The organism is Ruegeria sp. YTSC192 (assembly GCF_059609705.1).
In genome coordinates this window covers 1-57,671 of record NZ_JBXWMG010000002.1, presented here as the reverse complement: position 1 = coordinate 57,671, position 57,671 = coordinate 1, and the positions used below count along the sequence as shown (strand labels likewise).

Here is a 57,671-nt window from a genome sequence, read left to right as displayed (position 1 = left end):
CACTGTTTCCGCTTGGAAAACAGATTTCGCAACGTCAGCTTTTGTTTGCTTCCTGCCACCCGCGCGGGTCGTTCAGAAAGGCTTCGACACCGTTAAGGGTCTCTTCATCAAAGGTCTTTTGCGCCTTGGCCTCGGCCAAAACATCCCACCATGTACACAGCGAATGCAGCTTCACGCCGTGATCGCCGAGGGTCTTCTCGGTCTCGGGGAAGATGCCATAGTAGAAGATCACTGCGGTATGGCCGCAGGTCGCGCCCGTATCGCGGATCGCATCCACAAAGGACAACTTCGAGCCGCCATCGGTGGTCAGATCCTCGACCAGCAGCACACGTTCACCTTCGCTCATCGCGCCTTCGATGCGGGCGTTGCGACCGTAACCTTTGGGCTTCTTGCGCACATAGGTCATGGGCAGCGCCATCCGCTCGGCCACCATGGCGGCGAACGGGATGCCAGCTGTTTCCCCGCCCGCGATGTTGTCGAACGCCTCAAAACCCGCTTCGCGCATCACGGTGACGGTCAGGAAATCCATGAGGGTCGAGCGGATGCGCGGGTATGAGATCAGCTTGCGGCAGTCGATATAGGTCGGGCTGGGCAGGCCGGATGCCAAGGTGAAGGGTTCGCGCGCGTTGAAATGCACGGCTTTGATCTCCAGCAGCATGCGCGCGGTAAGGCGGGCGATTTCTGTGCTGTCGGGAAAGGAACTGGGGATCATGGCGCAAACCTCAAGGCTGATGGGTGTTGCGGGCTGATAGCCTGTCCATCGGCCCGGAGTCGAGAGGGCCAAAAAAAGAAAAAGCGGACCCGCGACAGGCCCGCTTTGGCCCCTGCTGACGATGGGCAGCCAAGATGGGCCTGGCTACGCATGTCATGGGCTGGGTCCAATGGAAGGCTGGACACATGCCCGTTTGTTCCGATCCCGGCGTTTACGCCGGGCGGGGTGACGAGTGCAGCCGTCTGAGTGATGGAATTGCAGTGCTTGCCGCAAGGGAATCGCGATCATTGGATTGGTTCGCTGCGCCGCACATCGGAGCTAAATTAAGGTAAGTCGTTGCGATTGCGTCAAGGTTTCAGAAGATATCAGCGCGGAGACCTTGCCGAACACCTTGTCCCTAAAAGGCTGCGCCGGTCCGAAGTACCTCGAAACGGACCGGCGCTTTGCGAGGGGGTGTGTTTACTGAAACCACCGCAGATCGAAGAAAAAAGAGGCAGAGCGACAGAAGTTGCCTGTTTTGACAGCCTTTTTGCAACTGATTGCAAATTCGGCGTCCTTCGGTGCGGGTGCTGAAAATTTAGGCGCTTTCGGAAAGGGCGCGGACCAGCAGACGCAGTGCATGGTCACGCGCTGCACACCGAACCTTATCGCGGCCGAGGGCGCCGAATTCGACGGTTTCGACATGTGTCGGCTGCCCCTCGGCGGCCAAACCAAAGCACACCCGACCTTCGGGTTTGAACTCCGACCCTCCGGGGCCGGCGATGCCGGTGATCGAAACGGCCAATTGAGCGCGCGATTGGCGCAACGCACCGTCGGCCATTTCCCGTGCGACCTGTTCCGAGACCGCGCCATAGGCGTCCAGCGTTGCGCTGCGCACCCCAAGCATCTGCTGTTTGGCCTCGTTGGTGTAGGTGACGAACCCGCGGTCCACTACGGCCGAGCTGCCGGGGATGTCGGTCAAAGCAGCGGCCACCATGCCACCTGTGCAGCTTTCTGCGGTTGCGATCATGATACCTTGTGCTTTGGCTTGGTCCAGCAGTTCGGATACGGTCACAGGCCCAGCACTCCGTGCGCGATCCCTGCCAGAACCATCACACCGATGGCCGCAAAAACCCCGGCGATCACATCGTCCAGCATCACGCCCATCGCGTCTCCTTTGCGATCGGCCCAGCCGACGGGGCCGGGTTTGGTGATGTCGAACAGCCGGAACAGCACGAACCCCGCGACCCAACCGGGCCAGAGCGCGGTGATCTCGATCCCATGCGCCCAGCTTGGGTAGGAAATGGCCCAGAGCGCGATGAACTGGCCCGCGACCTCATCGACCACGATCTCGGACGGGTCGTGATCCTCTTGCCCGGCGGTCATCACCTTGGTGGCCCAGAGCCCCGCGATGAACACGACGAGCGTCGCAAGCACGAGTAGGGGGAAGCCGCCCAGTACGTGCAGGACCCATGCCAGAGGCAAGGCCGCAAACGATCCCCATGTGCCAGGGGCAGGGCGCAGATATCCAACGCCGCAAACGGTTCCGATCAGACGCGCGACACTCATGCTTTCACCAGACAGGCAGTGGCGAGCGACGCGATGCCTTCGCTACGGCCGGTAAAGCCCAGACGCTCGGACGTGGTGGCCTTGACCGAGACCTGATCGGCGCGCAATCCCATGATTTTAGACATTTCTTCCTTCATCTTTGGGGCATGAGGGCCGACTTTGGGGTATTCGCAGACCAACGTACAATCGACGTTCGAGATGCGGTAGCCCATTGCCTCGGCCAGCTCGACCGCATGGCGCAGGAAGATCTCGCTTGCCGCGCCTTTCCATTGCGGGTCCGAGGGCGGGAAGTGCTGGCCGATATCCCCTTGCGCCAACGCGCCGTAAATCGCGTCGGTGACCGCATGCATGCCGACATCCGCGTCGGAATGCCCTTGCAGCCCACGCTCATGCGGGACTTTCACACCGCAGAGGATCACATGATCGCCTTCGCCAAAACGATGCACGTCATAGCCATTGCCCAGCCTCACATCCATAGTCGTTCCCATTATCCGTTCCGCCCGCTCGAAATCCTCGGGGCGGGTGATTTTCAAATTGTCCGCATCGCCCGGCACAATGCAAACCTCAAGACCTGCGGCCCGTGCGACTTGTACATCATCGGCAGCGCCACCGGGATGCGTGGCATGCGCTTTAACGATGGCATCGTAGTGAAACCCCTGAGGGGTCTGCGCTGCGAACAGGTTGTTGCGGTCCTGCGTCCCAGAAACCGAGCCTTCATGCCCGATCCAAAGCGCGTCTGTGACGGGTAATCCGGGGGCTGCGGCCTGGTGAGTGTCCAGAGCGTTCAGGACGTTCTGAATGAGATGTGCCGAGACACAGGGTCGTGCCACGTCGTGGATCAAAACACGGCTCACTTGGTGATTTTCCAATGCCTGCAACCCGTTACGAACCGAACCTGCCCGATCTGCGCCACCTGCGGCCAGTATCAGCCCGGTCTCGCGAAACTCCTCCCAAGCCGGGGTGTCTTCTTCGGACAAGACCAAAACGATGTGATCGACAAGGCCGCGAAATCGGTCGATCGTCCAATCCGCCACGCGACGACTGGCCAGCGCGCGCCACTGCTTGGGCGTGCCGCCTCCGGCGCGCAATCCGCGCCCTGCGGCAACGATTATGGCGGCTGTGGTCATGGTCTGGTCTCTCCGGAATGCTGCGCTTTGTTTAGGGGGCGGTGAATGCAGAGGCAATCACCCATGGTAATGTGATTAAAAAATAGGCAAGTGATGATTTTGCAGGCTTGATGGTCGTCGTTTTGTTGTTCATATGCTCCGAATTAGATATCAAATCCGCAATTGCCCAAGGATTAAGCACGTTGACGCTGCACCTCGCCGATAAAACTGTATCTCCGCCTGTCTTGCTGGCCCCCATGGCTGGAATCACGGATCGCCCGTTCCGCGATCTGGTGATGCGTTTTGGCGCGGGCATGGTGGTCAGTGAAATGGTCGCCAGTCAGGAAATGGTGCAGGCCAAACCCGGCGTGCGCGAACGGGCCGAGCTGTCGGCCGATGTAGAGAACACCGCGGTTCAACTTGCTGGGCGAGAGGCACATTGGATGGCCGAGGCTGCCCGTCAGGTGGCAGATCGTGGCGCGCGCGTAATCGATATCAACATGGGCTGTCCTGCCAAGAAGGTGACGAACGGTTATTCCGGTTCGGCCTTGCTTAAGACACCGGACCACGCCCTGAGTTTGATCGAGGCCGTGGTTGAGGCCGTCGATGTCCCCGTGACGCTCAAAACGCGGCTAGGATGGGATGATGCACTGCTGAATGCCCCAGACGTAGCGCGCCGGGCCGAGGGGGCGGGCATTCAGATGGTCACGATCCACGGGCGAACACGTTGCCAGTTTTACAAAGGCCACGCCGATTGGCAGGCGATCCGAGCGGTGAAGGAGGCGGTCTCGATCCCTGTCATCGCCAATGGGGACATCGTGGATACGCATACGGCCCACACCGCGCTGAAGCAATCGGGCGCGGATGGCGTCATGGTTGGCCGAGGGGCGCAGGGCAAGCCGTGGTTGCTGGCCCAGATCTGCCATGAGGTCTATGGCACCGACGCGCCGCAGATCCCCGAAAGCGCGGAACTGATTGACATGGTGCGCGCGCATTATCAGGCGATGTTGGGCTTTTACGGTACTGACCTTGGTCTCCGCGTCGCTCGCAAACATCTGGGCTGGTACATGGATGAAGCCGGAACACCCGCGCCTCTGCGTCGCGCGGTCCTGACCTCGCGCGATACGGATGAGGTGCTGCGCCTGTTGGGCGATGCGCTGGAGTTTCAGCAAGGAGTGGCGGCATGACTTCAGATCAGAGCATCTGGAACTCGCTACCCGTTCCAGCCTTCATTATCGACCAGAACGACCGGATTGCGGATGTGAACTCCTCGGGCGAGGGGTTTCTGAACGCCTCGCGTAAGTCGGTGATCGGCCACCCCGTCTGGGATCAGATCGCCGTTGACGCTCCGCTAGAGGAAGCTTTTGACCGCGCGCGCGAGCAGGGCACGCCATTGTTCGTTAACGATGTGGATGCAGGGTCCGGGAACCGTGCGCCGCAGCAATGTGCCTTACAGATTGCGCCACTGGTGGGTCACCCCGGCTCGATGATCATGATCATATCCCCGCGCGAATTGGCGGGGCGTATGACGCGGGGGAATACGGTCAAGTCCGCTGCGCAATCCGCCATCGGAATGGCCGAAATGCTGGCGCATGAGATCAAGAACCCACTGGCGGGGATCACGGGCGCCGCACAATTGCTGAGCATGAATATCGCGCCGCAAGACCTTGAACTTACAGATCTTATCGTTGCTGAAAGTCGCCGGATTGTGAAGTTGTTGGAGCAGGTCGAGCAGTTCGGGAACCTGCAGCAACCCGATTTCAAGCCGGTCAATATCCACGATGTCCTGGACCGCGCCCGCCGTTCGGCCCTGTTGGGCTTCGGCGCGGATATGGCCATTGTCGAGGACTATGACCCATCGCTGCCACTGGCCTTTGGGGACCCGGACCAACTTCTGCAAGTTGTTCTGAACCTGTTGAAAAACGCCTCTGAGGCGGCGGGTCCGCAGGGCGGTACAATCCGCCTGCGTACCTATTTCGAGCATTCCTTCCGCCTGCGTCGCAGCGATGGATCGGGACATTCGCTGCCGCTGCAGATCGAGATCATTGACGACGGTCCGGGCCTGCCTGAGAAAATCCGCAGTGACATCTTTGACCCCTTTGTCTCGGGCAAGGAAAACGGGACAGGGTTGGGGCTGGCCTTGGTCAGCAAGATCGTCTCGGACCATGACGGCTGGATTTCCGTTGATTCCGTTCCGGGGCGGACCGTTTTCAAATTGTCGCTACGCCGTGCGCCGGCTGAAAATAAAAAATCGAAAGAGGAGAGTATCTGATGGATGGCACCGTTCTGGTCGCGGATGACGACCGCACGATCCGCACCGTTCTGACGCAGGCTCTGACGCGCGCCGGATGTAAGGTGCATGCCACATCCTCGCTGACCACGCTGATGCGCTGGGTTGGCGAAGGCAAAGGGGACGTGGTGATCTCGGACGTGGTCATGCCGGACGGTAACGGCTTGGAAATGCTGCCAAAGATCGCTGAGGACCGGCCGGGCTTGCCGGTGATCGTAATCTCGGCTCAGAACACGATCATGACCGCTATCCAGGCGGCCGAGGCGGATGCTTACGATTACCTGCCCAAGCCGTTTGACCTGCCGGACCTGATGAAGCGGACGGCGCGTGCCTTGGAGCAGAAGCAGCGCCTGCAGAGCGATCCCGAACCCCAGGAAAGTGAACGCCCGGATGAGCTACCTCTGGTCGGGCGTACCCCGGTGATGCAGTCGCTTTATCGTCTGGTGGCGCGGGTGATGAACACCGATCTCTCGGTTATGATTTCTGGTGAAAGTGGAACCGGTAAGTCTCTGATCGCGCGGGCTATTCACGACTTCTCGGACCGTCGGACCTTGCCGTTTGTGACGGCAACGGCCGCCGATCTGCGCGACCTCGAAGGGCCTGCACGGGTCATGGCGCGGGTGCGTGGCGGGACGTTGTTGATTGATGAGATTGCCGATATCGACGACGAGATTCAGGCCCGGATCGTAAGGATGATGGATACTCCGGGCGACCACGTGCCCCGGTTCATGGCGACCAGCCAAACGGATATGACAGCCGGGATGGAAGACGGTCGTATCCGTCAGGACCTGTACTACCGCCTGTGCGGCGCCACCATTCACGTCCCGGCTCTGCGCGAGCGGGTGGATGACATCACCCTGCTGGCCGAGCATTTTCTGGCCCGTGAGGAAAAGGACCTTGGGTCGAAACGCTGGCTCAGTGCTGATGCGGTTGAACTGGTCCGGCGCTATTCCTGGCCGGGCAATGTGCGGCAGTTGGAAAACGCGATCCGCAGGCTCAGCCTGACCAGCCGGTCCGATGAGATCTCGAAAGCCGAGGTCGAGATGGTTCTGGGCAGCCAGCCCGAGGCTGAGCCCGTTCTGGGTGGGGGCGAGCGTGAAAAGCTGGCAACATCGGTCGAACGCCACCTGCGTCGATATTTCGATCTGCATGGCAATATGTTGCCGCCTCCGGGCCTTTATCAGCGTATTCTACGCGAGGTTGAGGCCCCCCTGATCGAAATCGCACTGGAAGCAACCGGTGGAAACCAGGCAAAATGCGCGGATTTACTTGGGATTAACCGAAATACGCTGCGAAAAAAGATCACTGACCTCGATATTCAGGTGACACGCCGTCGCAAACTGATGTAATATCGCCACACAAAGCGTGGCATCCGGGTATCGCCCGGCAATAGACCACGAGATATGGCGGTTCGCTGCGAAAGCGGCACATCAGGATGAGGGCAGACGGTGGCAACCCGGGCACAGAGCGGGATTCTCCCATCGGTTAACCGATGGCGCAGATCCCGGAAACTGCGCAATTTCAGCACCTTCGGGCTGGTTCTTCTGGGACCGGTCTTGGCGCTTGCGACATATCTTGTCATTGGTCCGTTCGATCTGGACGCAACGGCCCCGACGCTGCGCCTGATTCTGCTGGCTGACCTCGTTTACGTGCTGGTTGTCGCGGCCCTAGTGCTAGGGCAATTGGGCAGCCTGATCGCGGCGCGACGGGCGAAATCGGCGGGCTCTCGCCTGCATTTGCGTCTGATCGGTGCGTTTACTCTGTTGGCGCTTGTGCCCACCGTAACGGTCGCGATTTTCGCCGGGCTGACGGTGAATATTGGCCTTGAGGGGTGGTTCTCGGACCGGGTTCGGCAGGTTGTCGGATCATCACTGACGGCGGCCGAGGCATATGAGCAAGAGCATCGGCAGGGCCTGACACAAGACGCCACCGTTCTGGCGCTTTTCCTCGACAATGCGCGCGTGCGCGATTTCTACATCTCGGATGCCGAGTTGCGCGAAGTTCTGGCGCAGGGACAGGCGCAGATTCAGCGTGGCCTGCGCGAGGCATATGTGATTGACGGCGATGGTGAAATCCGGTCGCGCGGTGATCGCTCTTACCTGTTTAACTACGAAGCACCGACCCCTGCGCAGATGGCGGAAGCCACCGAAAACGGCCTTCTGGTCATCGCAGATTGGCAGAACAACGAATTCCGCGCTCTGGTGCCCTTGCAGGCGTATCTGGACCGCTACCTCTATGTCAGTCGTGAGGTCGACGGGCAGTTGCTGACGTTGCTGGATGACACCAAGGAAACCGCGCAGTTCTATCAGCAGCTTGAAAGCGAACGCGGGCGGGTGCTGTTCGAGTTCGGTCTTCTGTATCTGGGTTTTGCGCTGATCCTGATCCTTGCGGCGATGTCGCTGGGGATGTGGTTCGCGGAACGCCTTTCGCGGCCCGTGGGGCGTCTGACCACAGCGGCGCAGAGGGTCGGTGCGGGCGACCTGAGCGTGCAGGTGATCGAAGAGGCCAGCGATGATGAAATCGCCATGCTCGGTCGGTATTTCAACCAGATGACCCGGCAGTTGAAAGGTCAGCGGGACACGCTGCTTGAAAACACCCAGCAGATCGAAAGCCGTCGCCGCCTGTTCGACTCGGTGCTGAGTTCGGTGACCTCGGGCGTAGTGGGTGTTGACCCGGACGGGTGTGTGACCTTTGTCAACCGCTCGGCCGAACGGCTACTGGATTGGTCCCGGGGTGAGGAGCATCTGGCCATCGGCATCGCGGTACCCGAATTCCTGCCTTTGTTCGAAAGCCTGAAAGATAGTGGCCAAGAGGCGGTGCAAGGTGAGATCAAGGTCACCCGCAAAGGCCAGCTAGAGAACCTGTTGGTGCGGATGGCCACGCGGCGGGGCGAAGACGGCGGGCTTGAGGGCTATGTTGTGGCCTTTGATGACGTCACCGATCTGGTCAGCGCGCAGCGTATGGCCGCGTGGGGCGATGTCGCCCGGCGCATTGCCCATGAGATCAAGAACCCTCTGACCCCGATCCAGCTGAGTGCTGAGCGGATCAAGCGGAAGTTCTCGCGCAAGCTGGATGAAGAGGATTGCGATATCCTCGTCTCCATGACTGACGTGATCGTGCGTCAAACCAATGACTTGCGCCGGATCGTGGACGAGTTCTCGAAATTCGCGCGCATGCCCGAGCCTGAACGGCGCGAAGAAGATGTTGTTGCGCTGGTGCGCGAGGCGGTTCTGTTGCAGCAGGCTGGTCAACCCGAGGTGCAGATTGATGCGGATCTTCCGGACCAACCGATCCCGGTAGATGTGGACGCGACCATGCTGAATCAGGCGTTTACTAACCTGATCAAGAATGCCGGGGAAGCCATTGAAACACTGAAGGAAAAGGGCGCGCCGGAAAACCTGAAACCGCAAATCAAAGTGGCGGTCTCTGGCGACGAAGCGGGGACAATCATCACCATTGCGGACAATGGGATCGGATTGCCGGAAGACCGTGCGCGGTTGTTTGAACCTTATGTAACCACACGCGACGAAGGGACCGGGCTGGGCCTGCCGATCGTCAAGAAGATCATCGAAGAACACGGCGGAGCGCTGACGCTAGAAGACGCGCCCACCTTTGACGGACAGGACCATTTCGGCGCAATGGCCGTGATCCGTTTGCCGGGGGCGAACCTCCCATCCAATTCAGCGCCACAGAAGCAGGCGATTAAAACCAACATAGTGAAAGCAGGCCAAAGATGAGCGACATTCTGATCGTAGATGACGAACGCGATATTCGCGAACTGGTGTCCGATATTCTGGAGGACGAAGGCTATTCAACCCGGCTGGCGGCGAACTCGGACGAGTGCATGTCGTCGATCAATGCCGAACCGCCGGGGCTGTTGATCCTGGATATCTGGCTGAAAGACAGCCGCATGGACGGGATTGATATTCTGAAAGCAGTCAAACGCGACAACCCGGATGTGCCGGTGGTGATCATTTCGGGTCACGGCAATATCGAGATCGCCGTCGCAGCCATCAAACAGGGCGCGTATGACTTTATCGAAAAGCCCTTCAACATCGACCAGTTGATGGTCGTGATCCGCCGCGCGATGGAAACCTCACGCCTGCGCCGCGAAAACGCCTCGCTCAAGCGCAAAGAAGTCAGCTGCTCGGATATGATCGGCAAGTCGGCTTCGTTCAGGACAATGCAGGGCCAGTTGGACAAGGTCACCAAGTCCAACGGCCGCGTGATGCTGAGCGGTCCAGCCGGGTCGGGCAAGGAAATCGCGGCGCGGTACATCCACGCGCATTCCAACCGGGCCAACGCACCCTTCGTGACGGTCAACTGCGCCGGGATCGAACCGGAGCGAGTAGAAGAGGTTCTGTTCGGGCGCGAAAGCAGCGAGCGCGGTGTGGAGCCGGGCCTGCTGGAAGAAGCGCATGGCGGCGTGATCTATTTCGACGAAGTGGCTGATATGCCCTTGGGCACTCAATCCAAGATCCTGCGGGTTCTGGTTGATCAGCAATTCCAGCGCGTTGGCGGCTCGGACAAGGTGCGGGTCGATCTGCGCGTTATTTCCTCGACCAATAAGAACCTCGATGATGAGATTGTGGCCGAGCGGTTCCGTGAGGAACTCTATCACCGCCTGAACGTTGTCCCGATTGATGTCCCCTCGCTGGAGGATCGTCGCGAGGATATTCCGGTTTTGGCGCAGCATTTCATCGAAATGTGCAATGAAACTCAGGGCTTGCCGGTTCGGGAACTGTCTGAAGAAGCGGTGGCGTTGCTGCAGACCATGACATGGCCCGGCAACGTCCGTCAGTTGAAGAACCTGATCGAGCGTGTCCTGATCCTCGGCGATGGCACAGGCCCGATCGAGGCGCGCGAGCTGCCGAGCGATGAAGACAAGGCCGAGGATTCGGGTCGTGTCGTCCTGTCCGGTGCGCTGGCCACTCTGCCACTGCGCGAGGCGCGTGAAGCGTTTGAGCGGGAGTATCTGCTGACCCAGATCAACCGGTTCGGTGGCAATATCAGCCGCACGGCCAGCTTTGTCGGGATGGAGCGCAGCGCGCTGCACCGCAAGCTGAAATCGCTGGGCGTTGTGACTTCGAACAAATCGGGTGCGCGCGTCGCACAAATTGATGAGCCGGAACCGGCGGAGTAATCTGTCGGGAGGGTCACGATGGGCATGGGCGTGCCATCCACGGGCAAGCGGTTTGAGACCCGGGGCTATCCCGGTTTCGGCAAACGTCTGAAACGGTTGCGCCGGTCCGTCGGGTACAAACAGGCCCATCTGGCCGAGCTGCTGGAGGTGGATCAGGCCACCATCTCACGTTGGGAGAGAGGCGGGCAGACGCCGCCTTGGGACATGCAGCAAGCGGTCTTTGCCAGGCTTGGCCCAAAGCGATCCGATGACAGCGCGTTGCGTCGCTTGGTGATGAATTCCTCTGACTGTCTTCATCTGGTCGAAGAGACCAGCCACAAATGCCTTGCCTATTCCGCCAGTCGGGCAAGGGACTGGAAAACCAGCCAGAACGCGCTTTTGGGCGTGTCGCTCTGGCAGTTTGCGACCGAAGAAATCCAGAAGGCCGAGGCCGAGTTGGAGGCCGAAGGATGGTGGGACATGCACACGCCCGCGCCCAAGGCCTTCCAGACCTCCGAGGTGATTCACGACCGTATTCGGATCAGTGCCGGGGAAATCATATGGGAACGCCTCTACCTGTCTGACGGCACGCCGGTTCGTCTGGTCAGCGGGACGAAAGCGGGCGCATAATTTATGCGTTCCTTGGGCTGAACAGGCGCTGTAAAAGCGCCCTATGATGCAAGCATTTCAGGTTCTTCTCCTCTGGCTGGCCGGTCTGGGCGCGGCAACGCAATTTGCCAAGATTGCTGTGCCATTTCCCGAACTTGTTTTGCTTTACCCCAGCCATGTCGAGAGCATGGGGTGGCTGTTGTCGATCATCAGCCTGCTGGGCGCGGTTCTGGGTGCGGTGTCTGGTGCCATGGTAGGGCGCGTCGGTGCGTTGAAACTGCTGATTGGCGGTTTGTGTCTGGGTGGCGCGCTGTCGATCTTTCAAGCGAGTTTGCCCGGATTTTACACCATGCTGGCCACCCGGTTTGTCGAGGGTCTCTCGCATCTTGCCATCGTGGTCGCCGCGCCCACGCTGATCGCGCAGATCACCAGCGGCAAGGCACGCAATATCTCGATGGTGTTATGGAGCACATTCTTCGGCGTCGCCTTCGCGTTGAACGCCTGGATCGGCCTGCCGGTCGTCGCGCATTTCGGGCTGCCTTTTTTCTTCGCTTTGCATGGCGGCCTGATGATTGCCATCGCGGGTCTGATCCTGCTTTGTGGATTAAAGGTTCAACCTTCTCAGGACGTTGCCCCTTGGCGTTGGAGCGAACTTTTTGACGTGCATCTACTCACTTACCGGTCGCCCTTTGTGTCGGCCCCGGCCATAGGGTGGTTCTTCTACACCTTAACCTTCGTCTCGTTGCTGGCCATATTGCCGGGGCGGTTGCCCGAGGGGCATGCCGCGACTGTTGCGGGTCTCATGCCCTTGGCAGGCATTGTACTAAGCTGGGTCGCGGTCCCAATACTATTGTCCCGCATGTCCTGCGTTGCGGTCGTCAATCTGGGATTTGCGCTTGGAATGTTTGCTATCGCCGGGGTGTTTCTTGGCGTGCCGCTCGAACTTGTTTGTATATTTCTGTTTGCGGTGCTGGGCCTGGTGCAAGGGGGTAGCTTTGCCGCCGTGCCGATCCTGAACCAAACGCCCGAGACGCAAGCCCTCAGCTACGGCGCCATGGCGCAGATGGGCAATGCGGGGAACCTGTTGGGAACGCCCGTCTTATTGGCCGTACTTGGGCGGACGGGGGAGACCGGTATGTTGATCACAGTGATCGGAATCTACGCGGCCGCGATCCTTGCGCATGTCGCATTGGCGCGGAAACGAGCGGCCCGTCAGCCCGCTTGACCGGGTGTGATGATCTGAAATGACCCGTCATCGAACTTGACGAAGCAGGATTCCGTACTCAGCGGCGGTAGGGTCGTCGTACGGGTCGCCGGTACTCGGGATTTCACCCCGGATTTGCAGGGTGGCAGGCTGACAGGGCGAAAGCCTTTCTGCGCCATGCACTGTGCCTCAACCGTGTTGCGCAGGGGTTGGTTGACGTCGACCGTGTAAATGCGCCCCGGCTCCCACCAGCCACCACTGCGATAGCACCGTCCGCTTCCGTCGCAATAGGTGCGGCCCGGCCAATAGGTCGGCGGACCCTGACGGACCTGGTTGGCAACCGGTGCTTGTTCAAGCGCCTGAACCCTACATTGCGTGGTTTGTTCCTGCATCTTCGACACGCTTTCCCCTTCGCGATAGTATATGGAAAGCGGACCGCAAGCAGTCAGCAGCATCACTGGAACAAGCAGGTGAATGAGTGTTTTCATATGCTTATTCTGCCCGAAAATCTCGGGAATGACAATTCAATTGACCCTCTCAGGACCATCTGTCATTCAAAGATTTCAGGCAGAGGGACCAGAAACATGAAGGTCATCATTTGCGGTGCGGGTCAGGTTGGCTGGCAGATTGCACGGCACCTATCGGGCGAGTTGAACGACGTCACGGTGGTGGACAACAATCCCGATCTGGTGCGTCGCGCCACGGAAACACTGGACGTGCAGGGGATCGCAGGGTTTGCCAGCTATCCGGACGTGCTGGAACGGGCAGGGGCGCGCGACGCCGATATGATCATCGCCGCGACTCACTCGGACGAGGTGAACATGGTCACCTGCCAGATGGCCCATTCGGTTTTCGCCATCCAGCGCAAGATCGCGCGTTTGCGGTCGCAATCCTATCTTCAGGCGATCCACTCGGACCTTTATCGCCGCGATCACCTGCCCATCGACGTGGTGATCAGCCCCGAACGTGAAGTCGCCGCCGCCGCCATGCGCCGCCTGTCGGCCCCGTCGGCCTTTGACACCGAGATGTTCATGAACGGCAAGGCGCAGTTGCTGGGCATCCGGATTGACGAAGATTGCCCGATCGTGAACACGCCTTTGCGGCAGTTGACCGATTTGTTCTCGACCCTCAGCTCTATCGTTGTCGGGGTCCGGCGCGAGGGCAGCCTGTTTGCGCCTGAAACCGAAGATCAGCTGTTCGTGGGCGATGAATGTTATGTCTTCACCAGCGTGAAAGATGTCGACCGCACGATGGAGGTGTTCGGCAAAGCGCAAAAGCGGCAGGAACGTGTGGTGATTGTCGGTGGTGGCAATGTCGGGCTTGAGGTCGCGCGAGCGCTGGAAGATCGCGAAAGCCGCGTACGCGCCAAGATTGTCGAGCGGGACCGGCAATGCGCCGAAAAAGCCGCCGAGGCGCTGGAGCGGACTATTGTTCTGCATGGCGACGGGCTGGATTCGGCGCTGTTGAACGAGGCGGGGATTGACCGTGCCGATGCGATGCTGGCTGTCACCGATGATGATCGCACCAACATGCTGGCAGCCGTGCGCGCCAAGGCTGAAGGCTGCGCGCTTGCGATTGCGCTGATCAACGATCCCAGCATGGTCGCGTTGATGGGCCCGCTGGGCATTGACGCCTATATCAATCCGCGCGCCACCACGGTCAGTTCGATTCTGCGCCATATCCGGCATGGGCGCGTGCGTCAGGTCTATTCTATCGGCGACGCCGAGGCCGAGGTGATCGAGGCCGAGGTGCTTTCGACCTCGCCCATGGCCGGGCAGAAACTGCGCGATATCGACTTCCCCGAAGGCGTTCTGGTCGGAGCCGTGCGCAAAGGCGATGAGCTGTTGCGCCCGACGGGCAGTCTGCGGATTGACGAAAAGGACGTTCTGGCGATCTTTGCCATGTCCAAGGACGTCCCCGAGGTCGAACGGCTGCTGCAGGTCTCGATTGATTTCTTCTGATGGCGCGTGTGGTCTCAGTACGGTTTGGAGTTTTGCGGCGCTTGCCGCTGTTTCTGCTGATCTGGGCGATTTCGGCGCTGTCGATGTGGCTGCCCGCGGGTTATGCGCTAGTGCTGGATGATCACGAGACCTCGCGGTCTTTTCTCTATTCCGGTCTGCTGGGGCTGTTTCTGGTGTCCGCGATTGCGGTGGCGGCCTCGAACCGGGTGCCGCGACGGGGGACGCTGGGGCAATTGGCGGTGCTATTGGGCTGTTTCACCATCCTGCCGGTCTTTCTGGCCATCCCGTTTCACGACGCGCTTGGCAATACCACTTTTCTGAACGCCTATTTCGACATGGTCAGCGCCCTGACCACGACAGGCGCCGATCTGTTTCCCGATCCAAACCGCCTCAGCGCGCCATTGCATCTGTGGCGGGCTTTGGTGGGGTGGATGGGTGGTCTGCTGATGTGGATCGCCGCCGCCGCGATCCTCGCACCGCTGTCGCTGGGTGGGTTCGAGGTCACAGCGCGTGGGCAACCCGGTCGCCCGGTTTCGGGCGTGGCACAGAGCGAGCAGGTCGATCCACGCGGCCGCCTGCTGCGCGTGACCCGCACCCTGACGCCGATTTATGCGGGCCTGACCGTCGTGGTCTGCATCCTGCTGCTGATCGCCGGAGAGCAGGGCCTGACCGCGATATGCCATGCGATGTCGGTCATGGCGACCTCGGGCATCTCGCCCGTTGGCGGGCTGGAGGGCGCGCAGGCTGGCATCACTGGCGAGATGATCCTGTTTCTGTTCCTGCTTTTTGCCCTGTCGCGCCTGACGTTTTCTACCGACACGGCGGCCAGCGGCTTTGCCCGGCTGGACAAGGATCCCGAGTTCCGGATCGGGCTGTTCATTGTGCTGGCGGTCGCGGTGTTGCTGTTCTTCCGCGTTTGGGTGGGCGTGACAGAAATTGGCGGCCAATTGCAGCCCCTGCAGGTTCTGAATGTGATCTGGGGCATGCTGTTCACGGGCCTGTCTTTCCTGACTACAGCTGGATTCGAGAGCGCCAACTGGAACGATGCCCAGCAGCTTTCGGGTCTGGGGACACCGGGGCTGGTTTTGCTGGGGCTGGCGCTGGTGGGCGGCGGTGTTGCGACCACAGCGGGCGGGGTAAAATTGCTGCGGGTCTTCGCGCTCTACCTCAATGGCGCGCGTGAGATCGACCGGCTGATCCACCCATCTTCGGTCAGTGGTACCGGTGGCGGCAACCGCCGCATTCAAAGCGACGGAGCTTTCATCGCGTGGATCTTTCTGATGATGTTCGCGCTGACCTTGGCCCTGTTCAACCTGCTGCTGGCCCTTATGGGATCGGGGTTCGAACAGGCCATGGTGCTGAGCGTTGCTGCCCTCAGCACAACCGGGCCGCTGATCGAACTGGCGACGGATGTCCCGATCCGCTTGGTCGACCTGCCGGGCGGGGCCAAACTGACGCTCTGCGCCGCGATGGTGATCGGTCGGCTTGAGACGCTGGCCATCATCGCGCTGATCACGCCGACCCTGTGGCGGGATTGAAGCATTGCAACCGCCCGATGTTACTGCCTGATTTTTCGTCTGGAATATCTGTGCGCGTCACTCCATACTCTGCCAGAGGGAGCGCGTTGGTCCGCAGCGCGTAGCAAGAACAATGGCGAGATAATAAAATATGGCTTCTGACAGACAGAATCTGCAGGACGCGTTCCTGAACAATGTACGGAAAGCAAAAGTCCCGGTCACGATTTTCCTGATCAATGGCGTGAAATTGCAGGGTGTGATCACTTGGTTCGACAATTTCTGCGTATTGTTGCGCCGCGACGGACAGTCGCAGTTGGTCTACAAACACGCGATTTCAACCATCATGCCATCGCAGCCGATCAACCTGTATGAGGGCGAAGACGCCTCTTGATGGAACATGAAAGGGCGCGCACCCGGGCTTGGGTGCTGCATCCTGAAATCAAATCAGATGAACAGCGCCGCGTCCCCGGACCTGCGCTGGAAGAGGCGGTTGCACTGGCCGCCGCATTACCCGATCTGGATGTGATCGGGTCCGAGATCGTGCGCCTGCCGCGCGCCCAGCCGGGCCTTTTGTTCGGCAGCGGCAAGATCGACGAACTGGCCGAACGCCTGCACGATAGCGAGGTCGAACTGGTTCTTATCGACGGCCCCGTGACGCCGGTTCAGCAACGCAACCTTGAGAAAGCGTGGAAGGTCAAAATCCTCGACCGGACGGGTTTGATCCTTGAGATTTTCAGCGACCGCGCGCGTACCCGCGAAGGTGTGTTGCAGGTCGAGATGGCCGCGCTCAGCTATCAGCGCACGCGGCTTGTCCGGGCTTGGACCCACCTGGAACGCCAGCGGGGCGGGTTGGGCTTTGTTGGCGGCCCCGGTGAAACTCAGATCGAGGCCGACCGCCGCGCTATTGATGAACAACTGGTGCGCTTGCGTCGACAACTGCAAAAGGTGGTCAAGACCCGCACGCTGCACCGGGCCGCGCGGGCCAAGGTGCCGTATCCGATCGTGGCGCTTGTGGGCTACACCAACGCGGGCAAATCCACCCTGTTCAATCGCCTGACCGGGGCCGAGGTGATGGCCAAGGACATGCTGTTTGCCACGCTGGATCCGACCATGCGCCGGGTTGTTCTGCCAGACGGTCCCGAGGTGATCCTGTCGGACACGGTGGGTTTCATCTCGAACCTTCCGACCGAACTGGTCGCGGCATTCCGGGCAACGCTTGAGGAAGTTCTGGGCGCGGACCTGATCGTGCATGTGCGCGACATCAGCCATGACGAGTCGCAAGCGCAGGCAGATGACGTTCTGGCCATTCTCACCACATTGGGTGTTGATGACGAACGGCCCATGCTGGAGGTTTGGAACAAGACCGATCTGCTGGACGCCGAAGAACGCGACGCGATGCTGGCACGCGCCGACCGCGATCCGTCGATCTTTGCGATCTCGGCCGTGACCGGGGATGGGATCGCACCTCTGCTGGCTGATATCGCGACAAAACTGCAGGGGGTCCGGCGTGAAACCGTTCTCTCACTGAGCTTCGCCGAAGGGAACAAGCGCGCGTGGCTGTTCCGGCAGGATGTGGTTCGATCCGAAGAGCAGACAGAAGACGGGTTTGAGATCACGGTACTTTGGACCGACAAACAGGCGGCGCAGTTTGCCGCTCTATAGGAGGGGCAGCATGTCTGAGGCATCCAACACATATGTGCGCCTGAACGGCTGTCTCGATGTCCCCGATGATCATGTGCAGGAGGCGCGCGACGCGCTTCCGCAACACGTGGCGTTAACGCGAGCCGAGCCGGGCTGTATTAGCTTTGTCGTCGAAGAGGATCAGGGATGTCCGGGGCGGTTCCTTGTCTCCGAGGTGTTTGCCGACCAGACCGCTTTTGAAGCTCATCAGACCCGAACGCGCGCGTCGGACTGGTTTCGGATCACGCAGGGCTTCGCACGGCACTATGTGATTGAAGGCGCAGGGGAAGATCAGGGTTGATCTACGCTCTGCCAATCTGCCGTTCATAGTCGGCCTGATCGAACCAACCCAAGGACGACTGGACCTTGTATTCGGGTGTCAGGTCCCATTCCTCCCATCCGCGAACCACAACGAAATTGCCGCTTTCGGAATGGTTGCCCTCCATCGTTTTCACAAAGATCGCGTGTGATCCGGCCCAGCGGAACATGTCGCACCGCACTTCGAGATTGGACAGCTCGGCGTGAAAACCACGTACCATGTCTGTGATGGCGGCACGTCCTTCGAAGGGGTCGCCCTGGTTGATGACGATTCGCCCGTCGGGCGCATAGAAACTGGCAACCGCGCTTGCGTCGGTCGAACTCCAGGCGATGGCATAGTCGCGCGCCAGATTGTTCAGGATATCCCGAATGCTTGCCATGATTGCCCCCAACTGGTCCTACATCACCTGATCGGTGATTCTAGGCCAAGTTGGAAAGACTTGCCACGATGCCCCGGTAATCGGGGCGGGGAGTCGCCGAATGGGCGGATTATTGCGGGGTGAGCGTGGTGACACCCACCGAGGCGGCTCGGGCCAGATCAAGGTCGAGGGACATCGGGATGTATTCTCCGCGCCGCCACAGCTGCGCCTGATCGTCATAGTAACGAGACAGGAAATGCCCGGACTGTCCGGTCGCGGTGATAAAGACGGAACTGTCGGGATCGGCGAAATCATAGACGCCGCGATAGCCAGCGCCATGCACGTTCAGGAAAGGGTCAGGGCCTTCGCCCGAGGTCCGACCGCGCAGCAGTGTGTTGTCGCCTCCGCTGGTCGATTGGCGGATGTTGACGAAGTAGCGCAGGACCGGAACGTTCCCAAGAACCGGATGATCATGGGTCGCCTGATGGGCATCGCCCCAGCGCAGGGATTCAAGCGCTGTTCCATAGGTCTCGGCGATCCAGATCAACGCGTCGTCCAACGCCAGTTCTGCCATGTCCGAGCAGGTCTCGACCGGGGCGCTTTGGCGCACGTCACACCAAACCGATGCGCCATCAATGTCGCGGTAAACCCGTTCAATGAATAAAGGCTCCACATGTTTGAACTCACTGGCCAGCGGGCCGAGTTCATCCCCGATCAGGCGGATCTGCAAGGCACGCAGCCACGCGGCATAGATCAAGGGTTCGGGCAGATGTTCGTTCATCTCGCCGTTCCAGTCGGCCAACTGAGACAGGGCGATCTGGCGCTGGCGCTCGGGGGTCCCGTCGGGGGCCGAGGCACCGGTGAACCACAAATCCGCTCCGATCAGCGGCAATAGCGAGCGCGCGGTGAAACTGACGGTGTCCAGTTGTGCTTCGATAAAGCTGTCGCGGGTATGGACCTCGCGCGATTGCATCAGCCGTTCCCAGCGATGAACGCGTTGGGTGTCGCCCCATTCGAATGAGACATGGTTGGGAAATGGACGGTCGATAATCTTGTTGTTGGTATTGCCCAGCAGACCACCGGCAGGCGCGGTGAACTCGGGGTTTGTGGCGTAGGGCATGCGGCCTTGCCACCGGTTTTCGGCAATCCAGCCGGGGGTTGGGATGCGCCCTTTGCTTTGGTTCAGGCGGTCACGCTTAGGGATTGCTCCGATCAGTTTTAGGCCAATCGTTTCGGTGTCGACCAATGACAGGTTCTGCGACGGCGCTATGAACTTCTCTGCGATGTCAATGGCTTCGCGCACGGTATCGGCGTTCATCAGGGCCATTGAAGCGCTCATCGACGTGTCATTCGGGCTAAGTGCGGTCCAGGACAAAGACGCGACATGTCCCGGTGGCGTGATCGTTTCCAGATCATAGTGGCTGCCGGGCAGAACCGGGCCGTTTTCCGTCCAGCGCAGGGTCAGTGTGATGGGGGCTTCGTCCTTGATTTCGATGATCGAAGGGCGGCTCTGGAATTCCTTGAACCCGTTCGGGGTCAGGTATTCCTGAGGATTGTCAGGGTTGAGCTGCTCGATATGCAGGTCCTGATCGTCCAGATAGGAGGAGGTCAGGCCCCAGCCCAAACGATCGCTGCGGCCGCTCATCACAGCGGGGACGCCGGGGATCGTTGCACCGATCACGCCGCCCTTGGCAAGGTCTAGATGCGCGAGATACCAAACACCGGGCGCGGTGAACCCCAGATGTGGGTCGTTGGCCAACAGGGTGCCGCCACTGGCCGAGCGGGACGGCGCGGCAACCCATGCGTTTGACGCACCAGCAAGACCACGTTTGGGGAATGGCGAAAGCGGCGTATCCGGCATCGGCGTCCCAGCGGCATAGCGCGGCAGGCCGGGAAACAGCTCGGCATATTCGGGCAGGGCAGCGATACCAGAACCGGGCACATCCGGCAGAATGTCGACCAGCCGCACTGGATCGTTCAGCATCAGTGAGGTGCGGGCGCGCAGAACCTCATCCTTCAGGTGACCCGACAGCTGTAACCCCATCAGTTTGATCACGGCCAGGCTGTCACCGGGTTGCCAGGGCGAGACGGGTGCGTTGAACAGAAACATCTCGGGCGCGCCGCGGCCCAAAGCCTCTTCGTTGATCTGTGTGAGGCGGGCGTTGACACCTGCGGAGTAAGCGCGCAGTGCGGCCTTGGTATAGTCGTCCTGCGCCTCGACCGAGCGATGGGCCAGGCCATAGAGGTCAAGCCGACGCAGCAGTTTGTCGACGGCAACGGTGCGCGCGCCAAAAACCTCGGACAGGCGGCCCTGGGCGGTGCGGCGCATGACGGTCATCTGCCACAAACGATCCTGTGCATGTGCATAGCCCAGGCCAAAGAACACATCCGGGTCGGTTTCACCAAGGATATGGGGCACGTTCGCTGTATCGCGAATGATCTCAACCGGGGCAGTGACGCCCTGAACCTCAAGGGTTTGATCGTATTCGGGCAGCGATTGGCTGGCCAGAAAATAGACCAGTCCGATGGCGGCAAGAACCAGCAGGACAAGACCCGTGGCGATACGTATCAACCAGCGAAAGACAAGAGCCATGGACGTCCCACTTGTATTCGTTCTTCACGTAGCGAGAGGTTACTTCAAGGCCGCCCCGACCGAAAGAGGAACACTGCGGAAACCTGCTGTGAGGTGGCAATGAAAAAGACCTCGCCCCTAGAGGGGACGAGGTCTGTCAGCCGGGGGGAGTGGTAGTATGAAATCAGGGGATGATGCGGGTATATTTGATGCCTTCGACGGTTGCGCCGATCTGCAGGCCCGCCTGGCCAAAGATGGCTGCCAAGACCGGGCTCAGCAGGGTGGTCGTGTCGGTCGACAACTGGTCGCCCTGATCACTGACCACATAGCCGATATCGGCACCGGCCGTCCAACCGCTGGAGCGGCGGAAATCGTTCAACGCGTCCTCGGTCATGAAGAACAGTACATGCGCGTATTGCTGCGCGCCAATCTGAAGGCCAGCGGTGCCCTTGACGGCCGAGTAGTAGTCAACCGTGGCCCCATTGATGCGCAGCGCGCCCTGACCATAACCGCCGCCGAACACAAATCCGGCCTCGGTGATCAGGGGCATGACCAGCATACCGTTGGCTTTTTCTGCGATCTCGACCGTGTTGGGATAGCGGGCATACATCTCGGTCAGTGTCGCGTCTACGCGGGCGTCGAGGGTGGCCGCGTTCGAGTTGCCGACGCCATTGCCGCAGGCTGCGGTCAGGGTCAGACCTGCCATGCCCAAGGCAAAGCCGCGACGGTTCAGTCGGGGAAGGGTGGAACTGCTCATGGTTTTTTATCTCTGTAACTGTGCCTGATATGTCGGGTGTTCCCGATCTTATGTGCAAGAATACGCCGATCGGCGCCACATGTCACGACAAAGCTGTCGCGACTAGCGAAACAATCGGCGAAAAATCGCGAGGTGTCGGGGTTTTAGCCTTGAAGAACCCGCGCGACCTGCGGTGCGAAATAGGTCAGGATTCCGTCGCAGCCCGCGCGTTTGAAGGCCAGCAGACTTTCCAGCATCACCTTGTCGCCGTCGATCCATCCGTTCTGAGCCGCCGCCTGGATCATCGCGTATTCGCCCGAGACCTGATAGGCGTATGTGGGCGCACCAAAGGTATCTTTCACGCGGCGGCAGATATCCAGATACGGCATGCCCGGCTTGATCATCACCATATCGGCCCCTTCGGTCAGGTCACGCTCGATCAGGCGCAGGGCCTCGTTCGAATTTCCCGGATCCATCTGGTAGGTCTTCTTGTCTCCGGTCAGGGCGCCGGATGCACCAACCGCATCGCGGAACGGACCGTAAAAGGCGCTGGCATATTTCGCGGCATAGCTGAGGATCATCACGTTGTGATGGCCTGCCGCTTCAAGCGCCGAGCGCATTGCGCCGATCCGACCATCCATCATGTCGGACGGACCGATGATATCGGCCCCGGCCTCGGCCTGTGCGAGCGTCATCTTGACCAGCGCCTCGACGGTTTGGTCATTCACAATCTCGCCATCCACCACATAGCCGTCATGGCCGTTGATGTTGTACGGATCCAGGGCAACATCGGTCATGACCGCGATATCCGGCGCCGCCGCCTTGATCGCGCGGATTGCGCGGTTCGACAGATTGTCGGGGTTCCAGGCCTCGGCGCAATCCTCGGTCTTGAACGACGGGTCGGTGTAGGGAAAGATGCAGATCGCCTGGATTCCAAGGGCTTGTGCCTCGACAGCCGCCTTGGCAATCAGATCAACCGACCGCCGCATCACGCCGGGCATCGAGGGCACCGGCTCTTCAATACCTTCACCATCGCGCACGAAAACCGGCCAGATCAGATCATCGGTGGTCAGCGTATGCTCGCGCACCAGCCCACGGATGGCATCAGACTGACGCGCCCGGCGAAAACGGGTCTGAGGGTAGGGGGCGATGGTTGGTTTCATGGCGTGTTCTCCTTGAACATTGCCGCATTGGGTGGCATGAATTTGCAAGGGGCTCAAGGGCATCAATGGACGCGCCATTGCAACGGAACCCCCTGAGGATTGCGAACAAAGGGCTGAGTTTGGACTGGTACTCTTCGATTTTCGAACTCATCGACATGCGCAGCTTTTCGAATCTATGGTTCTGGATTGTTCTGGCGGTCACTTGGTCTTCGGCCAGTCACTGGACGATGGGTGTGCCCTACGACATGGTGGTCCGCGCCCGCCGAGTGGGTGGCCAGCTTGAGGTCGACCTGCTGGACATCGTGCGCATCAACACCAACCGCATTCTGTACTATGTCGAGGTGTCCGGGATGGTGATGCTGGCAATGGCCTGTTTCGTCTTTACCGCATTGGCGACGCTGGGCTTTTACTATTGGGTCGAGTTCGCGCAGGCCGTGTTCCTGCTGTTGTTTCCTTTGGTGATTGTAACCTTCGTCAACATCTTCCATGCACGCAGGCTGCGGCGGCACGATCTTACGCTGGATCGCGTTGCAAAGACGCTGTCTCGATGCCGCCTGTATACGCAGATCATCGGCATGATCTCGATACTGGTCACTTCGATGTGGGGCATGTATCAGAACCTTTCAATCGGCGTTCTGGGATAGCGAAATCTGAAAGGGTCAGGGATGAAGGCTCCGAACCACGTGACAGTCGGCGGCGCCCCCGAAGGGTATGACGCACAGCTTGTCCTGAACGAGATTGCGCGCTCGGGCGGGCCGGTTTGCCATGTGGCGCGCGATGACAAGCGGCTCGAAGGGATGCGCGCAGCACTTGCGTTCTTCGCCCCGGACATGCCGGTTTTCGTATTCCCCGGCTGGGACTGTCTGCCTTATGACCGGGTTTCGCCCAACGCGGATATTGCCGCGGCGCGGGTAGCGACGCTGGCGGCGCTGGTCCACCAGATGCCCGAGCGTTTCGTCCTGCTGACTACCCTGAACGCCGCCACCCAACGCGTCCCTGCGCGCGAGGTCCTGCGCGAGGCCGCCTTTACCGCCCGCGTTAACCAACGCGTGAATGAAGACGCCTTGCGCAAGTTCCTTGTGCGGATGGGGTTCACCCAAAGCCCCACCGTGATGGAGCCGGGCGACTATGCGATCCGGGGCGGTATCATCGACATCTTCCCGCCGGGCGAATCCGGTCCCGTCCGGCTGGACCTGTTCGGAGACGTTCTGGACGGCGCGCGCCGCTTTGATCCGGTCTCGCAGCGCACCACCGAAAAGCTTGAAATGGTCGAGCTTGCCCCCGTCTCCGAAGTCATTCTGGACGAGGCCGCGATCACCCGGTTCCGCCAGAACTATCGCATCGAATTCGGCGCGGCGGGCACGGATGATCCGCTTTATGAGGCCGTCAGTGCGGGCCGCAAACATCAGGGTATCGAACATTGGCTGCCCTTCTTTCACGAAAAGCTGGAAACCCTGTTCGACTATCTGCCAGAGGCGACGATTTCTCTGGATGATCAGGTCTCACCCGCGCGTCTGGCGCGGTGGGACACGATTGCCGACCAGTATGAGACACGGCGGCTGGCTCTGGAAAACCGTTCGCGGATGGATACGGTCTACAAGCCGACACCGCCGGGTTTGCTCTATCTCGATGACGGGGCATGGGATCAGGCCGTGGGGGATCGGCGGGTGCTGCAATTCAGCCCTCTGCCGCAGGCCAGCGGACCCGGTGTGATCGACGCGGGTGGTCGGATCGGGCGGAACTTTGCCCCCGAACGCCAACAGGAAAGCATCAGCTTGTTCGGTGCATTGGCGGACCACATCAAGGGTAAGCTGGGCAAAGGTCCGGTGCTGATCGCGTCATATTCCGAAGGCGCGCGTGAGCGACTGACCGGCTTGATCGAAGATGAAGGTCTGGCCGAGGCGATCCCGGTCACCGATGGTACGCGTATCGGCAAAAGAGGCCTCCATCTGGCGGTCTGGGCCTTGGAACATGGGTTCGAGACGGCTGACCTGACCGTGATTGCGGAACAGGACGTGCTGGGCGATCGCCTGATCCGTCAGCCCAAAAAACGACGCAAAGCCGAGAACTTTCTGACCGAGACCCAATCCCTAAGCCCCGGCGATCTGGTGGTGCATGTGGATCACGGCATCGGTCGCTACATGGGGATGGAGGTCGTCACAGCCGCCGGTGCGGCCCACGAATGCCTGCTGCTGGAATATGCCGAAGCGGCCAAGCTGTACCTGCCGGTCGAGAATATCGAACTGCTGTCGAAATACGGCCATGACGAGGGGCTGCTGGATCGTCTTGGCGGCGGCGCATGGCAGGCGAAAAAGGCCAAGCTGAAAGAGCGTATCCGCGAGATGGCGGACAAGCTGATCCGCATCGCGGCCGAGCGCGCCCTGCGCAAAGCGCCGGTCATGGACCCGCCGCCCCACGCGTGGGAGGAGTTCAGCGCGCGCTTCCCCTATCAGGAAACCGATGACCAATTGAGGGCCATTTCAGAAGTCATGGAGGACATGCATTCCGGCGCGCCAATGGATCGTCTGATCTGTGGCGATGTGGGATTTGGCAAGACCGAAGTCGCCATGCGCGCGGCTTTTGTCGCGGCCATGTCAGGTGTTCAGGTGGCCGTCGTCGCCCCAACCACATTGCTGGCCCGCCAACACGCGGCGTCGTTCAGGGATCGTTTTCGGGGCTTCCCGCTTGAGGTGCGGCAACTCTCGCGCTTTGTCTCGGCGAAAGAGGCGCAGCAGACCCGCGACGGGCTGGCGCGTGGCACGGTTGATATCGTCGTCGGAACCCATGCCCTGCTTGCAAAAGGCGTGCGGTTCAACAATCTCGGGCTGCTGATCATCGACGAGGAACAGCATTTCGGCGTCGGCCACAAAGAGCGCCTGAAACAGCTGCGCTCGGACATCCACGTCCTGACCCTGACTGCAACGCCGATCCCCCGGACGCTGCAATTGTCCCTAACTGGCGTGCGCGACCTCTCGATCATCGGCACGCCGCCCATCGACCGTCTGGCGATCCGAACCTATGTCAGTGAGTTCGATGCGGTGACGATCCGCGAGGCCCTGCTGCGCGAACACTATCGCGGCGGGCAGAGTTTTTATGTCGTCCCCCGTATCTCGGACCTGCCTGAAATCGAAGAGTTCCTGAAAGAACAATTGCCGGAACTGACCTATGTGGTGGCGCATGGGCAGATGGCAGCGGGTGAACTCGACGACCGCATGAACGCGTTTTACGATGGCAAATATGACGTGCTTCTGGCAACGACAATTGTGGAAAGCGGTCTGGATATCCCAGCGGCCAATACGATGGTGGTGCATCGGGCGGATATGTTCGGCCTGGCGCAACTCTATCAGATCCGAGGTCGGGTTGGGCGTTCAAAAACCCGCGCCTATGCTTACCTTACCACCAAACCGCGCCAGAAACTGACAGCCACTGCTGAGAAGCGCCTGCGGGTTCTGGGGTCACTCGATACGTTGGGGGCCGGGTTCACGCTGGCCAGTCAGGACCTCGACATTCGGGGCGCTGGCAACCTGCTGGGCGAGGAACAATCCGGCCAGATGCGCGATGTGGGGTATGAGCTATACCAGTCGATGCTGGAAGAGGCGATTGCCAAGATCAAGGCCGGTGAGATGGAAGGGCTGTCGGACGCTGATGACCAATGGGCCCCCCAGATCAATCTGGGCGTACCGGTTCTGATCCCCGAGGATTATGTGCCCGACCTCGATGTTCGCCTGGGCCTCTATCGCCGTCTGTCATCGCTCTCGACCAAGGTTGAACTGGAAGGCTTTGCCGCGGAACTGATTGACCGGTTTGGCACCTTGCCGAAAGAGGTGAACACCCTGATGCTGGTCGTCCGCATCAAGGCCATGTGCAAGCGCGCGGGTATTGCGAAACTGGATGGCGGGCCGAAAGGGGCCACGATTCAGTTTCACAATGACAAATTCGCCTCGCCCCAGGGATTGGTCGAGTTCATCCAGAACCAGCGTGGCATGGCGAAAGTCAAAGACAACAAAATCGTTGTGCGGCGCGACTGGAAGAAAGACAGCGACAAGATCAAGGGCGCTTTTGCGATTGCCCGTGACCTTGCAGAAAAAGTTGTGGCTGAAAGAAAAAAGGCCAAGACAAGCGGATAGCAGGGAAGGGGGCGCTGCCCCCGCCGCGGCAAGCCGCGACTCCCCCGAGGTATTTTCGGCCAGATGAAGCAGGGGATCCGGGCTTCATCTGGCTAAAAAATACCTCCGCCGGAGGCATCGCGCGAAGCGCGATTCAGGTCTGCATGGCAGACTGGGCACAGAAACAAGATGCAGCGACCGTGCGGTCGGCCCTGGCCAGCGCCAAATCCAGCCTCTGTTTGATCTGAGGCGTCTCAGCCGTATCGCCGCGCGCCTTGAGGCAATCGTGCAGGCCCTTCAAACTCCAGACATTGTCCGGATGGATCGAGGCGCGGCTGAGGGTTCCTCCAAGGCCCAGATCTTCTCGGTAGACGGCCTCCGCCTCAGTCAGATGGCCTTGTTCGAACAGCAGCGCGCCAAGGGCGTGACGGGTGGGTTGCATCCATCCCCAAGGCTCATCGTAGGGCAAGGTGTCGTCCAACTCGACGGATCGGCGCAGGTGGGCGAAGGCCAGATCGTAGTTCTCTTTGCGATACTCGATCTCACCACGCAGCATTTCGGTCGCGATCTCCAGCAGGTCGATAACGCGGTTGTTGTGCAATCGTCGCGCCTCGGGCACACGGGCTTTGGCTTTGAGGAAAAGCTGCTCCTCGGCTTCGGCGTTGGGCACATCCCCGGTCGCGGCGAAAGCAAGCGCGCGGGCGTAGTGGGTGGTTGCCGTCAGCGTGCGGTACAGGTCAGGGTCGTCGGGTAGCGCCAGCGCTTTTGCCTCCTCCCATCGGCCAAAGCGGATCAGGATGTGAGGTTCCATGGACATGTAGCTTTCAAAGAAATCCGCCATGGGTGGGCTTTCGATGCGCAACATCTCCTCGGGGGTCGTGTCCCAGATACCCTGGTTGGCCCGCAGGGCCGGTTCGATCTGCCCCAGAAACATCGCGCCATAGATGGTGAAATGATAGTCGTGCTGGCGGTAGCCGGTGTAGATGTTGAACGCCCCTTCACGCTCATAGTACTTCAGGTCCGATTCCGAGGCTTTCTGGTTCCAATGCACAACGTTGTGATAGTGGCCGCAGAGGACATCTATATGCGTTGGCATATGCACAAGGTGGCCTGCATCCGGGACCAGAGTGCGCAGAATGTCGCCTGCTTTCAGGGCTTTCTCGGGGGTTGGGGACATCTCCATCAGGTGGACATAAAGGTGCAGAAGGCCGGGGTGAGACATGGCGGCAGGGTCGTTCTGCATGGCCCACTCCAGCGCCTCTTGCGCCTCAAGCGTAGCGGCGCCGTCGGCAGGTTGGCCCGTTGACAGGTCCCACATTTGCCACGGCGTCAGGTTGAGCAGCGCTTCAACATAGATTGTACGCAGATCCAGATGATCTGGCTGAGCCTTGAAGGCTGCGCGCATCGCGTCGGCAAAATCATAGTCCCAATCATGCATGCCCTCGGTGGTGTCGCGCTGCGGGTAGCGGGATGGCAGGGCGTGGATCAGAGCCTTTTCAACGTCGCTACAGCCATCGGCCAGGCTCAGCGCCTTTTGCGTGGCGTCAAAGGCTTTGGTCAGGGCTTTTTGCCGTCCCCGGTCGTCTTGCAAATCCCACGGCAGGTTGTAGTTTGGGCCAGCCGCGTAAGCGACGCCCCAATGCGCCATGGCGCAGTTCGGGTCTTGTTCGGTGGCTTTCTCAAAGCAGGCGACGGCCTCGTCATGGTTGTAGCCATAGGTCCAGGCCAGCCCTCGGTCGAACCAGAGTTGGGCTTCAGCGGATGTTGTGGAAATAGGGCAGGAATAGGTGCCCAGATCGTAGTACTCACTCATAACTGACCCTCCGGCTTGTTGGTCGGGACAGCGTAGCGCGTTTGATCCGGGCTGAAAATCCTCAGGCGGGCAGTCTGTTTTCGATGCGCCCCATGTGGATCATCAGTCCGAATGCCAGGATACACATGGTCAGAATGCCGGTGGTCAAAGGCAGGATCGAGCCGTCGAACAGCAGCCCGACCGGGGCAGCAATGGCCGCGGCCAGCACTGTCGAAACCGAACCGATGACAGAGGCCGCCATTCCGGCGATATGCCCCATCGGCTCCATCGCGATGGCGTTCAGGTTGCCCATGGTTACACCGGCCATGAAGAACACGGTGGTTTGCCAAGCCACGAACAGGCCAAACGATGCGTTGGGAGACAGCGCAAAGGAATTGGCCAGGATGACCAGCGCGGTGATCGCGATCTGCACCCCGAGCGCCCATGTCACCATGCGGCGCATGCCAACGCGCACCACGAGGGCCGCATTCAACACACTGGCCGACCCTGACAGCACTGCGACAAACCCGAACCAGAACGGAAAGCTTTCCGCCCGGTCGTGGATTACGTCATAGACAGGCTGAACCATGGTCAACATGGTAAACAAAATCCCCATGCACAGAGTTTGCACCATGATCGACAGACGCACGGTGGGATGGGCGAACATCTCTTTCGTTGCGGCAACCATTAGAGGCAAGCGGAAGGGGCGACGGTTTTCGACAGCCAGCGACTCGGGCAGGCGGGTTCCCATCCAGACGCAGACGATCAGCGCAAACAGAATGAACGACACAAAGATGCCGCGCCAACCGAACAGGGCGATCACTCCGGCCCCCAACATGGGCGCCACGGCGGGCACAAGCGTGAACAGCAGCATCGCGATCGAAATGATGCGCGCCATGATCCGGCCCGAGTACAAATCGCGGATGACTGCCATGGCCACAACGCGCGGACCTGCGGCACCCAACCCCTGCGCCACACGGGCGGCCAGAACCAGTTCGAGCGAGGAACTGGCCCAGGCCACGGCCGAGGCCGCTATATAAAGCGCGACGCCGCCATAGATGACCGGTTTGCGGCCAAACGCATCCGATAGGGGGCCGGTGAAAAACGTGCCAATCCCCATCCCTAGCACAAAAGACGTCAGGATAAGCTGCGCGCGATTGACATCATCCGGGCTCAGCTGCGCGCCGATCTCGGGCAGGGCGGGCAGCATCGAGTCGATTGAAAAAGCGATGGTCGAGAACATCATTGCGATCAGCGCAATGAACTCTCCACGAGACATGCGGTTGGCCATGGGGACTCCTAACCTGATCGCGCTATCACGGCAGATCAGGTTGCGCCAGACCGGAATTTTGCACAGGCCTTTGTGCTTCTATGCAGGGGAAGCCTCAAGTTGAGACATGATGTCTTCGATCACTTTTTCCCACATTTCAGGGGGCTGTGCGCCCGGAACGGCATGCTGGTTGGCTACGATGTAGGTCGGAACCGAGCTGACACCCATCTGGCGGGAATGGGTGTCGCGGTTGCGGATATCCTCGCGGTCGGCGTCGGATTTGAGCAGTTTCATCACCACTGCCGCGTCCATGCCAGCGCTATCGGCGATGTCAGACAGAACCTCGGGGTCGCCGATATCGCGCGCCTGAACGAAATATGCGTCGAACAGAGCGTCAACGACGGCGTTCTGCTTACCCTCGATCCCGGCCCAGTGGATCAGGCGATGCGCGTCCAGGGTGTTTGGTGTGCGTTTCATCCCCTCGAAGTCAATCTTCAGGCCCGCATTCTCGGCATGTTCAACCACGGGTGCATAGGCGCGCACCGCGCCGTCCTTGCCGCCAAACTTCCGTTCCAGATATTCGCGCCGATCCATGCCTGCATCTGGCATGTCGGGGTTCAGCTGGAACGGGTGCCATTCGATCACAAACGGGTGGTCCGGCAGTTTTGCCAAGGCTTTGTCCAGATGGGTTTTGCCGATGTAGCACCACGGGCAGATCGGATCGGACAGGATATCAAGCTTGACGGTCTGGGTCATCGGTTGGACGCCTTGAAATAGGCCGGCAACGCGCGGCGCAGGAGTTTGCCGTTGCCGCCGGTTGGCAACTCGGGAAGGTGAACGAAGGCACGCGGCTGTTTGTAACGCGCCAGATTGGCTTGGACATAGGCGTGCAGAGCGTCTTCGTCCAGTCTATCGGGGCCAGAGTAGAAGGCCGCTATCACAAATGTGTCCTGTTTGACCTCGACGGCTGCGGCCCCGACCTGGGTGACGCCGGGATAGCGGGACAGGACGGATTCGACCTCAACCGGCGAGACGCGGTAGCCGCCTGCGTTCATCATGTCATCGTCGCGCCCCAGATAGGTGATCTGCCCATCAACGGCCATGGCACCCTGATCGCCGGTCAGAAACCAGTCACTTTGCAGTCGGGCGGCGGCCTCGTCCGGGGCGTTCAGGTAGGTCAGCATCAGGCCGGGATCAGAGCGGTGAATGGCGATGGTCCCCTCGGTCCCTTGCGGCACGGGTCCCTCCGGCCCGAGGATCGCGACGCGACGGCCCGGTTGCGGCTGTCCGAGGGCATCCCCGCGCGCAGGATGGGTCGGGCTGGACGAGATGAAGGTCGAACACTCGGACATGCCGAACGCTTCGTAAAGCTCCGTTTCGGTGGCCGTTTCCCACTGGGTATGCAGGGCGCGAGACAACTTTTCCCCCGCGCATAGGCCGTGGCGCAGTTCGGGCAGCTCGATCCGATCCGTACCGGACAGCATCTTGCGATACACTCCGGGTGCTGCGGCAAAGATCGTCGCGCGGTTTTGGCGCAGCATTTGCGGCAATTGCGACATATCGGTGCCGGGTTCGGGGATCAGGGCCGAAGCTCCGATCGTCCATGGATCCATTAGCCCGGTGCCCAGCGTATAGGTCCAGTTGAATGCACCCGCATGGCACAGGCGGTCCTGTTCGGTCAGACCATACCAGCCGTCGACCATCATCTGACGCGCCCAGATTGCGCGATGAGCGTGGGCGACTGCGCGGGGCGTGCCCGAGGTGCCAGAGGTATAGACCACATAGGCCAGACGCTCGGGGTCGCCCATGTCGAACTGCACGGGTGGCAGATCATGCATGGCGATCAGGGCGTCTAAATAAATCTGATGGGGGTGCTGGGCGCAAGCAACCGAGGGGTCGCGCAAGATGGCGGCTGGCGAAAGCTCCGCTATGATCCGCGCGGTTTCCGGCTCGGTCAGTTGCGATGACGTCGGAACGGGCACGATGCCGACAGCGATGGCCCCAAGATAGGCGATTGGAAACTCGACGGTGTTTCCAAGACGCATCAGAACGATGTCCCCGGGGTGTAGTCCGGCCTGCAACAGGCCCTGACCCGTTCCCAGAACGGCGGCTTTCAATGCGCGATAACTCCAGTCTTCGGACCCGTTCTGACGCAACACGGACAGGGCGGTTTTATCAGCCAACTCGTCCGCCTTGCGCAGCACATGAGCAGCCAGATTGAACGGGGTCGGGCAGGGCGTCGGTGGCCCCTGATCGAAGATGGACAGCATGGCATCTGGCTAACCCGGCCCATGGCGCGTTGCAAGCGCGGCTTGTGCGCCCTATAGACAGGGGCATGAGTACCCAAGATCCCAAATCCCTGATCCGCATTGCCCGCGACGCAGGCGACCACGCAGAACCCGAGCCTTTGGACCTGGGTGTCCGCGTGCGTGAATTGCGTAAAGCGCGGAACTGGACGCTGGAGCAGGCGGCCTCACAGGCGGGGCTGGCACGGTCTACTCTCAGCAAGATCGAAAACGGTCAGATGTCGCCCACTTATGATGCGCTGAAAAAGCTGGCCATCGGGTTGGAGATATCAGTGCCGCAGCTTTTCACTCCGCCGCAGCGCGAACAGGTGATTGGCCGCATGGCAGTAACACGTTCAGGTGAGGGGGCTGCGCATGCCACCGCCACTTATGAGCATGAGCTGCTGGCCGAAACCCTGACCAAAAAGCAAATGCTACCCTATCGTGCCCGCGTCCGCGCCCGTTCGATGGATGAGTTCGAAGGCTGGGTGCGCCATGACGGGGAGGAGTTCATGTATGTCCTGACCGGCGTCGTGCGTCTTTACACCGAATTCTATGAACCGGTTGAGATGCGCCGCGGCGACAGCGCCTATTACGACGGCAGCATGGGGCATAATGTGATTTCGGTCAGCGACGAGGATGCGACCATCCTCTGGGTGACATCACTCGCTTAGGATCAGTTCAATTCGCGGTTCAAGGACTCGGTGAATAGAAAATCTTCGACTTCTTCGCGGGCTTCATTGACGGTCAGATGATGGCGTTCGGCCAGATAGGCCTCGAACTGTTTGCGATCCTTGCCAACACGGGGCATGTCCTGTTCCCGCAGGTTGGGAAATCGGCGTTTCGCGCGGGCGTAGCACGCGTTCCAGTCTTGTGTCAGATCGGTCCAGTTCAGCATCTACGAGCTTTCCTTCTTCGGGTTTCAGGACGGCTCTCCCCTATGAATAGGGTACGGAGGAGTTAACGCTGTGCAAGACATGACAAAATGTCGCACCCTTGACCAGGTCGAAATTATGCCAATCAGAGTCAGGTTTGCGCGGCGGGGCTGGCGTAAATGCCGTTCAAACGTCCAAATATAGGGGCATTTTGCGCAATGAACGCATGATTTTGTTGGCCGCAGAATGTGCCAGTTTTTGCCGATCACCACGTGCAAAAGGCGTCAGGTCCGGTGCGTCACACCCTATGCGCGTGGTTCTAGTCGGCGTACCACCAGACCTCGGGCATGTATTGCGGGCCATCACCATAGATCGGCAGCGTTTCGGGGTATTTCAGGGCGCTGACATGAGCGATGCGACCGACATCGAAGCTCCAGATCGGGATCACGTATCGGCCCGCTGTCAGAACCCGGTCAAGCGCGCGGGTTGCGGCCTCGAAATCCTCGCGACTTTCCGAGGCCAGCATGGCGTCGATCAGACCGTCCACAGCCGGCGAGGCGACGCCCATCAGGTTGCGCGTGCCCACCGCATCGGCGGATTCGCTGCCCCAATACAGGCGCTGTTCATTGCCGGGTGACAAGGACAGGGCGCGGCGGAAGGGTGTCATATCGAAATCCAGCTCAGACACCCGCCCGGTATATTGCGCATTGTCGACACGCTCGGTCGTGACCTGAATGCCCAGTCGTTCCAGCGCACGCGTGTAGATCTCGACCGCGGTCTGCATCTCACCATCGCCCTGTTGCAGCAGAACGTTGATCTGGAACGGCTCACCCGCCGCATTGCGCAGCACGCCGTCCTGAATGGTCCAACCTGCCTCGGCCAGCAGTTTTGCTGCCTTGCGCAGGTTCGAACGATTGCGGGCCGAACCGTCGCCTTCGGGTGGGGTATAGCCTTCGAGCGTGCCGGGGATCAGGTCTGCACTATAGGGCGCCAACAGGTCCGCAACGCGGCCTGTTGCCGGTCCCGGTTGCATCGCCAGATCCGAACCCGAGAAATAGGATGAAATCCGCGACTGCGCGCCGCCGGTGATCGTGTCGTTGATGAATTCAAAATTGAAGGCCAGCATCAGGGCTTCGCGCACGCGCCAGTCGTCGAACGGAGCTTTGCGGGTATTCATCACCAGCCCGGTCATGCCCGAGGGCTTGCCATGGGGGATCTCGGTCTTGATCACATCGCCGCGCTGAACGGCGGGGAAACTGTACTGCGTGTCCCATTTATCGGCGTTGAACTCACGCACGGCCGAAAGCTCTCCGGCTTTGAAGGCTTCGAACAGAACGGTGGCGTCGCCGTAGAATTCGATCCGGATGTCATCGAAATTCATCGTGCCACGGCGAAACGGAACATCAGCGCCCCAATAGTCCGGATTTCGACGCAGGTTCACATAGCGTCCGGCCTCATAGTCTTCGACCACATAAGGTCCGCTGCCAACGGGAACATCGTGCAGCTGCGCGTCGGCAAAATCCTTCCCTTCCCATTGGGCTTTCTGAAGGATTGGGCGCAGGCCTACGATCAACGCAAGTTCGCGGTCAGCCCCGTTAAAGCTGATCCGGACCGAGCGCGGACCGGTCTGTTCGATACTGTCGATCTTGGACCAGAGACCGCGATAGCGCAGATGCCCTTCGGTCCCGAGGGTCTGAAAAGACCAGATCACATCGTCAACCGTGACCGGGGTGCCGTCGGAGAATCGGGCCGCGTCCCGGAGGGTAAATTCCACCCAAGAGCGGTCTGGCGCAGTCTCAACCGATTCGGCTAACAGCCCGTAAAGAGTGAAAGGTTCGTCCCAGGACCGGCCCATCAGGCTCTCGTGGGTCCAAAATCTTAACTGCCACGGAGGGGTGCCTTTTTGCACAAACGGGTTCAAACTGTTAAAGCCGCCGGTATTTCCGAAAACGACTTTGCCGCCTTTGGGTGCCTCTGGGTTCGCATAGGGTAGAGACACAAAATCCGGTGGTAGGGCCGGGTCCCCATACATAGCTATGCCATGAGTCGATTCTGCTTGCGCCAGGGTGGACGCAAATAGCAGGGCGATTCCCGCTGCCAAACCTCGAAGCGGGCGTGTAAAATCCGGGCTCATTTTGGAAACAATCCTGCTCTGGCCTTATTTTGTTGGGATTCATCGTAGCGATGATTTTTCTTGTTTTCAAACTTTTAGCTTGGACGAAAGCGCAGAATTGCTTATAAAGGTCTCACTGCTCGATAGGTTTCTTGCCTGTATGAAACCTGCCTCAATAACTTAACGCCCGCTTCGTGCGGGCGTTTTTTTTGGCAGATTTGAGGCCCTTCATACTGCAGTTCCCCGTTTTCTTTGCAGGTGCAGCATGGCACTCTGCGTTGCAGGTGAACTCAGGGGAAATGCAGTCATGAGCCTTTCGGGAAAAACGGCAATCATCACGGGATCAAATTCGGGCATCGGTCTGGGCATCGCGCGCGAGCTAGCCAAGGCCGGGGCGGATGTGGTTTTGAACTCGTTCACGGATCGGGATGAAGATCACGCGCTGGCCGCAGAGATTTCGAAAGAGACCGGCACCAACGCGCGCTACATTCAGGCCGATATGTCCAAAGGGGATGAATGCCGTGCCCTGATCGAAAAGGCGGGGTCTTGCGATATTCTGGTGAACAACGCGGGCATTCAGCATGTGTCCCCCATAGACCAGTTCCCGATCGACAAATGGGATGCGATCATCGCGATCAACATGAATTCGGCCTTCCACACGACTGCAGCCGCCTTGCCATTGATGCGCGCAAACGGGTGGGGGCGCGTGGTGAACATCGCCTCGGCCCATGGTTTGACGGCCTCTCCGTTCAAAGCGGCCTATGTGGCGGCCAAGCATGGCGTTGTTGGCATGACCAAAGCTGTCGCGCTGGAAACTGCGCAAGAACCGATTACCTGCAACGCGGTTTGCCCGGGTTACGTGCTGACCCCTCTGGTCGAGGCGCAGATCCCTGACACGATGAAGGAATACAACATGAGCCGTGAGGACGTGATCAAGAACGTCATGTTGGAGCGGCAACCGTCCAAAGAATTCGCCACGGTTGAGCAATTGGGCGGGACGGTGCAGTTCCTTTGCTCGGATGCGGCGGCGCAGATCACCGGGACGACTATCTCGGTCGATGGGGGCTGGACGGCGTTGTAGTCAAGATGGGGGCTCTGCCCCCATACCCCCGAGGTATTTTTAAACAGAAGAAGGGTTGGGACCGTGAAACAGATCAATCTTGCCCTGCAGGGTGGTGGAGCGCATGGGGCGTTCACCTGGGGTGTTCTCGACCGGCTTCTGGATGAAGAGGATGTCGAGGTTGCGGCGATCACCGGGACCTCAGCCGGGGCCTTGAACGGGGCCGCGTTCAAGTCTGGCATGGTGGCTAATGGGCGCGAGGGGGCACGGGCGCGGTTGGACGGGTTGTGGCAACGCATGGGGGCCATTGGCGACATGCGAATGGCCAACTGGTTCCGGGGGCTGGAACCCGCGAGCATTGCGCAGGCGATGGAGTATTCGCTGCCTTACTCCATTGGCGATGCGTGGTCGCGGATGGTATCGCCCTATGCTTATGGTCCGTTCTATTCGAACCCTTTGGAAACCGTGGTGGACCGGTTCAACTTTGATGAGGTCTGTGCCGATCAGGGGCCGCGTCTGTTTGTGTGCGCAACCTGCGTGCGCAGCGGCAAGATCCGTGTGTTTACGGGTGATGAGATATCGACCAATGCGATTTTGGCCTCGGCCTGTTTGCCGACCTTGTTCAAAGCGATTGAGATTTACGACCCCAAAACCGACAGGACCGAGGCTTATTGGGATGGCGGCTATACCGGCAACCCGGCGCTGTACCCGTTGTTTGAGAGCGACCTGCCCGATGATGTGGTGATTGTGAATATCAACCCGCTGGAACGGCACGAGTTGCCGGTCACACCGCAGCAAATCCAGAACCGGATTAACGAGATCAGCTTTAACTCGTCGTTATTCCGCGAGCTGCGGGCGATCAATTTCGTTCAGCGGTTGCTGGAAGAGGGTAAGTTGAAAGCCGGTGAGATGAGCCGCGTACTGGTTCACATGATTGCTGACAATGAGTTGATGAACAGCCTGTCCGTCGCGACCAAAACGGTGCCCAATCCGGTAGTCCTGCACAAGCTGAAACAAGCAGGACGCGATGCGGCAGATGGGTTTTTGGCGCGTCACAAGGATGATCTTGGACAGCACAGTACCGTCGATTTGCCCGCGATGTTCGGCTGACTACTCGGGTGGTTGTGTCGGGTCTTTTTCGTTGGGATAGACCAGACCCGCCGAGATCACGAGCTTTGCGGCCTCTTCAATCGACATGTCCAGCAGGATCACGTCTTCTTCCGGGAAGAACAGCAGAAAGCCAGAGGTCGGGTTGGGCGTTGTCGGGATGAAAATGCTCAGCAGGTTGCCGCCGGTTTCGGCGCGGTTGCTGACCTCACCCTTTGCTGTTGTCGACACGAAGCCAATGGCCCAGATGCCACGGCGCGGATATTGCACAAGGCAGGCTTTCTCGAACGAGCGTTCGGTCTGTGCGAACACCGTCTCTGAAATCTGCTTGATGCCGGAATAGATCGAGCGGACGATCGGCATCCGTTCCACCAAGCTTTCGGTGAACGAGATGAAAGACCGGCCCAGGATGCCTTTAGCAACCCATCCGACCAGAATGGTGAACACCAGGAAGATGATGACCCCGACGCCGCGCAGGTTGATGCCCACATATTCCTCGGGGCGGAACTGCTGTGGCACCAGCGGCAGAACGGCGCTGTCGATCCAGCCCACGACGGACCAGATCAGCCAGATCGTCAGCCAGACAGGTGCAATAACGACGATACCCGTCAGGAACGAACCGCGCAGGCGCGAGAACAGGCCGGGGCGGCGATGGGGTTCTTCGTCAAACGGTGTGTTCATTACAGGTCCGAGTGGTTTGTAAAACTACCTAAGCAGTCCGATGCGCCGGTGCAATAGGGCAGGTTTACGCGCCGTTTACCAGTGCCTTAGCAATATTCGCCGCCAATCTTGCGTTGTTGCGCACCAATGCGATGTTTGCGGTGAGTGAGCGGCCATCCGTCTTTTCAAAGATCCGCTGCAGCAGATAGGGCGTGACAGCCTTGCCGGTGATCCGATGGGCGTCGGCATCTGCCTGCGCGGCGGCGATGATCGGGGCCAGCTCCTCGGCCGGGATCTGGTCTGAGGTTGGGATCGGGTTTGCGACCAGCTGACCGCCCGGCAGTCCCAGCGCGCGGCGCGTGGCATGAGCTTTGGCGATGGCCGCGGCGCTGTCCATGCGCAGAGGTGCGGCATAGGGGGATTGCGCAGACCAGAAGGCTGGAAAGGCGTCCTGACCATAGGCAATGACCGGAACGCCCAGCGTTTCCAGAACCTCAAGTGTTTTTGCCAGATCGAGGATCGCTTTTGCACCCGCCGCCACAACCGTCACCGGGGTTTGACCCAGCTCGTGCAGGTCTGCGGAGATATCAAACGTGGTCTCGGCCCCCTGATGGACGCCTCCGATCCCGCCTGTCGCAAACACCTCGATCCCGGCATGTTGCGCGGCGATCATGGTTGCCGCCACGGTTGTGGCCCCGGTGCCGCCGGTCGAGATACAAGCCGCCATATCCGCGCGAGAGATTTTCGCAACACCCTGCGCCTGGCCCAAGGCTTGCAGCTGGTCGGGTTCAAGGCCCACATGCAGCACGCCTTTGATCACGGCCATGGTGGCTGGCACGGCCCCGGCATCGCGGATGTCCTGTTCCACCTGTGCGGCGACCTCAACGTTCTGAGGGTAGGGCATGCCGTGGGTAATGATGGTGCTTTCCAGCGCCACGATGGGGTGGCCTGCGTCTTTCGCGGCGCGGACTTCGGCAGAGTAGTGGATGGGGATCACAGCGGAGTTTCTCCTGAAACGTAGGTTGCAGCGGCGTGGAGCGCACGGGCCAAGGCCGTTTGCGCATCGGCGCCGTCTGATTCTGAAGCGATATGGGCGGCCATGAATGTGTCGCCCGCGCCGGTTACGCGGGTCACAAGCACAGACGGAGGTGTCCGGGTCAGAACGCCCTGGGCCGAGCCCACGGTGGCAGAGTTGCCGCCATCGGTGACCAGAACGCGCAGCGCGCCCCGGTCCAGCAGGCCTTTGGCAGCGGATTCGGAATCGGTGAACTCGCGCTGACACAGTAGGCCAGCCTCTTCGAGGTTCACATAAAGCGTCGCGCGGGCGTGTTTGAGGAAAGGCAGTAGACGTTCGGCCTTGCCGGGCGAGGCCGGTGCAACCCGCAAGTCCGCCTTGGCGAAGGCGGGGCTTTGGGCGATTTCCTCCAGCAGGTCCAATGTCAGGTTGCCATCCAGCGCAATCGGTCCTTCGAACGGCGTGTTCTCATAGCCCAGCGGCCCATGAATCAACGGTCGCAGAATTTTCGCCCCCGAAGCCTCAAGCGAGTGGGCATCGGCGATGGCAGCGATCAGGCCGTTGGCCCCTTCAACCGCCATGTAGCGATCGGTCGGCAGGTCTTGCGAGCGGTAGATATGGTCGGTGACCATGCCCAGCCGGGCGCACGCATGGACCAACTCGTCACCCTCTGGGTCGCGACCAATGGCTGTCAGCAAGGTTGGGGTCATGCCGAACCGCACCAGCGTCATGGCAATGTTCATGGCAACGCCGCCGGGCAAGCGGGTGATCCGCCCCGGCACGTCCGATCCTTGCCGCATGGCACTGGCCGAGCGCCCGATCACGTCCCACAGGACCGAGCCGATACATAGGATTTCACTGTTCTGAGTCATGGCGCAGTCATGCCGCAGCACCGAGGGCCGTGCAAGTCAGAACGTCAGCGGTAGCAGAGATAAGGCCTCTGTGACCTGCTCCGCATTCGTTTCGACTTGCGATCTGATGCGTTCGGCGGGACACTCAACCTGTATGATTGATGATTTTATTGATGAGCGTCGCAGATGAGCGGTATTTTCCGTTTCCTCCTGATTTTGCCTGTTTTTCTGGTCCTTTCGGCATGGTCTGCGAGGGCACAGACCGCCCCGACGATTGTCGAGTTCTGGACGAAGGCAGACACTTTGTTCCTTGAGGTCACGCTAAATGCCGAGATGTTCGTGGCCGGGATCGACCCCGAAACCCGGCCCGATTTTGCCGATGACGCGCGGTACAGAGAATTGCGCCGCCGGGTGTCCTCAGAGCTAGAGCCTGAGGTCCGGGCGTTTGCCAAAGACTGGTCCAGTTCGCTGAAAGTCGAACTCGCAGGCCCGGTCAGCCTGTCCTATGAGGGCGTGCGCATTCCCATTGTTGGCGATCCAGATACTCCGCGTCTGTCAAAGCTGCTGCTGGCCGCGTCGCTGCCGGAAGGCGCGTCCAGTCTGCGTCTGACATGGCCTGCGGGGCACGGGCCTGCCGTTGTGAAACAGCAACGTGTCGACGCACCCTACACGGGCTATCTGGTCGCCGGAGAAGCCAGCCCGCTGATCCCGTTGCAAGGTGGTGCTGCGCTTGGTCCCGAGCAGGTGCTGCAGGTGTTTCTGCCAAAGGGGCTGTCCCGCATTCTGCCGCATGGCTATCACGAGATCGCCCTTGTGCTGTCGTTGGTTTTTTTGACCCTCAGCCTGCGTCCGCTGTTGGCTCAGATGCTGATTGTGTCCCTCGGGTTGGTCTTCGGTCTGGCGCTTTCGGTCTACGGCGCGGTTGTGTTGCCCTCTCAGGCGCTAACAGTTGCAACCCTTGTGTTGGCGCTGTGGAACCTGGTTCTGCGACGGTTGACCGTATTCCGCCTGCTCGCTGTTTTCGGTGCTGGATTGTTGTGTGGGATCACGCTCAGCACTTCTCTGGCGACAATTGGGGTGCCGCCGGATCATTTGCCACCCGCGATATTCGGCTATGCGGGCGGAGTGCTGCTTGCGCTTTGCGCCATAGCTGCCGCAAGTTTTGCGGTCTCGGCGTTGATCGCCGGGGCGTCCGAGCGGATGCGAGGCCGGGTTTCCGTCCTGGCCTCGATCCTGATTGCGGGAATTGCGGTCTATTGGTTGGCCGCGCCCCTGATATTCAGCTAGCCATGTGGGACAACAGCTCGTTCAGAGCGGCCGATGGGTCCTCGGCCGACCAGATTTCGTCGCCGATGCCGAAGAAATCCGTATGCGGGGTCAAGGTGCGGATCAGATCCGGGGTCAGCCCGCCCTCGGCCACAACCGGGACCTCGATCATTTCCGACCACCATTGGAACAGGTCCTTTTCGGCCAAGGTCCCGTCGCCCAGAGACGACGCCCCGACAGGGCCAAAAGCGACGTAGTCGACGCCTGCTTCGCCTGCCGTCATGCCGTCGTGGCTGGAGGTTCCACAAAAGCTGCCGACAATTGCATCTGCGCCCAGTTCCTTACGCGCAGCCCGGACCGAGCGCGCCGCGTCGTCCAGATGCACGCCGTCCAACCCCAGCCGTTGCGCCAGCAGAACGTGGTTCGTGATCACGATGGCCACGTCGCGCGCATGCGCCACCTCGCGGCAGGCATCTGCGGCGCGTGCGATCGTGTCCTCGTCATTCCCAGCCAAGGCCAGCCGGATGCAAGCAATCTCGGTCCCGTCAAGAACCCGCGCCAATTGGTCGGGGAAGGTGCTGAGCGTGATGGTCGGCGGTGTGATCAGATAGACCTGAGGCTGCTCGGGGGTTTCCATTAGCGCGTCCTTCGCTTTCATTCTTTGGCGCGGTTTAGCGGATTGAGCGCGGGAAGCAAACTTTTAAGCCTGCCGAGCGGGTATTTGGAAACAGAAGAAGAGGATCGGGTTGCCCTGATGAGGCTGGGTGATTAGAGCAGGCGGAACTTTCGGAGACAGCCATGCCTAATGACACATCTCAGCCTTCCTTTGTACTCGTGCGCCCGCAAATGGGCGAAAACATCGGGGCCGCCGCGCGGGCGATGTGGAATTTCGGGCTGGACCGGATGCGGATCGTCGCCCCTCGGGACGGGTGGCCGAACCCGAAGGCGGTGGCGATGTCCAGCGGTGCTGGTAGGCTTCTGGACGAGGCGCAATTGTTCGACGATCTGGCCGGGGCGCTGTCTGACACCACTTTTGTGTTTGCAACCACGGCACGGCAACGCGGTCTGACCAAGCCGGTCTACAGCCCGGAACGCGCCATGCAGATCGCGGCTGAAAAGGTTGCCGCAGGTGAAAAGGTCGCCGTTCTCTTTGGCCCGGAACGCGCGGGGCTTGAGAATGAGGATATCGCCAAGGCCAATGCCATCATCTCGGTGCCTGTGAACCCGGAATACGCCTCACTCAACCTTGGGCAATGCGTGTTGCTGACCGCTTATGAGTGGATGCGTCAGACCGGTGATGTGGTGCATGAGGCCACCGATCTGGGCAAGGGCGACTGGGCGACCGGGATCGAGGTTGAAAAGCTGGTCGAACACTATGAGGATCGGTTGGAGGAGGCCGGTTTCTTCTACCCGCCGGAAAAGGCCGAGAGCATGAAGACCAATCTGCGCAACCTGTGGTCGCGGATGCGGATGACGCGGGCGGATGTACAGATGCTGCACGGTGTCATGCGTCAGATGGTCCGTTGGAAAGACAAAGGGTAAGGCTGGACCTTGCCCCTCACTGGCCCTAGCTTGCGACGAAATCCAGAGCTTGCGACGAAATCCAGGACATATGAGGACAGCATGAGCGCCAAGCGCAGCATCTTCGAAGAAGTCTCAGACACCGAAAAACAACAAGCCGTTCAACCCGGTATGATCGACAAGGGACGTGGCGGTGCACGTAAGGCGATCCGGGCGTGGCTGATGATCCTGTTTGTTCTGGTCGTTGTGATGATCGCCGTGGGTGGCCTGACCCGGCTGACTGACAGCGGGCTGTCGATCACCGAATGGCGTCCGATCACCGGGGCAATCCCGCCGATGACCGAGGCCGACTGGCAATCCGAATTCGACAAATACAAGGAAATCGACCAGTGGCGCATCCAGAACCAATGGATGCAGCTGAATGATTTCAAATTCATCTATTGGTGGGAATGGGGCCACCGCCAATTGGGCCGCGTGATCGGTTTGGTCTGGGCGCTTGGCTTCTTTGGCTTCCTGATCGCGCGCAAAATCCCCACGGGGTGGACCGGCAAACTGCTGATCCCCGGCGCCTTGGGGGGTGTCCAGGGTGCGGTCGGCTGGTGGATGGTCGCCTCGGGCGTGACGCAGGGAGAGGGGATGACGGCCGTTGCCAGCTATCGTCTGGCGACACATCTTGGCTTGGCCTTCGTGATCCTTGGGTTCCTTGCGTGGTATATCTTTGAGCTCGGCCGGGATGAGCGCGACCTGATGCAAGCGCGGCGCGCGAAAGAGGCGAAACTGTTCTCGCTCTCGACTGGCCTGCTTCATTTCACCTTTTTACAAATACTCATTGGCGCGCTTGTCGCCGGGATCGACGCTGGGAGGTCCTACACCGACTGGCCTTTGATCGGTGGGCAGGTATTGCCGCCAGATGCGACCATGCTGGAACCGATGTGGCGCAACTTTTTCGAAAGCCCCGGTCTGGTGCAGTTCATCCACCGTTGCGCGGGATATCTGCTGTTCATCTTCGCCATCATCGTCTGGCGTCGGGGGCAGGGCAGCGCCCATCCGCAGACCCGTTTTGCCTTCAACGCCGCCTTCGCAGCCCTGTCGCTGCAGGTGGTTGTCGGCATCGTCACGGTCGTTTACGCGGCACCGTGGCAGATCGCCATTTTCCACCAGTTCATGGCCGTCGTAGTCTGGACCCTGATCCTGCGCGCGCGCTTCCTGAGCGGCTATCCCATTGCAACCTCAATCCGTGGAGCGTGACCCGATGAGCGCCTTTGACGACCTGATGGCCTTTCAACGTGAAACCTCGGCCCTTGGTCAGATTGCCGGCCGGCTCGGCTGGGATCAGGAAACCATGATGCCGCGTGGAGCCGCCCCGCAACGGGCCGAGGAAATGGCCGCGATCGAGGCCGTTCTGCACGCCCGCAAGTCCGACCCGCGTGTGGCGGAATGGCTGGACCAAGCCGACGCGACCGATCCCTCGGATCAGGCACAGCTTCGCGAAATCCGCCGGTCTTATGAGCGCACCATCAAAGTCCCCGCTGATCTGGCCACGGCGATTGCCCGCGTCACTTCGGCGGCGCAGGGCACATGGGCGCAGGCGCGGGCAGAGGAAGATGTCGCAGCCTTCTTACCAGTGCTGGATGAGGTTGTTTCGCTCAAGCGACAGGAAGGCGAAGCACTGGCGCAGGGCGGCGATGTCTATGATGCGATGGTCGAGGATTACGAGCCGTACACCACCGGCGCTCAGATTGCCGCTATTTTCGACGAAATGCGCCCCCGGCTGGTCGCACTGCGCGCCGCCGTGCTGGACCGGCCTGAGCCCGCAGCGCTGAGCGGTCATTTTGATGAAGCAAAGCAGATGCAGCTGTCGCAGAAACTGGCTGTTGCGTTCGGGTATGACCTGAACAACGGCCGCGTTGACAAGGCGGTGCACCCGTTTAGTTCGGGCAGCGGTCTGGATGTGCGCATCACGACTCGCACCAGTGAAACCGACCCGTTCAACTGCTTCTATTCGACCATTCACGAGGTTGGCCACGCGGCTTATGAACAAGGTATCAACCGTGATTTCCTACTGACCCCGCTTGGAAACGGCGTGTCGATGGGCGTGCATGAAAGCCAAAGCCGGATCTATGAAAACCAGCTTGGCCGCTCGCGGGCCTTCACCGGATGGCTGTTTGCCCAGATGCGCGATGCGTTCGGAGAGTTCGGGATCACGGATGCCGACGCCTTCTACGCCACGGTGAACCATGTCCAGAATGGCTATATCCGGACCGAGGCAGATGAGGTGCAATATAACCTGCACATCATGCTGCGCTTTGATCTGGAGCGCGCGTTGATGGCCGGGGACCTGCAGGTCTCGGACCTTGAGGCCGCGTGGAACGACCGCTTCAAGGCAGATTTCGGTTTTGCGGTCGACAAGCCCTCGAACGGGTGCTTGCAGGATGTGCATTGGTCGGTTGGCCTGTTCGGCTATTTCCCGACCTATTCGTTGGGCAATGTCTATGCAGGGTGTCTCTATCACGCGTTGCGGAGTGTTTTGCCGGGGCTGGATGATCAACTGGCGCAAGGCGATACCTCTGGCGCGACCGGTTGGCTGCGGGAGAATGTCCAGCAATATGGCGGGCTCTACGCCCCGCGCGAGGTCATCCAGCGCGCAAGCGGGATGGAGCCGGGTCCGGAGCCTTTGCTTGACTATCTGGAGAAAAAGTTCGGGGCGTTGTACGCATTGTGACAGGGGCCGAAACAGGCCAGACGGATAATCTGGACCTAGTTGTATGTTCAGGTCGCGATAGGGGGCGAAACTCTGGTCAGCGCCCGCTTTGCGTTGCCCCAATGACGGCAATGCGCAGGTAGCGGGCTTTGCAAATTTCTTGCTTCAAACAACAAAATATGGTGGGCTTTCCGCCTTTGCGGCGATGAGCTTACAGTTGTTTTCTAACCCTACTGGCTACATTCATGCAAAAAAACACATTCTTATACGAGGTATCTCAGGAACTTGCGCGCTTCGATGCCAAACTCTTGGGTTTGTTTAGATGTCCGGTATGTCTGCGAGACCTGCCGATTGGCAACTTTGGAGGCTCCCATGCTGACAATGCTATCAACGAAGAGCACATAATACCGGATTCGGTCGGGGGGAAACAAACGACCTTTTTGTGTAAAAGGTGCAATAGCACATTCGGGCACAAGCAGACAAAATGGCTCGTTGAGTGGATTGAACTAAAAGAAGGAGGTGCACCATTTCCGATAGATCCGAAAAAGCAGAAGGCCAGGATTAGTGCCAACGGACGCAAATTGAATGGTTCAATGCTTCTCGGTGAGGATGGAGCGTTTGAGTTTTACACGGACCGGAAACGTTCGAACCCAGTAGACTTCGATGCGCACTGGAGAGAGCCAAAACCCTCTGAAATCAATATTGAATTTTCGATGCCAGTCTTTGCTAACGAGAATTCTTTGCGAGTGGGCTATCTTACTGCTGCCTACGGTCTTTGGTTCAAGAATTTCGGGTATTCCTTTATCCTTCAGTCAAGTTTGGAAACTGTCAGAAGGCAGATTCTGAACCCAGAAAAAAACATTGTGGATTGGAATTTTCTCATTGAAATCCCAACTCGTGAAATCAGAGAACCGAGCATCGGCCTTATGAGGTTTGATCAAGATTATTTTCCGATTGCTGCAGTCTACGACCACATTGTGCTACTGCCCTCAGCGCAGAAATTACACCCTCCAAGAACGTCTGTCGAAAAAGTATCCAAGAAGCTGATGTCTTTGGGTGACGAAATTGCCCCACGTTTTCAGCATCGCTGCGTGGGACCAGCCGTAATGATTTGTGACGGTCAAATCGTGATTCAGCCAGACATGATTGCCAATGCGACCATCTCGCCTCAGCACATTTGGGTCGATGGCTGGCCATAGGAGCAGCCCTTAGTGGGGAGAGGGCTGCTTACGCTACACTTGGTATGAATGTCTCAAAAGGGCTACACTGAAGCCCTCCAGAAAAAATGGGGAGGGTCGCAAAGTCCGCCACACAGACGCCCGGAATGATCGCCGAGGCTGGTGTGAGCCTCGGCGTTTTGTTCTTAGTCTTCGGCCTCGTCCTCATCCCCCTGATCCGCGATCCAGGCGACGCTGACGACTTCTTCGCCCTTGCCGGTGTTGAACACCCGCACACCGCCCGCGCTGCGGGAGCGGAACGAGATGCCATCAACCGGCACCCGGATCGACTGACCTTTGGAGGTGGCCAGCATGATCTGGTCGTCCAGATCAACCGGGAAGGAGGCAACCAACTCGCCGCCGCGCATCGCTTTGTCCATCGCCGCGACACCCATGCCGCCGCGACCACGCACCGGGTAGTCGTGGCTGGAACTCAGCTTGCCCGCGCCGCCTGAGGTGATGGTCAGGATCAGGTTTTCGGCGGCTGACATTTCTGCGTAACGCTCTTGCGGCAGCAGGCTGTCGGCGTTGCCTTCCTCATCTTCCGTTTCCGCGTCATCGGCAACACCGGCCACGGCGCGGCGCATCTTGAGATACGCGGCGCGTTCGTCTGATTCAGCCTCGAAATGGCGGATCACGGACATCGAGACGACGCGGTCACCATTGGTCAGTTTGATGCCCCGCACACCGGTGGATTCGCGCGAGTTGAACACGCGCACATCGGTGGTACGGAATCGGATCGCGCGGCCTGAATTGGTGACCAGCATCACGTCTTCGTCTTCGGAACAGATGCGGGCGTTTACCAGTTCCACATCCTCGGGCAGTTTCATCGCGATCTTGCCGTTGCGGCGAACATTGGTGAAATCCGACAGACGGTTCCGGCGCACGTCACCTGCGCTGGTGGCAAAGACGATCTGCAGGTTTTCCCACTCGTCATCAGGCACATCCACCGGCATGATTGCCGCGATGGAAACGCCGGTGGGGATCGGCAGGATATTGACGATGGCCTTGCCTTTGCCCGTACGTCCCGATTGTGGCAGGCGCCACGTTTTCAACTTGTAGACCATGCCGTCGGTGGTGAAGAACAGCAGTTGAGTATGCGTGTTGGCCACGAAGAGGTTGGTCACAACATCCTCTTCCTTGGTCTGCATCCCCGACAGGCCCTTGCCGCCGCGTTTCTGCGCCCGGAAATCGGCCAGCGGCGTGCGCTTGATGTAACCGCCCGAGGTGATGGTCACGACCATGTCCTCACGCTCGATCAGGTCTTCGTCTTCCATGTCGCCGGACCAGTCGACAATCTCGGTGCGGCGGTCGACGGCAAACTGTTCGCGGACGCTGCGCAGCTCATCACCGATGATCGACATGATCCGTTCGCGCGAGGACAGAATATCCAGATATTCCTTGATCTTACCGGCCAGTTCTTCCAGCTCGTCCGTGACTTCTTTGACACCAATCTGGGTCAGGCGCTGCAGGCGCAGGTCAAGGATGGCGCGGGCCTGTACCTCGGTCAGGTTATAGGTGCCGTCGTCGTTCATCTTGGACAGCGGATCGTCGATCAGGCGCAGATAGCCTTCGATCTCGGCCGCAGGCCAGCGGCGAGTCATCAGCTTTTCACGCGCTTGCGCAGCGTCGGCGGAAGAGCGGATCGTAGCGACGACTTCATCCACGTTCGACACGGCCACAGCCAGACCACACAGGATATGACTGCGTTCGCGTGCCTTGCGCAAGTCATAGGCGGTGCGGCGTGCAACAACATCTTCGCGGAAGTCGATGAAGGAGGTCAGGAACCGGCGCAGGGTCAGCTGCTCGGGACGGCCGCCGTTCAGCGCCAGCATGTTGCAGCCGAACGAGGTTTGCATCGGCGAGAAACGGTAAAGCTGGTTCAGAACCACCTCGGGCGTGGCATCGCGCTTCAGTTCGACCACGACACGCACACCGTTACGATCGGATTCGTCCTGCACGTGGCTGACGCCTTCGATGCGTTTCTCGCGCACGGCCTCGGCGATCTTTTCGATCATCGAGGCCTTGTTCACCTGATACGGGATTTCATCTACGACAATGGCATACCGATCGCGACGGATTTCCTCGACCCGCGTCTTGGCGCGTATGATGACGCTGCCTCGGCCTTCCAGATAGGCCTTGCGCGCGCCGGATCGGCCCAGCATGACGCCGCCGGTTGGAAAATCGGGGCCGGGGACATATTCGATCAGCTGTTCCGAGGTCAGGTCCGGATCGTCGATCAGCGCCAGCGTGGCATCGACCACCTCACCCAGATTGTGCGGAGGTATGTTTGTCGCCATACCCACGGCGATACCACCGGCGCCATTGACCAGCATGTTCGGGAAACGGGCAGGCAGGACGGTCGGCTCTTTATCCTTGCCGTCATAGTTGTCCTGAAAATCGACGGTATCCTTGTCGATATCCGCCAGCAGAAAGGCGGCGGGCTTGTCCATGCGCACTTCGGTATAGCGCATGGCTGCCGGGTTATCGCCGTCCATCGAGCCAAAGTTGCCCTGACCATCAAGCAAGGGCAGCGACATCGAGAAATCCTGCGCCATCCGGACCAGCGCATCATAGATCGCGCTGTCGCCATGCGGGTGGTATTTACCCATCACATCGCCAACCGGACGGGCCGATTTGCGATAGGACTTTTCATGGGTGTTACCGGTTTCGTGCATGGCGTACAGAATCCGCCGATGCACGGGTTTCAGGCCATCGCGCAGATCGGGGATCGCGCGGGAAACGATGACCGACATGGCATAGTCCAGATAGGATGTGCGCATCTCGGATTCGATGGAGACCGTCGGGCCGTCATAGACGGGGCGCTCGGGCGGGGTTTCATCCATGTTTTCAGGTGTTTCTGGCGTATCGCTCACGTAAACTGCTCGTTTCTTGTGCAGACTCTATATTTTGTGGTCCCACTCTATCAGACACAGCACATAAGGTGCAAGCAAGCAACGAATCCGGGCGCAGAAATCCAAAGTAACACTCGGGTAACATCTTGTTATCCCATTGTTAGGTGGTTTTGCTGCTATCATTGAGAGACCCTGAATGAACCCGGAGGTCTGAATGCAGCAAAGCGAAACCGAATTGATGCTGAAGGGATATGGTCTGACGACGGCGGAATTCTTCTATCACATGCCCGACTATATCCATGTCCTGAATACGTTTATCTGGCAGGAATACGACCTGGCGCCAGACCATCCGAAACTGTTTGAATTCATCGACTTTTGGCAGCGTGAGATTGACGGGCCACTGCATTCGGTCAAGTTCACGCATCGCAAGATGATCGCGCCGGGGGAGTGGCGCAATATGGTGGGTGAGTTCCGCGTGAACTGACGCCTTATCCCGCCCGCCATGCGTAAACCGAACATCCGGTTGAGCCCGAGCTGGTGAAGCTGTTGCCATCGTCGGCCAGACGACCGCGCCATTGAACGGTGATGCCGGGAAAATAGTCCGTGCCGCTGATCTGTTGGTCATTCACATAGATCACCGTGTTGGCTTTTTGACCCAGCGAGTCGGTGAGGCTTCCGGTGTATTTGTTGCCGCCTGCATGAGAGTAGCGGACCGTTCCGGTTACCTTCACGACCACCGCGCAGGTGGCCTTGAACTGCCAGGTGCCAGCCATCGAAGTACTAACAGACACAGACGGTGCAGGGGCGGGTGTTGGTGCCGCGACGACCTTGCAGATCGAGCCGCTTTTACTCTGCAACTCTTCCAAAGCGTGCTGGGTTCCCAAATCATCCGCTCCGAGTTGCGACGCGCTCGCCTCGCGGTAACGCGCAAAGGCCTGTCTTGTGCGAGGACCGGCGACACCATCCGCGCCTCCGGCGCTGCAGCCCAGCGTGTTCAGGGCCGATTGCGTGGCGCGCATCACCTCACGCGAATCCGAAATAACTGGGGTGTCGGGGGCTTCGGGGGCCGGGGTGCGCTCTGTCTCGATTGGCAACTCGACCGAGGCCAGGCTGTCGCGCAACTGCAGTGCCACCTCGTAGGAGTAGTTTTCGGACTGACCCTCGTACTTTTCCAGAAAAGCATCCAACGCCGTCACCGTTCCGACCGAGCGCGCCAGGTCCAGATCCGCGCGCATGTCATCCGTCGGAGGCGTCGGCGCGTTCCGTGGGAGTGTTGCGGCGGCTGGGGTGAAATAGAACTCGCCCAACAGCTCATCATAATAGGCGGGCACTTGCGTGTGCTGAACGGTGCGGGACAGGTCGCGCACCTCGCGCCGCAGGTCCGAGACCATGCTGCGCAGTTCCAGCCCCGGTTCCGACAGGCGCGGCAGCAATGCACGGGTGAAGACCGAGTTCTGCGCGGGTTCATCATCGCTCAGGCGGTCCAGCGCCATCTGGCCAGCCCCGGCCGAGAAGATCACGAACATCCCCTCAGGCGCGTTGATGCGCCCAAGCCCGCGTGTACGCCCGACACTGCGCCCGGACACGGTTTCAAACGGATTGTCGCGGCAGGCATCGACTATGGCGATCGAGGTGCGCGCGCCTGTGGCGCGGACGCGGTCTAGCAGGTTCGACAGGGCAATGGATTCGGATTTCACGAAATCGGTCTCACCCGAAGTGGGCGCGACGATATCGGTCGGTAGCAGGTAATTCTCGCCGTCGATCTCGACCCCGTGACCGGCGAAGAACACAAAAGCGGTATCGCCAGCCTCAAGCCGGGCGGTGAAGTCCGAAATTTTCTGGTTCATGCCGCGCCGGTCGAGGTTCAAACCTTCGATGGTTTCAAAGCCCAGATCTTCCAGCTTGTCGGAAACGGCTTCGGCATCGGCGACGGCTTTCTTCAGATCAACGACTGAGGTGTATTGATCATTCCCGATCACCAGTGCCAAACGGTCCTGCGCCCAAAGCGGGGCGGCGAAACATGCAAACAGAAAAAACAGGCAATTTTTCATCTCAACAACCCAAACTGGAATGATCCTGTTACATCTATAGCGGAAAACCGCCGCACCCCTCAGTGATTTGGATTACTTTGGCTGAACCAGTCGAATAAGAGACGGTTTTTGGGTCATGCGACGAAAAAAAGAAGCAAAAAAGCAGTGATATGATTGCGCTAACATTGGACATGATCTTAGGGGCAGGTTAAGGACAACACATGGTTTCACGCGTCATTCCCGTCGATCCGTTCGATCTGGTCATTTTCGGCGGTACCGGAGATCTTGCGCAGCGCAAGATCCTGCCCGCATTGTTTCGCAGGTTCTGCGCGGGGCAATGGCCCGAAAGCGCACGCATTATTGCGGCTGCGCGCAGTGAGCTTGACGCCGACAGGTTCCGGTCTCTTGTGGCTGAGGCGCTGCGGACCTACGCGCCGCGACGCTCAGATGATGTTGAGAACCTGCAAGGGTTCCTGCAGCGTGTCGATTACGTCCGGCTGGATGCGCTCTCAACCGGCGGGTGGGATGAGTTGGCTGGTAAATTGACCCCGAACCGGGTGCGGGCGTTCTATTTCTCGGTCGGTCCCAGCCTGTTCGGCCCTCTGGCCGAACGTATCCGCGCGCATGCGCTTGCGACCGAGGATACTCGGATCGTGGTAGAAAAACCCTTCGGCCACGATCTGGACAGCGCACGGGATTTGAACGCCACGCTGGCGGCGCATTTCGACGAAGGACAGATTTATCGGATCGACCACTATCTGGGCAAGGAAACCGTTCAGAACCTGATGGCCGTTCGGTTCGGCAACATGCTGTTTGAGCCGCTTTGGAACAGCCAGTATGTGGACCACATCCAGATCACTGTGGCTGAAACGGTGGGCGTCAAAGGGCGTGAGGACTATTACGAACGCGCCGGAGCCATGCGTGATATGGTGCAGAACCACCTGATGCAATTGCTGTGCCTGATCGCCATGGAGCCGCCCGCCAAATTCGATCCCGACGCTGTCCGGGACGAAAAGCTCAAGGTCATCCGCGCTCTTGATCCGGTTGAGCCGCACCAAATTGTACGCGGACAGTTCTCCGAGGCCGATGGGGCGGGCTATCGCGATGTTGTCGGCAATCCTCGTTCGACCACGGAAAGCTATGTGGCCCTGAAGGCGCATATCAGCAATTGGCGTTGGGCCGGGACGCCGTTCTATCTGCGCACTGGCAAGCAGCTGGTCGCGCGGTCCTCGGTGATCAACGTGCAGTTCAAGGACGCGCCGCATTCGATCTTTGGTGAGGCTGCGGGGCGGCACGCCAATGCCTTGTCCATCCGATTGCAACCGAATGAGGGGATCACCCTGAAGGTGACTATCAAAGAGCCGGGGCAGGGTGGGATGCGTCTGATCGACGTGCCGCTCGACATGAGCTTTGCCGAGGCGCTCGGGCCGGAAAATCGGGACCCGCCCGATGCTTATGAACGGCTGATCATGGACGTGATCCGGGGCAACCAGACCCTGTTCATGCGCGGTGATGAAGTCGAGGCCGCCTGGGCCTGGACCGATCCGATCATTGCCGGATGGCAGGCGCGGGGCGATGTGCCTAAACCCTATGACAGTGGCAGCACAGGTCCGGGCGACGCCGAGCTGCTGATGAAACGAGATGGTCGCCACTGGCAAGGAATCAAGCCATGAATATTCAGGAATATGCCGACCGCGACATGCTGGCGATCGACGTGGCCAACGCATTGGCCGGAGAGTTGGAGGCCGCGCTGTTGCATGACGACACGGTGGCCCTTGCGGTGCCGGGCGGAACGACACCGGGGCCGGTTTTCGATGTCCTGTGTGCCGCTGATCTGGACTGGGCACGCATACGCGTGCTGCCAACCGATGAACGCTGCGTGCCTGCGGACAGTGACCGCTCGAACGAGCGTCTGATCCGCGAGCGTCTTCTGACCAACCGCGCCTCGGTGGCGCAATATGTACCGCTCTATGTTCCGGGAGCTGCGCCAGAGGACGCTCTGCCCGAGATCGAGTCGCTGATCGCGCCGGTGCTGCCATTGTCGGTGCTGGTGCTGGGGATGGGTGGCGATATGCACACTGCCTCGTTGTTTCCTGGAATGCAGGGGCTGGCTGAGGCGCTGGACAGCAACGCGCCGACGCTGGCCGTGGCGCGGACCGATATGCAACCTGAACCGCGCATCACCCTGACGGCTCCGGTTTTGGACGGGGCCTTGTCGAAACACCTGATCATCTTCGGCGCTGAGAAGCGGGAAGCGCTGGAGAAGGCCATGTCTCTGCCGCCCGAAGAGGCGCCTATCGCGGCTGTTCTGGGCGGTATGACTGTGCATTGGGCGGAGTGAGCCATGCAACTGGATGGACTGAAAGCACTGGCAGCATCGCAGCACGCGCGCATTCTCGACCTGTTCGAGGCGGACGCGGATCGTGCGCAGGGGTTCTCTGCCTCAACCGGCGATATGCTGTTCGACTACTCAAAAACGCAGATCGACGGCGAGATTCGGGATGCGCTGATCCAATTGTGTGACCAAGCCGATCTGGCCGCGCGCCGCGAGGCAATGTTCTCCGGCCACAAGATCAACGAGACCGAAGATCGCGCGGTGCTACATACGGCGTTGCGCAATCTGGACGGCGGCGCGGTTCAGGTCGATGGTCAGGATGTCATGCCGGATGTTCTGGACACCTTGCAGCGGATGCGCGTCTTCGCCGAGGAGGTGCGCGGAGGCACCGCTGCCGGGGCAGGGGGCAGCTTTACCGATGTGGTGAATATCGGCATCGGAGGCTCGGATCTGGGGCCGGTCATGGCGACCCATGCGTTGTCGCCCTACCATGATGGGCCGCGTCTGCACTATGTCTCGAACGTCGATGGCGCGCATATCGCGGATATGTTACGCCAGCTGGACCCGACCCGGACATTGGTGATCGTGGCTTCGAAAACCTTCACGACGATTGAAACCATGACCAACGCCCGCACCGCGCGGGCCTGGATGAGCGAGGGTGGCGGTGACCCCTCCAGGCAATTCGCGGCCGTTTCCAGCGCGTTGGACAAAACACAGGCCTTCGGCATCCCAGAGGACCGCGTATTCGGCTTCGCGGATTGGGTCGGAGGGCGGTACTCTGTCTGGGGTCCTGTCGGTTTGCCGGTGATGATCGCGATCGGCTCGAACGCGTTCGACGCGTTCTTGCGGGGCGGGCAGGCCATGGACCTGCATTTCCGTTCGGCCGAGTGGGCGGAGAACGTTCCGGTTATGCTGGCCTTGGTCGGGATCTGGCATCGTCAGGTGCTGGGTCATGCCAGCCGAGCGGTGTTGCCCTATGATCAACGGCTGCTGCGCCTGCCGGCCTATTTCCAACAGCTTGAGATGGAATCGAACGGAAAGTCAGTCGCTATGGATGGCAGCGCACTTTCGGTTCCCTCGGGGCCAGTTGTCTGGGGTGAACCGGGCACCAATGGCCAGCATGCCTTCTACCAGCTGATCCATCAGGGCACCGACGTGATCCCCTGCGAATTCATGGTCGCCGCCGAAGGGCATGAACCTGAACTGGCCCATCATCACCGGCTGCTTCTGGCCAATTGCCTTGCCCAGTCTGAGGCTTTGATGCGCGGCAGGTCTCTTGACGAAGCCAGCGCCCGTATGGCGGCCAAAGGCCTGCAGGGCGACGAACTTGACCGTCGGGCGCGGCATCGGGTGTTTCCGGGCAACCGGCCCTCGACCACGTTGATCTATCCCAAACTGACGCCCTTTGTGTTGGGGCAGATCATTGCGCTTTACGAACATCGGGTGTTCGTCGAAGGCGTTCTTCTGGGCATCAATTCCTTCGATCAATGGGGCGTCGAATTGGGCAAAGAACTTGCCACCTCACTCGGGCCGATCGTGGACGGAGAAGAGGGTGCAGACGACAAGGATGGCTCAACCGCTGCTCTGGTCGCCTATGCCCTGCGCCACCGCAATTGACGTGGTGAAATGCGGCCCGGGCCAATCTCGGGCTGCAATCTTTTATTGTCAGACATATAATTGCTTGGCAGGGTTCTTCCCAATGAACCGTCATGATTGATCGCCCGGCCACAGGCCCGCGTATCTCTCAATGTACGGAATGGCCGCCGACAGCGTGGCCTGAACAAAAAAGGGAGGATGTCCATGCTAGGACAGATGATGACGCAGCCCTTGCTGATCTCGTCACTGATTGATCACGCCGAGCGCTACCACGGTCAGACGGAAATCGTTTCGGTTGAAACAGACGGCACAGTGACACAGACCAATTGGTCCGAAGTGGCGCGCAATGCGCGACGGTTGGGATCGGCCCTGACCAAGCTTGGGCTGGAACCACAGGACCGCATCGCTACCCTCGCCTGGAACAACCGCCGCCACCTTGAGATCTACTATGCGACCTCGGGTGCCGGTTTCGTGTGTCACACGATCAATCCACGCCTTTTCCCCGAACAGCTGACTTACATCATCAACCATGCCCAGGATCGCGTTCTGTTCTTCGATGCCACCTTCATCCCTCTGGTCGCTGCTTTGCAAGAAGGTCTGGGCGAGGTTCATCACTTCGTGCTGATGGGCCCGCGTGATGAGGAAGCGGCGGCTCAGATCGACGGGCTGCAGTTCTATGATGAATTGATCGAGACGGGTGATGTCGATTTTGCATGGCCGGATTTGGACGAAAACACAGCCTCAAGCCTGTGTTACACCTCGGGCACGACGGGCCATCCCAAGGGGGTGCTCTATTCGCATCGCTCGACCGTGCTGCATGGCTTTGCCTCGAATGGGCGAGACGTCATTGGTTATTCCGCGATGGATGTCGTGATGCCCGTGGTGCCGATGTTCCATGTCAATGCATGGGGGTCGCCCTATGGCTGTGCCATGTCCGGCTCGCGCATGGTTTTGCCGGGGCCGGGGCTGCATGGTGAGGCGCTGGTCAATCTGATCGACACTTATGGCGTGACGGTCGCGATGGGCGTTCCCACGATCTGGCAGGGCCTTCTGGCCCATGCCGCGCAATCCGGCAGCAAGCTTGCCAGCCTTGAGCGCACCGTAATCGGAGGCGCCGCTTGTCCGCCCTCGATGATCGAAACCTTCCGCGAGGTCTACGACGTCGACACCGTCCATGCCTGGGGCATGAGTGAGATGAGCCCGCTGGGCACAACCAATGTCCCGATTGCCAAACATCGCGACCTGCCGATCGAAGAGCAGCACCGTCTACGCGAAAGCCAGGGGCGGCCTCCCTTTGGGGTCGAACTGAAGATCGTGGATGATGATGGCAACGACTTGCCCCATGACGGCGAAACCCAGGGCGACCTGATGGTGCGCGGCCCATGGGTGCTGGACAGCTACTTCCAGATGCAAGATGAGGCGCTATTGCAGGACGGCTGGTTCGCCACCGGGGATGTCGCAACACTGGATGCCGACGGCTACATGACGATCCGCGACCGGTCAAAGGACATCATCAAATCAGGGGGCGAATGGATCAGCTCGGTCGAGTTGGAAAACATCGCCGTCGCCCATCCAAAACTCGCCACAGCCGCCGTGGTTGGTGTGCCGCACCCGAAATGGGATGAGCGCCCGATTCTGGTCGCGGTGAAAGCCGAGGGAGAGGAGCCGTCAGAGGAAGAACTGCTGTCCTTCTTCGATGGCAAGATCGCCAAATGGCAAGTGCCGGACAAGGTTGTGTTCATCGACGCTCTGCCGTTGAACGCCACGGGAAAGGTGCTGAAACGGACGTTGCGCACGCAGTTTGCCAACGCTTTGACCGGGTGATCTTGGGGAAATTGGCTCCGGCGGTAGGGATCGAACCTACGACCAATTGATTAACAGTCAACTGCTCTACCGCTGAGCTACGCCGGAACGGTTCGCGCCGTATATCAAGCTGTTTTCACGGCGTCCAGTGGCGGATGAAAAGTTTTTTCTGCCGATCAGCGACGCACTGATCTGGCCCGTCTAGACCATGACCAATTTCACTAGATTATGCTAGGAAGATTGGCTCCGGCGGTAGGGATCGAACCTACGACCAATTGATTAACAGTCAACTGCTCTACCGCTGAGCTACGCCGGA

48 protein-coding genes and 2 tRNA genes are annotated in these 57,671 nt (G+C 59.8%); 27 read left to right on the top strand and 23 right to left on the bottom strand.

Features of this window, described 5'->3' with window-relative positions; genetic code table 11:
- Nucleotides 1-34 precede the first annotated feature (34 nt).
- From AC2FD8_RS03490 to AC2FD8_RS03475, 4 genes are all read right to left on the bottom strand, one after another.
- The gene (locus AC2FD8_RS03490) at nt 35-712 is read right to left on the bottom strand and encodes an orotate phosphoribosyltransferase (protein WP_496854055.1); all 678 of its coding nucleotides are present in this window, start codon (nt 710-712) and stop codon (nt 35-37) included.
- A gap of 577 nt (nt 713-1,289) precedes the next feature.
- Complete coding sequence (locus AC2FD8_RS03485; RefSeq protein ID WP_496854054.1) at nt 1,290-1,766, bottom strand: CinA family protein; 477 nt, start codon at nt 1,764-1,766, stop codon at nt 1,290-1,292.
- On the bottom strand, nt 1,763-2,260 hold the full coding sequence (locus AC2FD8_RS03480; RefSeq protein ID WP_496854053.1) for a phosphatidylglycerophosphatase A family protein: 498 nt from the start codon (nt 2,258-2,260) through the stop codon (nt 1,763-1,765). The genes AC2FD8_RS03485 and AC2FD8_RS03480 overlap by 4 nt, the downstream gene beginning before the upstream one ends.
- Nucleotides 2,257-3,387, bottom strand: coding sequence for a bifunctional 2-C-methyl-D-erythritol 4-phosphate cytidylyltransferase/2-C-methyl-D-erythritol 2,4-cyclodiphosphate synthase (locus tag AC2FD8_RS03475; RefSeq protein WP_496854052.1), 1,131 nt, complete (start codon nt 3,385-3,387; stop codon nt 2,257-2,259). The genes AC2FD8_RS03480 and AC2FD8_RS03475 overlap by 4 nt, the downstream gene beginning before the upstream one ends.
- 182 nt (nt 3,388-3,569) lie before the next feature.
- Here AC2FD8_RS03475 and dusB point away from each other — a divergent pair, with 182 nt between their 5' ends.
- The 7 genes from dusB to AC2FD8_RS03440 all read left to right on the top strand — a co-directional run bounded on the left by dusB (nt 3,570) and on the right by AC2FD8_RS03440 (nt 12,612).
- Nucleotides 3,570-4,553 carry a tRNA dihydrouridine synthase DusB gene (gene dusB, locus AC2FD8_RS03470; RefSeq protein WP_496874284.1) on the top strand — a complete coding sequence of 328 codons (984 nt, stop codon included), beginning with the start codon at nt 3,570-3,572 and terminating at the stop codon, nt 4,551-4,553.
- Nucleotides 4,550-5,638, top strand: coding sequence for a two-component system sensor histidine kinase NtrB (locus AC2FD8_RS03465; protein WP_496854050.1), 1,089 nt, complete (start codon nt 4,550-4,552; stop codon nt 5,636-5,638). The genes dusB and AC2FD8_RS03465 overlap by 4 nt, the downstream gene beginning before the upstream one ends.
- Nucleotides 5,638-7,005 (top strand): response regulator, encoded by a 1,368-nt coding sequence (locus AC2FD8_RS03460; protein ID WP_496854049.1) that lies wholly within the window; start codon nt 5,638-5,640, stop codon nt 7,003-7,005. The genes AC2FD8_RS03465 and AC2FD8_RS03460 overlap by 1 nt, the downstream gene beginning before the upstream one ends.
- Nucleotides 7,006-7,104: 99 nt before the next feature.
- A complete protein-coding gene (locus AC2FD8_RS03455) occupies nt 7,105-9,393 on the top strand; it encodes a sensor histidine kinase NtrY-like (RefSeq protein WP_496854048.1) in 2,289 nt (762 codons plus the stop codon).
- Nucleotides 9,390-10,799, top strand: coding sequence for a nitrogen assimilation response regulator NtrX (ntrX, locus tag AC2FD8_RS03450; protein ID WP_496854047.1), 1,410 nt, complete (start codon nt 9,390-9,392; stop codon nt 10,797-10,799). The genes AC2FD8_RS03455 and ntrX overlap by 4 nt, the downstream gene beginning before the upstream one ends.
- Before the next feature lie 18 nt (nt 10,800-10,817).
- Nucleotides 10,818-11,408, top strand: a complete 591-nt coding sequence (locus AC2FD8_RS03445; RefSeq protein ID WP_496854046.1) for a helix-turn-helix domain-containing protein — start codon at nt 10,818-10,820, stop codon at nt 11,406-11,408.
- 43 nt (nt 11,409-11,451) lie between these two features.
- Nucleotides 11,452-12,612, top strand: coding sequence for an MFS transporter (locus AC2FD8_RS03440; protein WP_496854045.1), 1,161 nt, complete (start codon nt 11,452-11,454; stop codon nt 12,610-12,612).
- Here AC2FD8_RS03440 and AC2FD8_RS03435 read toward each other — a convergent pair.
- Nucleotides 12,600-13,079: a hypothetical protein gene (locus tag AC2FD8_RS03435; RefSeq protein WP_496854044.1), complete on the bottom strand. Its 480-nt coding sequence runs from the start codon at nt 13,077-13,079 to the stop codon at nt 12,600-12,602. The two genes, AC2FD8_RS03440 and AC2FD8_RS03435, sit on opposite strands and share 13 nt — an antisense overlap.
- Before the next feature lie 96 nt (nt 13,080-13,175).
- Between AC2FD8_RS03435 and trkA the strand changes: the two genes are divergently transcribed.
- From trkA to AC2FD8_RS03410, 5 genes are all read left to right on the top strand, one after another.
- Nucleotides 13,176-14,552 carry a Trk system potassium transporter TrkA gene (gene trkA, locus AC2FD8_RS03430; protein WP_496854043.1) on the top strand — a complete coding sequence of 459 codons (1,377 nt, stop codon included), beginning with the start codon at nt 13,176-13,178 and terminating at the stop codon, nt 14,550-14,552.
- Nucleotides 14,552-16,090 (top strand): potassium transporter TrkG, encoded by a 1,539-nt coding sequence (locus AC2FD8_RS03425; protein ID WP_496854042.1) that lies wholly within the window; start codon nt 14,552-14,554, stop codon nt 16,088-16,090. Before trkA ends, AC2FD8_RS03425 begins: the two co-directional genes overlap by 1 nt.
- A gap of 130 nt (nt 16,091-16,220) precedes the next feature.
- Nucleotides 16,221-16,460 carry an RNA chaperone Hfq gene (gene hfq / locus AC2FD8_RS03420; RefSeq protein ID WP_005982826.1) on the top strand — a complete coding sequence of 80 codons (240 nt, stop codon included), beginning with the start codon at nt 16,221-16,223 and terminating at the stop codon, nt 16,458-16,460.
- Nucleotides 16,460-17,731 (top strand): GTPase HflX, encoded by a 1,272-nt coding sequence (gene hflX / locus AC2FD8_RS03415; protein WP_496854041.1) that lies wholly within the window; start codon nt 16,460-16,462, stop codon nt 17,729-17,731. The genes hfq and hflX overlap by 1 nt, the downstream gene beginning before the upstream one ends.
- A 10-nt stretch (nt 17,732-17,741) precedes the next feature.
- Entirely contained in the window at nt 17,742-18,050 is a 309-nt protein-coding gene (locus AC2FD8_RS03410; protein ID WP_496854040.1) for a putative quinol monooxygenase, read from the top strand.
- A gap of 1 nt (nt 18,051) precedes the next feature.
- On the opposite strand, the gene AC2FD8_RS03405 is transcribed toward AC2FD8_RS03410, so the two are convergent.
- The 4 genes from AC2FD8_RS03405 to hemB all read right to left on the bottom strand — a co-directional run bounded on the left by AC2FD8_RS03405 (nt 18,052) and on the right by hemB (nt 22,897).
- Nucleotides 18,052-18,447, bottom strand: a complete 396-nt coding sequence (locus tag AC2FD8_RS03405; RefSeq protein ID WP_496854039.1) for a nuclear transport factor 2 family protein — start codon at nt 18,445-18,447, stop codon at nt 18,052-18,054.
- 109 nt (nt 18,448-18,556) lie between these two features.
- Nucleotides 18,557-21,019: a penicillin acylase family protein gene (locus AC2FD8_RS03400; RefSeq protein ID WP_496854038.1), complete on the bottom strand. Its 2,463-nt coding sequence runs from the start codon at nt 21,017-21,019 to the stop codon at nt 18,557-18,559.
- Between the two features lie 163 nt (nt 21,020-21,182).
- Nucleotides 21,183-21,755, bottom strand: coding sequence for a lipid-binding SYLF domain-containing protein (locus AC2FD8_RS03395; RefSeq protein WP_170700517.1), 573 nt, complete (start codon nt 21,753-21,755; stop codon nt 21,183-21,185).
- Nucleotides 21,756-21,898: 143 nt separating this feature from the next.
- Nucleotides 21,899-22,897 carry a porphobilinogen synthase gene (gene hemB / locus AC2FD8_RS03390; protein ID WP_496854037.1) on the bottom strand — a complete coding sequence of 333 codons (999 nt, stop codon included), beginning with the start codon at nt 22,895-22,897 and terminating at the stop codon, nt 21,899-21,901.
- Nucleotides 22,898-23,016: 119 nt separating this feature from the next.
- Between hemB and AC2FD8_RS03385 the strand changes: the two genes are divergently transcribed.
- Nucleotides 23,017-23,541, top strand: a complete 525-nt coding sequence (locus AC2FD8_RS03385) for a component of SufBCD complex (RefSeq protein ID WP_496854036.1) — start codon at nt 23,017-23,019, stop codon at nt 23,539-23,541.
- 21 nt (nt 23,542-23,562) lie between these two features.
- Entirely contained in the window at nt 23,563-27,024 is a 3,462-nt protein-coding gene (gene mfd, locus AC2FD8_RS03380) for a transcription-repair coupling factor (RefSeq protein ID WP_496854035.1), read from the top strand.
- A gap of 133 nt (nt 27,025-27,157) precedes the next feature.
- Here the strand turns inward: mfd and AC2FD8_RS03375 are convergent, their stop codons facing one another.
- The 4 genes from AC2FD8_RS03375 to AC2FD8_RS03360 form a co-directional block, all read right to left on the bottom strand.
- On the bottom strand, nt 27,158-28,816 hold the full coding sequence (locus AC2FD8_RS03375) for a tetratricopeptide repeat protein (protein ID WP_496854034.1): 1,659 nt from the start codon (nt 28,814-28,816) through the stop codon (nt 27,158-27,160).
- A 61-nt stretch (nt 28,817-28,877) separates the two neighbouring features.
- Nucleotides 28,878-30,086, bottom strand: a complete 1,209-nt coding sequence (locus tag AC2FD8_RS03370) for a multidrug effflux MFS transporter (RefSeq protein ID WP_496854033.1) — start codon at nt 30,084-30,086, stop codon at nt 28,878-28,880.
- Nucleotides 30,087-30,164: 78 nt separating this feature from the next.
- Nucleotides 30,165-30,821, bottom strand: a complete 657-nt coding sequence (locus AC2FD8_RS03365; protein ID WP_496854032.1) for a DsbA family oxidoreductase — start codon at nt 30,819-30,821, stop codon at nt 30,165-30,167.
- A complete protein-coding gene (locus tag AC2FD8_RS03360) occupies nt 30,818-32,335 on the bottom strand; it encodes a class I adenylate-forming enzyme family protein (RefSeq protein ID WP_496854031.1) in 1,518 nt (505 codons plus the stop codon). The genes AC2FD8_RS03365 and AC2FD8_RS03360 overlap by 4 nt, the downstream gene beginning before the upstream one ends.
- Before the next feature lie 65 nt (nt 32,336-32,400).
- On the opposite strand from AC2FD8_RS03360, the gene AC2FD8_RS03355 reads away from it, so the two are divergent.
- On the top strand, nt 32,401-33,024 hold the full coding sequence (locus AC2FD8_RS03355; protein WP_496854030.1) for a helix-turn-helix domain-containing protein: 624 nt from the start codon (nt 32,401-32,403) through the stop codon (nt 33,022-33,024).
- 2 nt (nt 33,025-33,026) lie between these two features.
- On the opposite strand, the gene AC2FD8_RS03350 is transcribed toward AC2FD8_RS03355, so the two are convergent.
- A complete protein-coding gene (locus AC2FD8_RS03350) occupies nt 33,027-33,248 on the bottom strand; it encodes a hypothetical protein (protein ID WP_496854029.1) in 222 nt (73 codons plus the stop codon).
- A 296-nt stretch (nt 33,249-33,544) separates the two neighbouring features.
- Nucleotides 33,545-35,359, bottom strand: coding sequence for an extracellular solute-binding protein (locus AC2FD8_RS03345; protein ID WP_496854028.1), 1,815 nt, complete (start codon nt 35,357-35,359; stop codon nt 33,545-33,547).
- 286 nt (nt 35,360-35,645) lie between these two features.
- Between AC2FD8_RS03345 and AC2FD8_RS03340 the strand changes: the two genes are divergently transcribed.
- Both AC2FD8_RS03340 and AC2FD8_RS03335 read left to right on the top strand, forming a co-directional pair.
- Nucleotides 35,646-36,419, top strand: a complete 774-nt coding sequence (locus tag AC2FD8_RS03340) for a 3-hydroxybutyrate dehydrogenase (RefSeq protein ID WP_496854027.1) — start codon at nt 35,646-35,648, stop codon at nt 36,417-36,419.
- A gap of 63 nt (nt 36,420-36,482) precedes the next feature.
- Complete coding sequence (locus tag AC2FD8_RS03335; protein WP_496854026.1) at nt 36,483-37,508, top strand: patatin-like phospholipase family protein; 1,026 nt, start codon at nt 36,483-36,485, stop codon at nt 37,506-37,508.
- Here the strand turns inward: AC2FD8_RS03335 and AC2FD8_RS03330 are convergent, their stop codons facing one another.
- The 3 genes from AC2FD8_RS03330 to AC2FD8_RS03320 all read right to left on the bottom strand — a co-directional run bounded on the left by AC2FD8_RS03330 (nt 37,509) and on the right by AC2FD8_RS03320 (nt 40,052).
- Complete coding sequence (locus AC2FD8_RS03330; protein WP_496854025.1) at nt 37,509-38,186, bottom strand: DUF502 domain-containing protein; 678 nt, start codon at nt 38,184-38,186, stop codon at nt 37,509-37,511.
- Between the two features lie 64 nt (nt 38,187-38,250).
- Nucleotides 38,251-39,162 carry a pseudouridine-5'-phosphate glycosidase gene (locus AC2FD8_RS03325; RefSeq protein ID WP_496854024.1) on the bottom strand — a complete coding sequence of 304 codons (912 nt, stop codon included), beginning with the start codon at nt 39,160-39,162 and terminating at the stop codon, nt 38,251-38,253.
- Entirely contained in the window at nt 39,159-40,052 is an 894-nt protein-coding gene (locus AC2FD8_RS03320) for a PfkB family carbohydrate kinase (protein WP_496854023.1), read from the bottom strand. The genes AC2FD8_RS03325 and AC2FD8_RS03320 overlap by 4 nt, the downstream gene beginning before the upstream one ends.
- Nucleotides 40,053-40,217: 165 nt before the next feature.
- On the opposite strand from AC2FD8_RS03320, the gene AC2FD8_RS03315 reads away from it, so the two are divergent.
- Nucleotides 40,218-41,318, top strand: coding sequence for a HupE/UreJ family protein (locus AC2FD8_RS03315; protein WP_496854022.1), 1,101 nt, complete (start codon nt 40,218-40,220; stop codon nt 41,316-41,318).
- Here the strand turns inward: AC2FD8_RS03315 and AC2FD8_RS03310 are convergent.
- Complete coding sequence (locus tag AC2FD8_RS03310; protein WP_496854021.1) at nt 41,311-41,934, bottom strand: thiamine phosphate synthase; 624 nt, start codon at nt 41,932-41,934, stop codon at nt 41,311-41,313. The two genes, AC2FD8_RS03315 and AC2FD8_RS03310, sit on opposite strands and share 8 nt — an antisense overlap.
- Before the next feature lie 161 nt (nt 41,935-42,095).
- Here AC2FD8_RS03310 and AC2FD8_RS03305 point away from each other — a divergent pair, with 161 nt between their 5' ends.
- The 4 genes from AC2FD8_RS03305 (at nt 42,096) to AC2FD8_RS03290 (ending at nt 46,718) form a co-directional block, all read left to right on the top strand.
- Nucleotides 42,096-42,839 (top strand): RNA methyltransferase, encoded by a 744-nt coding sequence (locus tag AC2FD8_RS03305; RefSeq protein ID WP_496854020.1) that lies wholly within the window; start codon nt 42,096-42,098, stop codon nt 42,837-42,839.
- A gap of 81 nt (nt 42,840-42,920) precedes the next feature.
- Nucleotides 42,921-44,066, top strand: coding sequence for a heme A synthase (gene ctaA / locus AC2FD8_RS03300; protein ID WP_496854019.1), 1,146 nt, complete (start codon nt 42,921-42,923; stop codon nt 44,064-44,066).
- A 4-nt stretch (nt 44,067-44,070) separates the two neighbouring features.
- The gene (locus tag AC2FD8_RS03295; RefSeq protein WP_496854018.1) at nt 44,071-45,540 is read left to right on the top strand and encodes a carboxypeptidase M32; all 1,470 of its coding nucleotides are present in this window, start codon (nt 44,071-44,073) and stop codon (nt 45,538-45,540) included.
- Between the two features lie 224 nt (nt 45,541-45,764).
- Nucleotides 45,765-46,718 (top strand): HNH endonuclease, encoded by a 954-nt coding sequence (locus AC2FD8_RS03290; protein WP_496854017.1) that lies wholly within the window; start codon nt 45,765-45,767, stop codon nt 46,716-46,718.
- A gap of 164 nt (nt 46,719-46,882) precedes the next feature.
- Here the strand turns inward: AC2FD8_RS03290 and gyrA are convergent, their stop codons facing one another.
- A complete protein-coding gene (gene gyrA, locus AC2FD8_RS03285; RefSeq protein WP_496854016.1) occupies nt 46,883-49,612 on the bottom strand; it encodes a DNA gyrase subunit A in 2,730 nt (909 codons plus the stop codon).
- Between the two features lie 193 nt (nt 49,613-49,805).
- Here gyrA and AC2FD8_RS03280 point away from each other — a divergent pair, with 193 nt between their 5' ends.
- Nucleotides 49,806-50,075: an usg protein gene (locus AC2FD8_RS03280; RefSeq protein WP_496854014.1), complete on the top strand. Its 270-nt coding sequence runs from the start codon at nt 49,806-49,808 to the stop codon at nt 50,073-50,075.
- Between the two features lie 4 nt (nt 50,076-50,079).
- Here AC2FD8_RS03280 and AC2FD8_RS03275 read toward each other — a convergent pair whose 3' ends face one another.
- A complete protein-coding gene (locus AC2FD8_RS03275) occupies nt 50,080-51,642 on the bottom strand; it encodes a caspase family protein (protein ID WP_496854013.1) in 1,563 nt (520 codons plus the stop codon).
- A gap of 200 nt (nt 51,643-51,842) precedes the next feature.
- Here AC2FD8_RS03275 and zwf point away from each other — a divergent pair, with 200 nt between their 5' ends.
- The 4 genes from zwf to AC2FD8_RS03255 all read left to right on the top strand — a co-directional run bounded on the left by zwf (nt 51,843) and on the right by AC2FD8_RS03255 (nt 57,376).
- Nucleotides 51,843-53,294: a glucose-6-phosphate dehydrogenase gene (gene zwf / locus AC2FD8_RS03270; RefSeq protein ID WP_496854012.1), complete on the top strand. Its 1,452-nt coding sequence runs from the start codon at nt 51,843-51,845 to the stop codon at nt 53,292-53,294.
- On the top strand, nt 53,291-53,962 hold the full coding sequence (gene pgl / locus AC2FD8_RS03265; protein ID WP_496854010.1) for a 6-phosphogluconolactonase: 672 nt from the start codon (nt 53,291-53,293) through the stop codon (nt 53,960-53,962). The genes zwf and pgl overlap by 4 nt, the downstream gene beginning before the upstream one ends.
- Before the next feature lie 3 nt (nt 53,963-53,965).
- Nucleotides 53,966-55,573 (top strand): glucose-6-phosphate isomerase, encoded by a 1,608-nt coding sequence (gene pgi / locus AC2FD8_RS03260; RefSeq protein WP_496854009.1) that lies wholly within the window; start codon nt 53,966-53,968, stop codon nt 55,571-55,573.
- A 183-nt stretch (nt 55,574-55,756) separates the two neighbouring features.
- Nucleotides 55,757-57,376 carry a long-chain-fatty-acid--CoA ligase gene (locus AC2FD8_RS03255; RefSeq protein ID WP_496854406.1) on the top strand — a complete coding sequence of 540 codons (1,620 nt, stop codon included), beginning with the start codon at nt 55,757-55,759 and terminating at the stop codon, nt 57,374-57,376.
- A 12-nt stretch (nt 57,377-57,388) separates the two neighbouring features.
- Here the strand turns inward: AC2FD8_RS03255 and AC2FD8_RS03250 are convergent.
- Nucleotides 57,389-57,463, bottom strand: a tRNA-Asn gene (locus AC2FD8_RS03250).
- Between the two features lie 133 nt (nt 57,464-57,596).
- Nucleotides 57,597-57,671: transfer RNA gene (locus tag AC2FD8_RS03245), tRNA-Asn, on the bottom strand.

Coding starts and splice junctions, on each gene's coding strand:
- zwf (WP_496854012.1), top strand. CDS start 51,843: ATGGTTTCACGCGTCATTCCCGTCGATCCGTTCGATCTGGTCATTTTC.
- AC2FD8_RS03370 (WP_496854033.1), bottom strand. CDS start 30,086: ATGGCCAACCGCATGTCTCGTGGAGAGTTCATTGCGCTGATCGCAATG.
- AC2FD8_RS03320 (WP_496854023.1), bottom strand. CDS start 40,052: ATGACTCAGAACAGTGAAATCCTATGTATCGGCTCGGTCCTGTGGGAC.
- AC2FD8_RS03410 (WP_496854040.1), top strand. CDS start 17,742: ATGTCTGAGGCATCCAACACATATGTGCGCCTGAACGGCTGTCTCGAT.
- AC2FD8_RS03295 (WP_496854018.1), top strand. CDS start 44,071: ATGAGCGCCTTTGACGACCTGATGGCCTTTCAACGTGAAACCTCGGCC.
- AC2FD8_RS03460 (WP_496854049.1), top strand. CDS start 5,638: ATGGATGGCACCGTTCTGGTCGCGGATGACGACCGCACGATCCGCACC.
- AC2FD8_RS03405 (WP_496854039.1), bottom strand. CDS start 18,447: ATGGCAAGCATTCGGGATATCCTGAACAATCTGGCGCGCGACTATGCC.
- ctaA (WP_496854019.1), top strand. CDS start 42,921: ATGAGCGCCAAGCGCAGCATCTTCGAAGAAGTCTCAGACACCGAAAAA.
- AC2FD8_RS03480 (WP_496854053.1), bottom strand. CDS start 2,260: ATGAGTGTCGCGCGTCTGATCGGAACCGTTTGCGGCGTTGGATATCTG.
- AC2FD8_RS03315 (WP_496854022.1), top strand. CDS start 40,218: ATGAGCGGTATTTTCCGTTTCCTCCTGATTTTGCCTGTTTTTCTGGTC.
- hflX (WP_496854041.1), top strand. CDS start 16,460: ATGGAACATGAAAGGGCGCGCACCCGGGCTTGGGTGCTGCATCCTGAA.
- AC2FD8_RS03345 (WP_496854028.1), bottom strand. CDS start 35,359: ATGAGCCCGGATTTTACACGCCCGCTTCGAGGTTTGGCAGCGGGAATC.
- AC2FD8_RS03465 (WP_496854050.1), top strand. CDS start 4,550: ATGACTTCAGATCAGAGCATCTGGAACTCGCTACCCGTTCCAGCCTTC.
- AC2FD8_RS03340 (WP_496854027.1), top strand. CDS start 35,646: ATGAGCCTTTCGGGAAAAACGGCAATCATCACGGGATCAAATTCGGGC.
- AC2FD8_RS03445 (WP_496854046.1), top strand. CDS start 10,818: ATGGGCATGGGCGTGCCATCCACGGGCAAGCGGTTTGAGACCCGGGGC.
- AC2FD8_RS03365 (WP_496854032.1), bottom strand. CDS start 30,821: ATGACCCAGACCGTCAAGCTTGATATCCTGTCCGATCCGATCTGCCCG.
- hfq (WP_005982826.1), top strand. CDS start 16,221: ATGGCTTCTGACAGACAGAATCTGCAGGACGCGTTCCTGAACAATGTA.
- pgi (WP_496854009.1), top strand. CDS start 53,966: ATGCAACTGGATGGACTGAAAGCACTGGCAGCATCGCAGCACGCGCGC.
- mfd (WP_496854035.1), top strand. CDS start 23,563: ATGAAGGCTCCGAACCACGTGACAGTCGGCGGCGCCCCCGAAGGGTAT.
- AC2FD8_RS03280 (WP_496854014.1), top strand. CDS start 49,806: ATGCAGCAAAGCGAAACCGAATTGATGCTGAAGGGATATGGTCTGACG.
- AC2FD8_RS03350 (WP_496854029.1), bottom strand. CDS start 33,248: ATGCTGAACTGGACCGATCTGACACAAGACTGGAACGCGTGCTACGCC.
- AC2FD8_RS03440 (WP_496854045.1), top strand. CDS start 11,452: ATGATGCAAGCATTTCAGGTTCTTCTCCTCTGGCTGGCCGGTCTGGGC.
- AC2FD8_RS03310 (WP_496854021.1), bottom strand. CDS start 41,934: ATGGAAACCCCCGAGCAGCCTCAGGTCTATCTGATCACACCGCCGACC.
- AC2FD8_RS03395 (WP_170700517.1), bottom strand. CDS start 21,755: ATGAGCAGTTCCACCCTTCCCCGACTGAACCGTCGCGGCTTTGCCTTG.
- AC2FD8_RS03375 (WP_496854034.1), bottom strand. CDS start 28,816: ATGAGTGAGTACTACGATCTGGGCACCTATTCCTGCCCTATTTCCACA.
- AC2FD8_RS03360 (WP_496854031.1), bottom strand. CDS start 32,335: ATGCTGTCCATCTTCGATCAGGGGCCACCGACGCCCTGCCCGACCCCG.
- AC2FD8_RS03435 (WP_496854044.1), bottom strand. CDS start 13,079: ATGAAAACACTCATTCACCTGCTTGTTCCAGTGATGCTGCTGACTGCT.
- trkA (WP_496854043.1), top strand. CDS start 13,176: ATGAAGGTCATCATTTGCGGTGCGGGTCAGGTTGGCTGGCAGATTGCA.
- AC2FD8_RS03355 (WP_496854030.1), top strand. CDS start 32,401: ATGAGTACCCAAGATCCCAAATCCCTGATCCGCATTGCCCGCGACGCA.
- AC2FD8_RS03490 (WP_496854055.1), bottom strand. CDS start 712: ATGATCCCCAGTTCCTTTCCCGACAGCACAGAAATCGCCCGCCTTACC.
- hemB (WP_496854037.1), bottom strand. CDS start 22,897: ATGAAACCAACCATCGCCCCCTACCCTCAGACCCGTTTTCGCCGGGCG.
- AC2FD8_RS03275 (WP_496854013.1), bottom strand. CDS start 51,642: ATGAAAAATTGCCTGTTTTTTCTGTTTGCATGTTTCGCCGCCCCGCTT.
- AC2FD8_RS03255 (WP_496854406.1), top strand. CDS start 55,757: ATGCTAGGACAGATGATGACGCAGCCCTTGCTGATCTCGTCACTGATT.
- AC2FD8_RS03425 (WP_496854042.1), top strand. CDS start 14,552: ATGGCGCGTGTGGTCTCAGTACGGTTTGGAGTTTTGCGGCGCTTGCCG.
- AC2FD8_RS03475 (WP_496854052.1), bottom strand. CDS start 3,387: ATGACCACAGCCGCCATAATCGTTGCCGCAGGGCGCGGATTGCGCGCC.
- AC2FD8_RS03290 (WP_496854017.1), top strand. CDS start 45,765: ATGCAAAAAAACACATTCTTATACGAGGTATCTCAGGAACTTGCGCGC.
- AC2FD8_RS03400 (WP_496854038.1), bottom strand. CDS start 21,019: ATGGCTCTTGTCTTTCGCTGGTTGATACGTATCGCCACGGGTCTTGTC.
- AC2FD8_RS03305 (WP_496854020.1), top strand. CDS start 42,096: ATGCCTAATGACACATCTCAGCCTTCCTTTGTACTCGTGCGCCCGCAA.
- ntrX (WP_496854047.1), top strand. CDS start 9,390: ATGAGCGACATTCTGATCGTAGATGACGAACGCGATATTCGCGAACTG.
- pgl (WP_496854010.1), top strand. CDS start 53,291: ATGAATATTCAGGAATATGCCGACCGCGACATGCTGGCGATCGACGTG.
- AC2FD8_RS03330 (WP_496854025.1), bottom strand. CDS start 38,186: ATGAACACACCGTTTGACGAAGAACCCCATCGCCGCCCCGGCCTGTTC.